Below are 56,150 nucleotides of genomic sequence, written 5' to 3'. Positions count from 1 at the left end.
ATTTTCAAGGTTGTCTTATTGTTCAGTTGTCAAAGATCTTTTTGTGATCCGCTTCGTATAAGAAGCTTTATCATTATATCACTTAGTTCTTAGTTTGTCAAGAACTTTTTTAATTTATTTTGTTGGCCCGTTCTTTATAAGAACTGCGGCAACTTTTATATCATATCATTTTATTTTTATTCTGTCAAGAACTTTTTATTTATTTTTTCAGAATGTTGTGATCGCTCTCCGTCCAATATTCTGAGTAAACAAACATTTCTTTCCGTCATTCCACAAACGATATTCTTCACTCTGCCATAAGCAGTGCAACTTCTATAAGATATCACATTTCAACATTCATGTCAATATCTTTTGTCAAAAAATTAAATCTTCCAATTTGGAAGATTTAATAACGCAGAAGGAGGGATTTGAACCCTCGCACCGCGTAAACGGTCTATACCCTTAGCAGGGGCACCTCTTCAGCCACTTGAGTACTTCTGCAAATGCTTAAATATTAAAATATTTAATTGCATTCGTCATTCACATGACGCTTGAATATCTTACCAAAGGATTTGACTTTTGTCAATAGATTTTTATTGATTATTTTAATTTTTTAAAATTTTCTACTGCGGTCTCATATAAATTGTTTCCATTACTGTCAATCACAACGATAACTGGGAAGTTTTCAACTCTTAATTTGCGGATAGCTTCTGTTCCAAGATCATCATACGCAATCACTTCCGCTTCTTTGATACATTTTGAAAGCAAAGCTCCGGCCCCTCCTACAGCCGCAAAATATACTGCACCATTCTTTTTAATAGATTCAATAACTTCTGGTGAACGCTTTCCTTTACCTATCATTCCTTTTAATCCCTGATTAAGCATCATTGGTGTATACTTATCCATTCTGCTGCTCGTTGTTGGTCCTGCTGATCCAATGACCTGTCCTTCTCTCGCTGGCGTTGGCCCAAGATAATAAATAAATTGTCCGGAAACATCTACTGGTAATTCTTTTCCATCTAGTAAAGTTTCATACATTCTTTTATGTGCCGCATCTCTGGCTGTATAGATTGTTCCTGTCAAATATACATAATCTCCTGATTTAAGTTCTGAAAGCTCTTCTGTTTTCGCTGGAACATTTAAATGTTTCTCCATAATCTTCTACTCCTTGTATTTTTAAATACTCATCCAAAATAATATCGAATTCTTTACAGTACTCTATGTGCATGACGATTTACATGACAACAAATATTCACTGCTAATGGCATTCCCGCAATATGTGTAGGGTAAGTCTCAATATTAAGTCCTAACGCAGTTGTAGAACCTCCAAGCCCCCCAGGACCGATTCCCAGCTGATTGATCTCTTCTAACAATTCTTTCTCTAATTTCGCAATATGAGGTTTATCAGAAGGTGTATCTAAATTCCTTGTCAAAGCTTTCTTTGCAAGAAATGCTGCTTTTTCAAAACTTCCTCCAAGTCCAACTCCTACAACCATTGGTGGACAAGCATTGGGACCCGCATCTTTGACCGCCTGAATGACAGATTTCTTCACACCTTCTTCTCCGTCTGCTGGTTTTAACATAAAGATACGACTCATATTTTCACTTCCGAATCCTTTTGGAGCTACTAAGATTTCAAGATTCTCCCCTGGAACAATATCTATATGCACGATCGCAGGTGTATTATCTTTTGTATTCTCGCGGATTAAAGGATCTTTTACAACAGACTTTCTAAGATATCCTTCTGTATATCCCTGACGAACTCCCTCATTCACTGCATCGTGTAAATCCATACCCTCAATATGAACGTCCTGTCCAATATTTAAAAATACGATTGCCATTCCTGTATCCTGACAAATTGGAATCTGATCTGCTGCCGCAATTTCCATATTCTCCTGCAATTGATTTAAAATCTGTTTTCCTAACGGACTCTTTTCGCTTTCTGTTGCATTCTTAAAACGGCATTTCATATCCTCTGTCAAAGATAAGTTTGCCTCGATACACATCTCTTTTATATTCTTGATGATCTCATCTGTATGAATCGTTCTCATGTTTTCCTCCAAAAATATTTTTGTTTTGTATTATCACTGCCAAAAAGTATTTGAGCATCTATTATTTTATTATATAACGAAATCAGGGTACAGACAATTCATCTGCACCCTGATTTTTATTTTTTATTCTTCTGTTGTATTTTCTTCCTGTTCATCTTCAAGTTTCTCTTCACGGACTTTCGCAATGCTGGCTACCTCTACATTATCACCAACATTCATAACTTTTACTCCAGAAGTATTTCTTCCAAGCATGGAAATGGAGGCTACTGCTGTACGGATAATGATTCCCTCTGTTGTGATCATCATGATCTCATTATCGTCATTGACTGCTTTCACACCTACAACATCACCTGTCTTTTCTGTGATCTTGTAGCACTTAATACCTTTACCACCACGATGCTGTGCTGTAAACTCTGAAGTCAGTGTACGTTTACCCATACCATTTGCAGATACGATCAGCAACGCTTCACCCTGACTGTCAAGCTGCATTCCAATAACTTCATCATCACCTGTCAGATTGATTCCACGAACACCCATAGAAGTACGTCCGATACATCTGACATCGCTTTCATGGAAGCGGATACACTGTCCATTCTTTGTTACAAGGAATACATCCTCATCATCTTCTGTATATTTAACTTCGATCAGCTGGTCATCATCTTTTAATGTGATCGCTGCTAATCCTGTCTTACGGATATTTGCATATTCCATGATAGAAGATTTCTTAACAACACCATATTTTGTTGCCATTAACAGATATTTGCCTTCTTCGTAGTCTGCCAGTGGAATTACTGCTGTGATCTTCTCTCCTGGCTGTAACTGCAGCAGATTAACGATCGCACTTCCTCTTGCCGTTCTTCCACTCTCAGGAATCTCATACGCTTTCAGGCGGTATACACGTCCTGTATTGGTAAAGAACATGATGTAGTGATGTGTCGTTGTCATAAACAGTTCTTCGATGTAATCTTCATCGATCGTCTTCATTCCCTTGATACCTTTACCACCACGATTCTGACTCTTGAAATTATCAACAGTCATTCTCTTGATATATCCAAGTTTTGTCATCGTGATTACAGTATTTTCTCTAGGAATCAGATCTTCCATGGAAATGTCATCAACATCAAATCCGATCTGTGTTCTTCTTTCATCTCCATATTTGTCACGGATCAGTGCGATTTCATCTTTGATAACTCCAAGTAATTTCTTTTCGTCTGCTAGAATCGCCTTCAATTCACCGATACGCTCCATCAATTCTTTGTATTCTTTTTCAAGTTTAGCACGTTCCAAACCATTCAGTGCTCTCAGACGCATATCAACGATTGCCTGTGCCTGTGCATCTGAAAGTCCAAAACGTTCCATCAATTCAAGCTTGGCTGCCTGAATGTTCTCTGCTCCACGAATGATCTTGATCACTTCATCGATGTTATCCTGAGCGATCAGTAATCCTTCTAAGATATGTGCTCGTTCTTCCGCTTTGTTTAATTCATAGCGTGTTCTTCTTGTCACAACATCTTTCTGGTGTTCCAGATAATAATCCAGCATCTCGTGCAGGTTCATTGTCTTTGGCTGTCCATCAACAAGTGCCAGCATGATCACACCAAATGTATCCTGAAGCTGTGTATGTTTATATAACTGATTCAGGATTACGTTCGCATTTGCATCACGACGAAGTTCGATGCAGATACGCATACCACTTCTGTCAGATTCATCACGAAGCTCTGTAATTCCTTCCACTTTCTTTTCTCTTACTAAAGCCGCAATCTTCTCGATCAGTCTTGCTTTATTTACCATGTATGGAAGCTCTGTTACGATAATACGCTGCTTTCCATTTGCCATTGCCTCAATATCTGTAACAGCACGCACTTTGATCTTTCCACGACCTGTACGATAAGCCTGATCGATACCAGAACGCCCAAGGATTGTCGCACCTGTAGGGAAATCTGGTCCTTTAATTATCTCTAATAATTCTTCGATCGTTGTCTCACGATCTTCCTCAACCTGATTATCAATGATCTTGATCACCGCATTGATCACTTCTCTAAGGTTATGAGGTGGAATATTCGTTGCCATACCAACCGCGATTCCCTGTGTACCATTCACTAACAGATTTGGAAATCGAGAAGGAAGTACTGCTGGTTCTTTCTCTGTCTCGTCAAAGTTTGGTCTGAAATCAACTGTATTCTTGTTAATATCAGCCAGAAGTTCCATGGAAATCTTGCTTAATCTTGCTTCTGTATAACGCATGGCAGCTGCACCATCACCATCGACAGAACCGAAGTTTCCATGTCCATCTACCAATGGATATCTTGTAGACCATTCCTGCGCCATATTAACTAACGCCCCATAGATAGAGCTGTCACCATGTGGATGATATTTACCCATGGTATCACCAACGATACGGGCACATTTACGATGTGGTTTATCAGGTCCGTTATTTAATTCGATCATCGCATAAAGAATTCTTCTCTGTACCGGTTTCAAACCGTCACGCACATCTGGAAGAGCTCTGGAAGCGATAACGCTCATGGCATAGTCAATATATGAATTCTCCATTGTTTTTTTCAGATCAATGTCATGAACTTTATCAAAAATTGTATTCTCGTCCATTTGTTTCTCCCTTCCTAAATATCAAGATTCTGCACATATTTTGCGTTTGCTTCGATAAATTCTCGTCTTGGCTCTACCTGATCACCCATCAGTGTTGTAAATGTCAGATCGATCTCTGAAGCAGAATCTTCATCAAGGTTTACTCTTAATAAAATTCTCTTCTCAGGATCCATGGTTGTATCCCATAACTGCTCTGCATCCATCTCTCCAAGACCTTTGTAACGCTGAATCTTGTTATTGTTATCTCGTCCGATTTCCTGAAGAATGTTGTTCAATTCTTCATCACTGTAAGCGTACCAGAACTTCTTATTCTTCTCTACACGGTAAAGAGGCGGTTGGGCAAGGTATACATACCCTCGCTTGATCAATTCCGGCATAAAGCGGTATATGAACGTCAGAAGCAATGTTGCGATATGTGCTCCATCGACATCGGCATCCGTCATGATGATGATCTTATGGTATCTTAATTTCTCAATATCAAAATCTTCATGAATTCCCGTACCAAACGCTGTGATCATCGCCTGGATCTCTTTGTTCACAAGAACCTTATCAAGTCTTGCCTTCTCAACGTTCAAGATCTTACCACGAAGAGGCAGGATTGCCTGTGTCGCACGCGAACGAGCTGTCTTTGCTGAACCACCCGCAGAATCTCCCTCAACGATATAGATTTCACAATTCTCTGGATTCTTGTCAGAACAGTCTGCAAGTTTTCCTGGAAGACTCATACCGTCAAGAGCAGTCTTTCTTCTTGTAAGATCACGAGCCTTTCTTGCTGCATCTCTTGCTCTCTGTGCAAGCACAGCCTTCTCACAGATTACTTTCGCAACCTGAGGATTCTGCTCTAAGAAATATTTCAGCTGCTCAGATAAAACGCTGTTAACAGCACCTCTGGCCTCGCTGTTTCCTAACTTCTGTTTTGTCTGACCTTCAAACTGTGGTTCCCCGATCTTGATACTGATAACTGAAGTCAATCCTTCACGGATATCTTCACCACTTAAGTTATCTTCTTTCTCTTTCAGAAGGTTATTCTTTCTTGCATAATCATTGAAAGTAGTTGTTAAAGCCGTCTTAAACCCTGATAAATGTGTTCCACCTTCTGGCGTAATAATATTATTTACGAAACTTAGGGATGTCTCATTGTAAGAATCATTATGCTGGAATGCAACTTCAACATACACTCCGTCTTTCTCACCCTCACAATAAATAACTTCTGGATAGAGTGCTTCTTTTCCCTTATTCAGGTAATCAACGAATTCCTTGATACCACCTTCATAGTGGAATGTCTCTGAAACCTGTTCTTCCCCACGGTCATCTGTTAAAACGATCTTTAAGTTCTTTGTTAAGAAAGCTGTCTCTCTTAATCGTCTCTTCAATGTATTGTAATCAAAATCAATCGTCTCAAAAATCGTTGCATCCGGATAAAATGTAACGGTTGTTCCAGTCTTGTCTGTATCACCGAGAACTTTCAGCGGATAGCATACCTTTCCTCTCTCATAACGCTGTTTATGAACATGTCCTTCTTTGCAGACTGTGACTTCCAGCCAGTCAGATAAAGCATTTACAACGGAAGAACCTACACCATGAAGTCCTCCAGATACTTTGTATCCTCCACCGCCGAACTTACCTCCTGCATGAAGGATCGTAAATACAACTTCAACGCTGGATACACCTTTTTTCTTATTGATCCCAACCGGAATTCCACGCCCGTTATCCTCGACTGTAACAGAGCCGTCTTTGTTCAGTGTTACGATGATCGTATCACAGAATCCAGCCAGAGATTCATCTACGGCATTATCTACAATTTCGTATACCAGATGATGAAGTCCTTTTTCTGATGTACTTCCAATGTACATTCCGGGTCTTTTACGCACAGCTTCTAACCCTTCCAGAATCTGGATCTGATCAGCTCCATATTCTCCATTTTTTTGTGTACCCATAGTTTCCTCCTAATTTTCTTTTACAATTTTTCCTGCTTTTATTTGAAACATACGTTGAATTGGCAGGTGTTTACTAATAAATTCATCTAAGCCCGTACATGTAATAATCGTCTGTGTATCTTTAATACTCTCCAAAAGATACGTCTTACGATTACTATCAAGCTCCGACAAAACATCGTCAAGCAGCAAGATCGGTGATTCTTTCATCACTTCACGCATCAATTGAATCTGCGCCAGCTTTAAAGATAATGCTGCTGTCCTTTGCTGCCCCTGTGAACCATATTTTCTGATATCGATTCCATTTACAACAAAACTAATATCATCACGATGCGGTCCCACAGTCGTTGTAAAATATTTTAAATCTTTTTGTCTCTTTTTTTTAAGTTCCGTTAAATAACTATCATACCCTACATTGCGATCATATTCCAGTAAAATTTGTTCTTTTCCACCAGTTAATTTATTGTGAATTTTTTGACAGACTTTACCCAAATGTTTGATAAATTTTTCACGATATTTAATAACTTCCGAACCATATTTTACAAGTTGAATATCCCATGCTTCTAATGTATCTATCAGATTATTCTGAAAACGTATTTGTTTTAATAAATTATTTCTCTGTATCAAAATCTTATTATAATTTGTCAGTTGATACAAATACAGACGTTCCATCTGCGACAATTCAATATCCAGAAATTTTCTTCTCTCACTAGGACCACTTTTTACGATCTTTAAATCTTCTGGAGAAAACAAAATTACCGGAATCTGCCCAAGTAGATCACTTGATCTTCTGATCGGAATCTTGTCAATTGCCACACCTTTTGCTTTATTTTTCTTAAGATGCATATCTAACTGATGGTCGATTCCCTGCTTTTCAAAATGAATTCTTATGTGAGCTTCATTTTCTTCAAACTTTATTAACTCTCGATCCTTGTTTCCTCGATGCGATTTGGTTGTTGCACTTAGATAAATAGATTCCAGAATATTAGTCTTTCCCTGAGCATTATCTCCATACAATAAATTGGTTCCACTCGCAAAATTCATGGAAAGTTCATCATAATTCCGATAATTTTTTAATTCCAAAGATTTAATAATCATACTACTCCCACACTATTTTACAATGCGAATTTCCTGTCCATCAAAAGACACAACTTCACCGCCATATAATTTTTTTCCTCTTCTTGTTTCAACTTCTCCGTTTACAAGAACTTCTCCATCCTGAATGACAATTTTTGCTACAACTCCAGAATCTACCAGTCCAGCAGCTTTTAATGCCTGACCAAGTTTAATAAATTCATCTTTAAGTTTAATTTCCATCTAAAAAATCCTTTCTAATGATTAAAATTAACCGGAAGAATCAGATAATTATATGTTCCGGCATCATCTTTGATATAACAAGGTGCTTTCGGATTTACAAGATAAATATTGATTTCTTCATCATCGATTACTCGAAGAACATCCATTAAAAACTTAGGATTAAAGCCAATTAAGAGATCTCTTCCTTCTTTTTGGATCAAAATTTCTTCTTCCATTGATCCAAAGAAAGAATTGATATTTAATTTTAATGAATGATCCGTAATATTGATAATTATTGGTTTTTTATCAGATTCACGAATCAAAAGACTCGCTCTGTCGATACAATTTAAAAATTCTTTTTTGTTAATTATGATTTTTGTTTCATAATCGCTGGATAACATCTGACTTATCTTATAATATTCCCCTTCTAGCAATCTTGAAACAACTCTTGTATTATCAAATTCAAATAAAATATGTTTTGAAGTTACATAAATTGAAACATTTTCGTCCATTTCTCCGGAAATGATCTTAACAATTTCCTGTAAAGTTTTACCAGGGACAACAACTTTAAACGGATCATAATGATCTTTTAGTTCAATATGTCGAATAGAGATTCGATGACCATCCAAAGATACAACACTTAATTGGTCATCTTTCACTTCAAATAATTCACCAGTCATTAATTTTGTATTTTCATTGTCAGAAATTGAAAAAATTGTTTGACGAATTACTTCTTTTAATGAAAACTGTGACAAAGTGATGCTTTGATTTTTCTCAATCTCTGGTAAAGAAGGAAATTCTTCTCCTTCCTGTCCCATAATCTGAAAGCATGCTTTTTCACAAGTAATCGTTGCTTTATACTGATCATCAGTTTCTATCATTACATCATTATCTGGTAATTTTCGTACAATTTCAGAAAAAAGTTTTGCTTCAATTGCAATTTTACCAGGTGCATCAATATGACCATCAATGGTTGTTTCAATTCCAAGTTCCATATCATTTGCTGTTAATCTGATATTTCCTGCAACTGCCTCAATTAAGATACATTTCAAAATTGGAAGAGTCGTATTATTTGATACTGCTTTTGAAACAATGGAAACAGCATGCACTAAATTAGATTTTGTACATATGATTTTCATAATTGTGAATAACTCCTTTCGGTGTCAGATTGTTGTTAAATAAATAAATAAAAGTCGTAGTAATAGTCGTAGTAGCTGTGGATATGGGGATAACCTTAAAAAACCGCTAAGGATAAAGCTTTATAAGGGTTGATAAAATGTTCAAAAGTTGATGAAAATCAGAGGATAATCGTGAACTTATCAACATCACCTAAAATTGCAAAAACAATAATACACAGAATATCCACAGCTTATCCACAGAAAATGTGGATAACTAACGATAAAATGTGAAAAAAATAAAAATTAATCCATCTTTTTGGTGATAACTTCAATAACCTTGCTTAATTCAGGGTCTTTTTCAAGATCTTTTTCAATTTTCTCAATACCATGAATCACAGTAGAGTGATCCCTCTTACCAATGATCTCACCAATTTTAACGAGTGATTGATCTGTCATTTTCTTACACAAATACATACAGATCTGCCGTGGATAAGCAATATCATGACTGCGTTTTTTTGAGATGATATCACTTGTCTGAATATTAAAATGTTCAGCAACTGTCTGCATGATCAATTCAGGTGTAATAGCCTGTTTTGTTTTATTATCGATTAGATCTTGAAGAGCAATTTTGGATAATTCAAGGTCAATTGGTTTTTTATTTAATTTGGAATAAACCTTAATTTTGTTTAATGCACCTTCGAGGTCACGAATATTAGACTTAATGTGTGTTGCAATGTAATCAAAAATTTCATCATCAATATAAATATTGTCTAATTCTGCACGTTTTCTGAGGATTGCAACCTTTGTTTCATAGTTTGGAGGTTGGATATCAACTGGAAGTCCCCAGCTGAAACGGCTCCGGAGTCTTTCTTCTAATACATCCAGCTCTTTTGGAGGTTTATCAGAGGAAAGAATAATTTGTTTTTTAGAGTTATAAAGTGCATTAAAGGTATGGAAAAATTCCTGCTGTGTACTTTCTTTACCAATAACGAACTGAATATCATCGACTAATAAAACATCGATATTACGGTATTTACTGCGCAACTCTTCCTGTTTTTTGTGCTGAATTGAATTGATAACTTCATTTGTAAAATCTTCACTTGTTACATATAAAACATTCAAAGAACTATTATGTTCAATGATATAATGTGCGATGGAGTGCATTAAATGAGTCTTTCCAAGACCTGCACCTCCATATAAAAACAGCGGATTATAGGCTTCCGCTGGAGCTTCCGCAACAGCAATACTGGCAGCATGTGCCATGCGGTTATTGTCACCGATTACGAATGTATCAAAAGTATAACGGGGATTTAAGTTATTATTGTCATGTTCAGGTGTAGCAGCAGGAGTTTGTTTTGGTTTTTCTCCATCTTTTTCTAGCTCAACCTCTATATCGTATTTCTTGCCGGTAAGATCGGAAATAGCAAGGGAAATATAAAAATCGTACATTTTTTTCTTAATAAATTGAATACCCCGCTCATCATATTTAGCATCCAGAGAAAGAATTATCTTATTGGACTGGACATCTTTAATATGTAATGGTTTAATCCAGGCATTAATTGCAGCACTGGAAACGTCATGCTCTTGCTCAAGCTTGACTAATACATCATCCCAAATTTTCTCAATTTCGTTTTTCATGGATAACATAAATCCCTTTCTAAATCATATTTTTATAAATGTGCATAGTACGGCACTATATTTAGTGTATAACAAAAGATTTCTTTTTTCAATCGAAAAATAAAAGTTGCCCACATATTGTGGATAAGTTATTCCACATTATACACAGGTTGAAAAACGTGATAAAATAAGGCAATTCGACATTTTGTGTGTTTATTGCCCACATTTTATCACCAAGTTATGCACAAGTTATCTACAAATTGTGGATAACTTTCGTGCAAACCACAATATATATGAAAATACATAAGAAAGTGAAAAAAGCGTAGAATTTACTTGACTTTTTGGCATTTCTCTGTCTATAATAGGAGTGATGTTTTTACGAATATATTATTCATATATATAACGCATAAAATTTTGTTAAGGAGGTGTTTTAGAATGAAAATGACATTTCAGCCAAAGAAAAGACAGAGATCTAAGGTTCATGGATTTAGAAAAAGAATGAGCACTGCAAACGGAAGAAAAGTTCTGAAGAGCAGAAGAGCAAAAGGAAGAAATAGATTATCAGCTTAGGTCGCAGAGATGTGACCTTTTCTTTTCTCTATTAATAAGGAAGAGAACCATGAAAAATTATCATTCATTAAGAAATAATAAAGAGTTCCAGATGGTATATAATGAAGGAAAATCCAAAGCTAATAAGTACTTGGTCCTTTATTATAGGAAGAATGACCTAGAATATAACCGTCTGGGAATATCAGTAAGTAAAAAAGTTGGAAATAGTGTAGTGCGTCATAGAACTACACGCTTAATTCGTGAAAGCTATCGTTTGAATCAGGATAATTTAAAAACAGGATATGATATGGTAGTAATTGCAAGACAAACTGCAAAAGGAAAGGACTGCCATACGATTGAAAGTGCATTTTTACATTTGGTAGATCTGCATCATCTAAGAAGAGTTGAACACAATTGAAGAAGATTTTAATATCCATTATCAGGTTTTACAGAAAATATTTATCGAAATTAAAGGGAAGAGGAACATGTATTTATGTTCCGACTTGTTCGGAATATGCCATAGAAGCATTGGAGAAGCACGGAGTTGTCAAAGGGAGTCTTTTGGCAATTTTTAGAATATTACGATGTAATCCATTTTCAAAAGGCGGATATGACCCTGTTCCGGAAGTCAGGAAAGGAAAAAGGTGCAAAAAATGATGTTATTGGCACAAGCCCAGACTACGGGCACCGGAGGTATTTTAACTCCGTTTGTAATTATTTTTGGTTGGATCATTCGAGCAATCTATAGTGGATTAGCAACAATGGGTATCTATAATGTTGGTTTATGTATTATTTTATTTACATTAGTTTCTAAGTTAATTTTATTACCATTAACAATGAAACAGCAGAGATCTATGAAGATCAATCAGCATATGCAGCCAGAGATCAATAAGATCACTAAGAAATATCGTAACAAAAGAGACCAGGCATCTATGATGAAACAGAATGAAGAGATGCAGAAAGTTTATGAAAAGTATGGTTCAAGTCCAACTGGTGGATGTTTACCAACATTAATTCAGTTTCCGATCATCATGGCACTGTATTATGTAATTCGTGGTGTTAATACTTATATTCCTCAGATTGCACATGATACACAGTATCATCCAAATCTATTTTTAGGTATGGATTTAAATTCAGCACCAGGATTCAGATTAACTCCATTACTGATCATCCCTGTATTATCATTTATTTTTCAGTTCTTAAGTGCAAAAACATCTATGTCTACAAATCAGATGGATGAAAGTACACCAGGAGCAGGAATGACAAAGAGTATGATGTACACAATGCCGTTAATGTCATTTGTAATGTGTATTTCATTACCAATCGGTATTGGTATTTACTGGACAGCGAGTGCTTTATTCCAGTATATTCAGCAGGTTGCGTTTAATTACCATTATGATCATGCTGATATGGATAAGATTATTGAAAAAAGTCGTGAGAAGGCAGCTAAGAAAAGAAAGAAAAAAGGTCCTTCTCTTTATGAAAAGATGTTGGGAGCACAGGCTGAACAGCAGGGACTGCAAGGTACAGATTCCAGCATTAAGAAGAATGCAAATCTGAAATCAACAAAGAATATTGATTATTCAGGAAATTCTAAAGGAGGAATTGCTTCTAAAGCGAATGCACTCAACAAAAACAAAGGGGGTAAATAAGGATGTCAGCAAAGAGATTCACTGGAAAAACTGAATCTGATGCAGTTATGAATGCTGCAATGGAGTTGGGAATTCCAAGTACAGACCTCAAGTATACAGTGATCGATCAGGGAAGTAATGGCTTTTTTGGGCTGTTTAAGAAACCAGTCATCATTGAAATTAAAGAAGAAGAAAAGAAAGAGACAGAAGTTAAGTCTCAGACAATAGAAAAAGAAAAACCTAAGAAAAAGGTTGAAAAGAAACCAGCGAAGACGGCAGATGAGAAATCAAATCGTCAGCCTAAGAAGAGTTCTAAAGCAAAAGAAGAGGTTCCTGTAAAGGAAACTAAGAAGAATAAGACACCAGAGAATATTGATCAGATCATTAAAGATACTGAAAAGTATTTGGATGAAGTGTTAAGAGCGATGGGACTTGATCCAAAGTTAAATCTTTACTATAACCGCAGAGATAACGTATTAAACATCAATGTATCTGGAGAGAAGATGGGTGCATTGATCGGTAAGCATGGACAGACACTGGATGCCCTGCAGTATCTTATCAGTCTTTATGTAAATAAAGAGAGCGATTCTTTTGTAAAGATCAAGCTTGATACAGAAAATTACAGAGAAAGAAGACAGCAGACTTTAGAGAAATTAGCAGGAAGCATTGCGTATAAAGTAAAGAAGAATAAAAAACCAATTTACTTAGAACCAATGAATCCAAATGAGCGTAGAATCATCCATTCTGCATTGCAGAGAGATCCGGAAGTGATTACAAAGAGCGAAGGTAAGGATCCTTATCGTAAAGTTGTTGTTATGCTTAAAAAATAAGATTTAGGGCTGCCTTAATTTAGGCAGCCCTTTTTTGAGGTATATTATATGAAGTCAAATACGATTGCAGCAATTGCTACTCCGATGACCAATAGTGGAATTGGAATTATCAGGATCAGCGGAGATCAGGCACTGGATATTATTGAAAAAGTATTTAAACCGAAGAAAATAGATAAGAAGATAAAGGAAGTCAAGACATATACAGCACATTATGGACACGTATATGACGGAGAGACATTGCTTGATGAGTGTATTGTGCTTGTTATGAAAGGTCCACATTCTTATACAGCAGAAGATGTTGTAGAGATTAACTGCCATGGTGGTGTGGTTGTTATGAAGAAAGTTCTGGAAGCAGTATTTAAGGCCGGAGCAGCACCTGCAGAGCCAGGTGAGTTTACAAAGAGAGCATTTTTGAATGGACGAATCGACCTTTCAGAAGCAGAAGCTGTTATGGATCTGATTCAGTCTAAGAATGAATTTGCAATGAGCACATCTTTAAAGCAGTTAGAGGGGGCGCTTGGAAAGAAAATTACAGAGATCCGAAAACAGATTATTCACAGCGTTGCATTTATCGAATCAGCATTGGATGACCCAGAACATTATAGTGTGGATGGATTTTCAGATGAGCTGAGAGAGCAGGTTGAGAAAATTATTAAACAGTTGAATGAATTTCTGGAGAATGCAGATAATGGACGAATTCTCAAAGAAGGAATACAGACTGTTATTGTTGGAAAACCGAATGCAGGAAAATCTTCTGTGTTGAATGTTTTGCTGGGAGAGGAACGAGCAATCGTTACAGATATTGCAGGTACAACAAGAGATACGTTGGAAGAATCAATTCAGATCAAAGGAATTCCGCTGAACATCATTGATACAGCAGGAATCAGAGATACAAATGATCTGATTGAAAAGATTGGAGTAGACAAAGCCAAAGAACTGTTAAAGAAAGCGGATCTTGTTCTTTATGTTGTAGATACATCAGATCCTTTAACGAAGGATGATGAAGAAATCATGCAGCTTATTGAAGGTAAGCAAACGATTGTTTTATTAAATAAAGCTGATCTTGAGCAGGTAGTGACAAAGGAAAATCTTAAGGAAAAAGGTTTTGATCAGATCGTTCAGATTTCAGCCAAGGAGCAGACTGGAATTGAAGAATTATATCAATTGATTCAGGATATTTTCTTTGAAGGACATGTTTCGTTTAATGATGAAATATACCTGACGAATATGAGACACAAAACAGAAGTAAGTGAGGCATTAAAGAGCCTTTCTATGGTATTACAGAGTATTGAAGATGGAATGCCAGAAGATTTCTTCTCTATTGATCTTTTAGATGCCTATGAGCATTTAGGATTTATCACAGGAGAATCTGTGGGAGAAGACCTGGTAAATGAGATTTTTGCAGAATTTTGTATGGGTAAATAAAGATGAATAATTTAGAAGAAAAATATGATATCATTGTTGTAGGTGCTGGCCATGCCGGATGTGAAGCCGCACTTGCAGCAGCCAGAATGGGATTTGAAACAATCTGTTTTACAGTAAGCATGGATAGTGTTGCACTGATGCCATGCAATCCGAATATTGGAGGAAGCTCTAAGGGACATCTGGTAAAAGAAATTGATGCACTTGGTGGTGAAATGGGTAAAAATATCGATAAAACCTATTTACAGTCCAAGATGCTAAATAAATCAAAGGGACCGGCAGTACATTCTTTGAGAGCACAGGCAGATAAGAAGATGTATTCTATTTCTATGACACAGGTTATGGGGAATACACCAAATCTTACACTTCGTCAGGGGGAAGTTACAGAAATCCTTGTGGAAGATGGAAAGATTAAAGGAGTTAAGACATATTCAGGTGCGGTTTATTATGCAAAAGCAGTTGTATTGACGACAGGAACTTATCTGAAAGCACGTTGCATTTATGGGGAAGTAAGTAATCACACAGGACCAAACGGGCTGCAGGCAGCCAATTATCTGACAGATTCCTTAAAGAGTCATGGTATTTTCATGAGACGATTTAAAACAGGAACACCTGCCAGAATTGATAAGAATACGATTGATTTTTCTAAGATGGCAGAGCAGTTTGGAGATGAAAGGATCGTACCATTCAGCTTTACAAATAAGGAAGAAGATATCAAGAGAGATCAGATTTCATGCTGGTTAACGTATACAACAGAAGAGACACATGAAATCATCAAAGAAAATCTTCACAGATCACCATTATTTTCTGGAGCAATTGAGGGAACAGGACCTAGATATTGTCCATCTATCGAAGACAAGATCGTGAAGTTTCCAGATAAGAATCGTCATCAGGTATTTATTGAGCCAGAAGGCGAATATACAAATGAGATGTATGTTGGTGGTATGTCAAGTTCATTGCCAGAAGATGTACAGTATAAGATGTATCACAGTGTTCCAGGACTTGAGAATGCCAAGATCGTGAGAAATGCTTACGCAATTGAGTATGATTGTATTGATGCGACACAGTTAAAAGCATCTCTGGAATTTAAAGAGATTGATGGTTTATTTTCTGGTGGACAGTTTAATGGAAGCTCAGGATATGAAGAGGCAGCAGCACAAGGGTTGATGGCAGGTATCAACGCTGCACGTAAATTACAGGAAAAAGATCCTATCATTCTGGATCGTTCACAGGCTTATATTGGAGTTTTGATCGATGATCTGGTTACAAAAGAAACACAAGAACCATATCGTATGATGACATCAAGAGCAGAGTATCGTTTACTACTTCGTCAGGATAATGCGGATCTTCGTCTGACAAAGATTGGATATGAAGCAGGATTGATCAGTCAGGAACGATATGACAAGTTATTAGTAAAAGAACAGCAGATTGAAGATGAGATGAAGCGTCTTGAAGATATTAATGTGGGTGCATCCAAAAATGTTCAGACATTGCTTGAGAAACTTGGCAGTACAACATTAAAATCATCTGCAAAGATGACAGAACTGATTCGTCGTCCAGAGCTTACTTATATGGATTTGGCACCAATCGATCCAGATAGACCAGAGTACGATCTGGATGTTCAGGAACAGGTAAATATTAATATTAAATATGAAGGATATATCAAACGTCAGTTGTCACAGGTAAAACAGTTTAAGAAGATGGAGAAAAAGAGAATTCCAGAAGATATTGATTACGAAGATGTTGGAAGCTTGCGAATTGAAGCAAAACAGAAGTTATCAAAGATCAGACCATCGTCTATCGGACAGGCATCCAGAATTTCAGGGGTGTCACCAGCAGATATTTCTGTATTGCTGATTTATCTGGAACAGATGCACCATAGGAGATAATAGATGGAAAGATTAAGAGAAAAAGCAGCTGCATTTGGAATTGCATTAAGTGATCATCAGTTAGAACAGTTTGAAATGTATTATAAGATGCTTGTAGAGAAGAATAAAGTGATGAACCTGACCGCGATCACAGAAAAAAATGAAGTAATCGATAAACATTTTGCAGATAGCTTGGCATTGGTAAAGAGTGGAGTTGAGTTGAAAGATCAAAAAATTCTGGATCTAGGAACAGGTGCAGGATTCCCAGGGATTCCATTAAAGATTGCATTTCCAGAATTAGAGATTGTATTACTAGATTCCTTAAACAAACGAATTAAATTTTTAAATGAAGTAATCAACACATTAGGACTTCAAAAAATCACAGCGATTCATGGACGTGCAGAAGATTTTGCAAAACAAAAAGAATATAGAGAAAATTTTGATTATGTAGTATCAAGAGCGGTGGCAAATCTGACAGTTTTATCAGAGTATTGTATTCCTTATGTAAAAGAAGGGGGATATTTTCTTCCATATAAATCAGGGGATATCAAAGAAGAAGCCAAGAATTCAAAAAAAGCGGTGAAAATTCTAGGTGGAAATATTGAAGATATTATATCTTTTGAAATTCCGGATACAGATATGGCGAGAACAATTTTAAAGATTCATAAGACAAAAGCAACACCAAAACGTTTTCCAAGGAAAGCTGGTTTACCATCAAAGGAACCAATTTGTTAAAAGGTTTTACTTTCATTTCTGATGGTTATCGTTTATGATAAAAAGAAAGTGGTAAAAATATGGAGAAGAAGAAAGAAAAAAGTTATTTGATCAGTCAGTTATATGATTATCTGGAAGAACAGATACAGTTATTAAAAACAGACAGACATCAGTTGAACCGCAAGATGTATGAGGTCATGCAGGAAAAGAATGAAAAAGAAGGTACGATTGAAAACCAGCAGAAAATCTATCAGATACGAAAGATATTTTCACCGTTACCATTAGAAATCGAAGAATCAAAGCAAAGTGTTTCAGAAGATGTTATAAAGATTGAAAAAGATATCAAAGAATTTCAGAAGAAGATTCATGATAAAGATCATAGAATCGAAGAATTGCTTAGCTATCAAAAGGGATTAGAAGAAGATCTGCTCTTTGATGATATAGTAACTGAAGATGTTAACGAAGATGAAAAGATTCCATTTGTTCCAGCGTTTGATGAATTGATGAAATATATTAAAAAAATATATCCAACAGCACGATTAAATTATCGCGAATCAAAAGAGGAATCTAAAGTTTGTATGACATTTTCATTTTTGAAAGGATTTCATGAGATATTTGAGATATTAATGGATGATATAGGGGTTTTTGTTATTAACTTTGAAAAAACTATTGATGAGTATAAAATATTGATTAAAATAGAAGCAAAACCTAAAATTATTAAAAATGCAAAAGAGTTTTATGAGAAACGCAGTGCCCTTGAAAAAGAACTTACAAAAGAATTTTCAGTGACAAGATGGAAGACAAATTCAATTAATGTTCAGGCATTGATCGAACTATAGAAAGGGAAGATTATGAGAAATAAAGTTATTGATTTATTAGATCAGACAATCGAAGAATTAGATAAAGAGAAGATTGATGGAATTCTTGAAATTCCACCAAAAGATGATATGGGAGATTTCGCATTTCCATGTTTTCAATTAGCGAAAGTATTTAGAAAAGCTCCTAATATGATCGCAACAGAGCTTGCAGAAAAAATTCCTGCAAGCGACGATGTATCAAAAGTAGAAGCTATGGGCCCTTATGTAAACTTCTTTTTGAATAAAGAAAATTATGTAAAAGAAGTTTTAGCAAAAGTAAATGATACTTATGGTACCCAGGAAATCGGAAAAGGAAAAACTGTTTGTATCGATTATTCTTCACCTAATATTGCAAAGAACTTTCATGTTGGACATTTAAGAACGACAATCATTGGAAACTCTTTATATCATATTTTTGATAAATTGGGATATCACGTAGAAAGAATTAATCATTTAGGTGATTGGGGAACACAGTTTGGTAAACTGATCGTTGCGTATAAGAAATGGGGAAGTAAAGAAGCGGTTGAAGAAAAAGGTATTCCTGAGCTTTTAAGAATTTATGTAAAATTCCATGAAGAAGCTGAGAAAGATGATACATTAAATGATCAGGCTCGAGAATGGTTTGCCAAGATGGAAAAAGGTGATGAAGAAGCATTATCTATCTGGGAATGGTTTAAAGATATCAGTATGGTAGAATATAAAAGAATTTATAAAATGCTGAATATGGATTTTGATCATTACACAGGTGAAAGCTTTTATCGTGATAAAACAGCAGCAGTTGTAGAAGAATTAAAAGAGAAAAATCTTCTAAAAGAAAGTGAAGGAGCAATGATCGTAGATCTTGATGAATATGATATGGCGCCATGTCTTGTAATGAAGAAAGACGGAAGTAGTATTTATGCAACAAGAGATTTAGCTGCAATTTTCTATCGAAAGAAAGAATATAATTTTGATAAGTGTATTTATGTAACTGGATTAGAGCAGAAATTACATTTTGCACAGGTATTTAAAGTAGTAGAATTAATGGGATATGAATGGGCAAAAGAAAACCTGATTCATGTACCTTATGGATTAGTAAGTTTAGAAGGTGGAAAGCTTTCAACAAGAAGTGGTAATATCGTATATGCAGAAGACATCTTAAAAGAATCTGTATCTAAGATCAGAGAGATCATTGCAGAAAAGAATCCAGATCTTAAAGATAAAGAAGATGTTGCACAGAAAGTTGGAATTGGAGCAATTATCTTTAATGACTTGTATAACCAGAGAATCAAAGATGTAACATTTACATGGGAGAAGATTCACAGCTTTGATGGTGAGACAGGACCATATGTTCAGTACACATATGCAAGAGCTGCAAGTGTGTTGAGAAAAACAGGAATCACAGAAGTTGGAGATATTGATGCATCCTTAGTAACAGATGAAACATCTGTAGCTTTATTAAAGGAAATCGAAAGATTCCCAGAAGTGATCAAAGTGGCAGCAGATAGATTAGAACCTTCTGTAGTTTCTAGATATGTTATGGGAGTAGCACAAAGCTTCAATCGTTTTTATCATGAAAATCAGTGTAATGTAGAGGATCAGAAATTAAAAGAAGCAAGAGTTAAGATTGTTATTTTGGCAAAACAGGTAATTAAAGATGCATTAGAATTATTAGGAATCCAGTGTCCAGAACAAATGTAATTAATAATAAAGCTTTATTAATTATTATGGACAGATGCATTTCAAAATTTATAAGCAATTGAGGAGTATTCAGATGAATACTCCTTTTCGCATCTGAATATTATAAAATGTTTCACGTGAAACATTTTTGAAAAAATTGAAATTGCGTGAAACAAATATTGCACAAAAAAATAATAAATGTTTCACGTGAAACATATGGCAATGCAAAAAAAATAGTGTTATAATATTGTTCAAAAGGAGAAAAAAATGGGAAGAATTATTGCAATTGCCAACCAGAAAGGTGGAGTTGGAAAGACAACGACAGCGGTTAATCTTTCAGCAGCACTTGCGGCAAAAGGAAAGAAAACCTTACTCGTTGATATGGATCCTCAGGGAAATACCACCAGTGGCTTGGGATTAGACAAAAACGAGCTGGATAAGACAACTTATGAGGTGATTACAGGAGAAGAAAAGATACAAGATTGTATCATTAAAGACTTGTTTGATAATCTATCCTTACTTCCAGCAAATCGAAATTTAGCTGGAGCAGAAATTGAATTGATGACTGTGGATAAAATGCAGTTTATCATGAAAGAGAATCTTCAAAAGGTAAGAAGAAGATACGATTTTATTATTATCGATTGCCCACCGGCATTGGGAATGTTAACAGTAAATGCCATGACAGCAGCAAATACCGTAATTGTTCCGATTCAATGTGAATTTTATGCATTGGATGGACTTACACAGCTGATCTATACAATTGACCTGATTCAGAAGAGTCTGAATCCAAGATTAAAGATAGAGGGTGTTGTGTTTACAATGTATGATGGTAGAACAAATCTATCGCTGCAGGTTGTAGAGAATGTCAAATCGTACTTAAATCAGAATATTTACAAGACGATCATTCCAAGAAATGTACGTCTGGCAGAGGCACCAAGTCATGGACTTCCAATCAATGTATATGCACCTCGATCTTCAGGAGCAGAAAGCTATAATCTACTTGCAGAAGAAGTGATTGAAAATGGAGGTAAAAAATAATGTCAGGAAAGAAAATGGGACTTGGAAGAGGATTGAATACACTGATTCCAAAAGCACCGATTGTCGATGAAGAAGATGTAGAACAAGTAAAGAAAAAAGTATCAAGATCATCGAAATCAAAGAAAAAAGCTGAGCCAGAGAAAGAACTGACATTACCAATTGACAAGATTGAACCTAATCCTGATCAGCCACGTAATCAGTTTGATGAAGATACATTACAGGAATTATCAGATTCAATTAAACAATATGGAATGTTGCAGCCAATTTTGGTAACTCCAAAAGATGACTTCTATGAGATCATTGCAGGAGAAAGAAGATGGAGAGCAGCAAAATTAGCAGGCCTTAATGAAGTCCCTGTCATGATCCGTAAGTATAATGAAAATGAAGTTGTAGAGATCGCTTTAATTGAAAATATTCAAAGAGATAATTTAAATCCAATTGAAGAAGCTATGGCATATAAACGCCTAATGGAAGAATTTCAATTAAAACAAGATGAAGTTGCAGGCAAGGTTAGCAAGAGCCGTGCTGCGATCACAAACTCATTAAGACTTTTGAAACTTGATCCAAGAGTACAAAAAATGCTGGAAGAAGAAATGATCAGTACAGGACATGCAAGAGCATTATTAGCAATTACAAACAAAGATCAACAATATGAAATTGCACAGAAAGTTTTTGATGAAAAATTAAGCGTCAGAGATATTGAAAAACTTGTCAAAGATTTAAAGAAAATCAAAAAAAATAAAAAAGAAGAAAAAGATGTTCACGATATCCTTTATACTCAGCTGGAAGAATCTATGAAACAGGTTCTTGGAAGCAAGGTAACTATTAAAAATAAAAAGAATAATAAAGGAAAAATAGAAATTGAGTATTATTCACAAGACGAATTAGAACGCATTGTGGATATGATAAGATCAATTTAGGAGGAACATGAGATGACAAATTTTTTAAACAGTGTAAGTATGGAATATGTTGTGATTGGCCTGGCCGGTGTATTAGCATTAGCACTGATCCTTGTAATTGTTGCTTTAGTTAAAGTTAGTAAACTAAAAAAGCGTTACGAAAAATTCCTATCGGGAAAAGATGGTAAATCATTAGAAGAAAGCATTATCAAGAAATTTGAAAAGCTTAACGAAATCATTGTAGAACAAGATTTTCTAGAAGGTGAAATACAGAGAATCGATGAAGAACATAGGAGTAGCTTTTCTAAGATGGAAGTATATAAGTATAATGCGTTCTCTGATATGGGTGGAGAAACAAGTTTTGTAATTGCATTACTTGACCATAATAATAATGGAACACTTTTAAATGGTATGAGCAGTCAGAATGCAACATATGTTTATGCCAAAGAAATCAAAGATGGTGCTGCCAAAGTAGCATTATCAGATGAGGAAAAAACAACATTAGAAAAATGTATGAACAAATAATTGGAGGAAAAAATGTTAGATATTAAATTTTTAAGAGAAAATCCAGATGTAGTAAAACAGAACATCAAAAATAAATTTCAGGATCGTAAGTTACCTTTAGTTGATGAAGTTATCGAACTTGATAAGGAAAATCGTGAGATCAAACAGGAAGTTCAGGCACTTCGTGCAGATCGTAACAAATTATCTAAACAGATTGGTGCCTTAATGGGACAGGGTAAAAAAGAAGAAGCAGAAGAAGTTAAAAAACAGGTTACAGCATCTGCAGATCGTATTGAAGAATTAAGTGAAAGAGAAAAAGTTGTCGAAGAGAAGATCAAAGAGATCATGATGACAATTCCAAATATTATTGATCCATCTGTACCAATTGGTAAAGACGACAGTGAAAACGTTGAACTTGAAAGATTTGGAGAACCAGTTGTTCCTGATTTTGAAGTACCATATCATACAGACATTATGGAAAGCTTTGATGGAATTGATCTTGATAGTGCAAGAAAAGTAGCAGGTAATGGATTCTATTATCTGATGGGAGATATTGCAAGATTACATTCTGCAGTTATCGCATATGCAAGAGACTTTATGATCGATAGAGGATTTACTTACTGCGTACCACCTTTCATGATCAGAAGCAATGTCGTAACAGGTGTTATGAGTTTTGACGAAATGGATGCTATGATGTACAAGATCGAAGGTGAAGACCTGTATCTGATCGGAACAAGTGAACATTCTATGATCGGTAAATTTATCGACACAACAACACCAGAAGATCAGTTACCAAAAACATTGACAAGTTATTCTCCATGCTTCAGAAAAGAAAAAGGAGCACATGGGATTGAAGAACGTGGTGTCTACAGAATCCATCAGTTTGAAAAACAGGAAATGATCGTTGTTTGTAAACCAGAAGAAAGCAAAGACTGGTATGAAAAACTATGGAAGAATACAGTAGATTTATTCCGTTCTATGGATATTCCAGTAAGAACATTAGAATGCTGCTCTGGTGACTTAGCAGATCTTAAGGTAAAATCTGTTGATGTAGAAGCATGGTCTCCAAGACAGAAGAAATATTTCGAAGTAGGAAGCTGTTCTAACCTTGGTGATGCACAGGCAAGAAGACTTCGTATCCGTGTGAAAGGTGAAAACGGAAACTACTTTGCTCATACATTAAATAATACAGTAGTAGCACCACCTAGAATGCTGATTGCTTTTTTAGAGAACAACTTAAGAGAAGACGGAAGCGTTGCAATTCCAGAAGTATTAAGACCATATATGGGTGGAAAAGAATCTTTACAGCCTAAAAAATAAGAAATAAAAAACTTCCGAAAGCGTCTCAAATGTGAGGCGCTTTTTCTTTTGCAAAAGTTTATGATATGATATTATAAGAATTCATTATTATAAGAATTATAAGAACTCATAAGGAAAGGTGGGGAGAAAGAAAATGAAAGCAAAGATAATCATAGTAGAAGATCATGAACCCATTCGTAATGAACTTAGCATATTATTGAGTAAATATGGATATGAGATTATAGCAATAGAACATTTTGATACCGTTTTGGAAGATTGTTTAAGAGAAAACGCAGACTTAATCTTACTGGATATTAATCTGCCTTTATATGATGGCTATTATGTATGTAGAGCCATCAGAGAAAAATCAGAAGTACCGATTATAGTTGTGACAAGCCGTGACAGTGAGATGGATGAACTGATGAGCATGAATCTTGGAGCAGATGATTTTGTGACGAAACCATATAATACACAGATTTTATTAGCAAGGATTTCTGCAATGCTGAAAAGAACCCGGAAAGAAGAAGTAGAGAATTCAGTACAATATCATGGCTTGAAATTACAATTAAATAACAGTACGGTTGTTTATGAAGATCAGGTTATTGAATTGAGCAAAAATGAAATGAGAATATTGTATACGCTTTTACAAAATAAAGGTAAGATTGTCAGCAGAGATCATCTGATGGAAACATTATGGCAGTCCAATGAATTTATTGATGATAATACATTAACTGTAAATGTTAATCGTGTCAGAAAGAAATTAGAGTCAGCAGGGTTAAAAGATTTCATAAAAACCAAAAGAGGGCAAGGGTATATGGTATGAGACTGCGAAGATTTTTAAGTATTTATTATGCACAGATGGCAACTCATTTTATATTTCTATGTCTGATAGAAGGATTATTTTATATTTTTGAAGTGAATAGATATTTGATGATTTATTTACTAGTGATCGGTATTTTACTGGAGCTTATTTATCTTGGACAACAGTATATGAAAAAGTTCAGATATTATAAAGAAATGACAATTAAACTTGATATGCTGGATCAGAAAAATATGCTTTCTGAAATGATGGAGCGGCCAGATTTTTTTGAGGGAGAATTTATTTATGATATTCTGCAAAGCTGTAATAAGTCTATGAATGATGAAATACTTCAGTATAGAACGGAGGCGGCAGGCTATCGGGAATATATTGAAATGTGGATTCATGAAGTGAAAACACCATTGGCAGCAGCCAAGTTAATTCTTGAGAATCATCCGTCAGAAATCACAGAAGCAATGGATGAGGCATTACAGCAGATTAATTACTATCTTGAACAAGCACTTTATTATGCACGAAGCAATAGCGTAGAAAAAGATTATCTGGTAAAAGAATTAAATTTAAAAGATATGGTACAAAAAGCTGTCAGATCCAATGCAAGAATCATGATCAGCAACAAGATTAAAATTAGTATGAACAATCTGGACCAGAAAATATTTAGTGATGAAAAGTGGCTGTTATTTATATTAAATCAGATTATCAGCAATGCGGTAAAATATAAAAAAGAAGATCCACAGATATCCTTTGAGGCAAGACAATCAACGAATCAGATTTTTTTAGAGATTCGGGATAATGGAATTGGAATTGCAGCAAAAGATTTGCCAAGAGTGACAGATAAAGGTTATACTGGAACTACAGGAAGAAACTATGAGAAATCAACCGGGATGGGATTATATTTGTGTAAGAAGCTTTGTGACAAATTGCAGTTAAGTTTCAAGATTGAGTCAAAAGAAGAAGAATACACGATTGTTACCATTGGTTTTCCAAGAAGCTCAATGATTTTTCTAAATGAATGATCCAACAGGAGGTTTACAATGTTTGCAGATTACCATATACATTCATATTTTAGTGAAGATACAGATTTTCCAATGGAGCTGGAGATTCAGAAAGCCATTGAATTAGGAATGGATGAACTATGTTTTACAGAACATTCTGACTATGATGTACCGACAGTAGTCAATTGTGATTATGATGCTTATTTTAAAGAAATGGAAGAAATGAAAGAAAAATATAAAGGGCAGATCACATTAAAGACAGGAATCGAATTTGGAATTCAGGTACATACAACAAAAGCGTATGAGGAAACATTTGGACAGTATCCGTTTGATTTTGTAATCTTTTCCTGCCATCAGGTAGAGAATAAAGAGTACTGGAGACAGGAGCCGCAGAAAGGGAAGACTCAGTTAGAATATAATCGAAGATACTATCAGGAAATTTTAGACGTTGTAAAGGCATATAAAGATTACAGTATTCTGGGACATCTCGATGTAATCAAAAGATACGATCTGAATGGTGAAATTGAGCTTGAAAAAATTAAAGATTTGATTGAACAGATCTTTGAAGTTGTGATCGCAGATGGAAAAGGAATTGAATTGAATACCTCAAGTCGTGCTTATCATCTGAAAAGTCTGATGCCGTCAAGGGAAATCTTAGAGCTTTATCATGATATGGGTGGAAAGATTATTACGATCGGATCTGATGCACATAATGCGGACCGTGTTGGAGACAGGGTTATGGAATCGCAGAAGATACTGAAAGAAATTGGATTTAATGGAATCTATACGTTTGATCAGATGAAACCAAAATTTCATGAATTTAAATTTTAGAAATAGAGATAGAAAAACGCTGGGACCAATGATTATTTGGACCAGCGTTTTATATTATATTTTTATTCTTAGATGATCAATGATTTAAAAGCAGATTATTTATCTAATAAGATCAGTGCCATAAATACAAGATCTTCATTTCCAATATTCTCAATGGCATGTCCGGCACCATCACTTGTAAATGTAGTGTCTCCAGCGTGTACTTCATACTTTGTACCATTATCGTTGTAAAGACCAGTTCCCTGAAGAATATGATAAGCTTCCCCTTCATTTTCATGAGTATGATAAGCAAGGGCACATCCTGGTGGTACGATGACTTTTCCGTAGAGGCGGCTGCTGTCTTTCATTTCTTTCTTTGTTAAGAATTCCATTTTTCTAAGTGGTGTGTCAGAACCATTAGCGTCAGGAATTGTTCCAATTTTTACGTCTTCATTTTTTAAATACATGTTGAGTTCCTCCTTTATATAGTCATGTTAAATTTAGTATAGTAGTTTTCATGGGAAATATCAATATGACAAAATTGTAAGTTTCATGTAAGGAAAATCGATGGATACAGTTTTTGGCTAATGATATATTATAGACAAGTCAATAAGAGGAACAAAAGGGTAAAACAAAATGATTTGAAAAGAAAGATAAGGAGATGGAAGAATGAGTTCTGTATTGAAGGTTGATAATATTGAAAAATATTATGGTAGTAAAGCAAATCTGACAAAGGCGATCGACCGGATCAGTTTTGAAGTAGAGAAGGGTGAGTATATTGGAATCATGGGAGCTTCTGGAAGTGGTAAGACTACGTTGCTGAATTGTATATCAACCATCGACCGTGTGACGGCCGGAAATATTTTGATCAATGGAATGGATATTACCAAACTGAAAGGAAAGCATCTTTCAAAATTCAGGAGAGAGGAACTGGGATTTATCTTTCAGGACTTTAATCTGTTAGATACATTGACAGCATTTGAAAATATTGCACTGGCACTTACGATCATGAAAGTTCCGGCAAAAGAGATTGAGGACAGAGTAAGATCGATCGCAGAGAAATTAATGATCACAGAGGTGTTAAACAAATATCCATATCAGATGTCTGGAGGGCAGAAGCAGAGAGTGGCAAGTGCGAGAGCAATGATCTCAAATCCATCTCTGATCCTTGCGGATGAACCAACAGGAGCTTTGGACAGCAAGGCTGCGAGAATGTTACTCGACAGCATGGATACGATGAATGTGGAATTAAATGCAACGATTCTTATGGTAACACATGATGCATTTACAGCAAGCTATTGCAAACGTATTCTGTTTATCAAAGATGGAAAAATCTTTAATGAACTAGTTCGTGGAAGTGATTCTAGGAAACAGTTTTTCGACCGCATCATCGAGGTTGTGACATTGCTTGGAGGTGACAGTACGAATGTATTCTAAAATTGCATTTAGTAATGTCAAAAAAAGTATTCGTGATTATACGATTTACTTTCTGACATTGACGTTTGGAATCTGCTTGTTTTATATGTTCAATTCTGTTCAGGCACAGCAGGCAGTTTTAAAATTGAATGAAAGCCAGAAATCAATGATGCATTTGATGTCAGTGATCATTAATTGGATTTCTGTATTTGTCGCAGTGATCTTGGGATTTCTGATCATCTATGCCAATCAGTTTTTAATGAAACGAAGACATAAGGAGATGGGAATCTATCTGTTGTTGGGGATGGAGAAACGACAGGTTTCAAAAATTTTGTTAATTGAAACTTTATTAATTGGTTTTTTCGCATTGATCGCTGGACTGATTGCAGGCGTATTTTTATCTCAAGGTTTAGCAATGCTGACAGCTAAAATGTTTGCAGTGCAGATGAAAGAATTTAAGTTTGTTTTCTCGCAAACTGCATTTATTCAGACAATTATGTATTTTGCAATTATTTTTATTATTGTGATGATATTTAATGGAATCACAATATCAAAATATAAATTGATCAATCTGTTGAATGCAGCAAAAAAGAACCAGAAAATGAGATTAAAAAATCCTGTTCTATCAGTGATTTTATTTGTAATGTCCATTGCATGTATAGGGATAGCGTATCATTTGATCACAAAGAATCAGATGCTTGGTGTGGACAATGATTTTAAAATGAGTATCATTTTAGGTGTCATTGGAACATTTCTATTCTTCTTTTCATTGTCAGGATTTTTATTAGAACTGGCAAAAAGAAATAAGAAATTTTACTATAATGGATTGAACCTGTTTGTTCTGCGACAGATTAACTCAAAGATTACGACAACATTTGTTTCTATGTCCATGTTGTGTCTGATGTTGTTTCTGGCGATCAGTGCATTTGCAACGGGAAGCGGATTGGCATCTTCTGTGAAAACAGATTTGGAAGATCTGACGAAATTTGATTATTCATTTTATAGTTTAAGTCAAAAGGGATATCAGAATGAATTACAGCAGAAGTTTGTGAAGAAAATGAACTCGCTTGGATTATCGATCGAAGAAGATGCAAAAGAAACTCTGCCGATCACAGTTTATCAAAATGGTGTATTTAAGCAGTGCAGATATAAAATGGAGCCATTGTTAAAAGGAAGAGAAAAATATTCAGACTATACAAAGGATTATGTAAAGAATCTGTATGAAGTGCCATTAACTTTTGTGAAGCTGTCTGAGTATAACAAGCTTCGAAAAGCAATCGGAGAAAAAGAATTAACGTTAAAAACAGATGAATATATATTAAACTGCGATTATGCAAATCTGATTCCGACAATGGAGAAGACGGCCAAAGATAAGCAGAAGATTACACTGGATGGAAAAACATATAAAATAAAGTATGAACTTCAAAAGGATACTTTTATGGTGGCACCAGTCAAAACAGATATGGGAACAGTTGTGTTAAATGATAATATCATTCAGACACTAAAGATTGATAATTCAACACTGTATTTAAATATCAATTGGAAAGGAAATGCCAAGAAAGTATCTGAAAGGTATAACAACCATTTAAAAGAGTTGATCAGAACAGGCAAGATGCAGAATTCGCCTTATTCAATGGCGATTTCAAAAGAAGAAGTGTATGAACAAAGTACGGGACTAAGTACGATCATGACATATATTGCAATCTATATAGGATTGGTATTTTTAATTACATGTGCGGCCGTATTGGCATTGCAGCAATTGAGTGAAAATGCAGATAATATTGAAAAATATCAATTATTGCGTAAGATTGGAACTTCACAAAAAATGGTTAATCGTGCGATCAAGGCACAGATTATTTTATATTTCTGTCTTCCATTAAGTCTAGCGTTGGTTCATTCTTATGTTGGAATTAAAACAGCCTCCATTCTGATTTCAACCTTAGGACAGATCAATATATCAGAGGCGGTAGTGCAATCATTGATCATTGTGATTGTTATCTATGTTGGATATATGATCGCAACTTATATTGGAAGTAAGAACATGCTGAAGGAAAAGCGGTAACTTAGTGAAAGAACAAAAGGCAAAAAAAGAAATGGCAGATTAATTTTCTGCCATTTCTTTTTTTGCGCTATTTTTATTATACGAGGAAATTCTGAAAAAGTGTTTAAATTATCTTCAAAGTATGAACAAAATATAGATGATTGAAAATGAAAGAAAATGATTGACTTTGACTGGAAGAGTGATATACTAAAATAGAGAGAAAAGAGGTGAAGAATGTGTTAGCACAAGAACGTTTTGAACGAATATTAGAAATTTTAAGAGAGAAACAGTCAGTCACAGTAACAGATCTGACAAAGTGGCTTAACACCTCAGAATCAACAATAAGAAGAGACTTAACAGAATTGAACCGACAGGGATTGCTGATCAAGGTTCATGGTGGAGCAACCGCAGTAAAGTCTGTTCTATCACGAGAAGAAGAAGTTATCACGAAAGCAAAGAAGCATCAGAGCGAGAAACGAAAGATTGGAGAGTATGCGGCATCTCTTATTAATAAAGAAGATATGGTATATCTGGATGCAGGAACGACAACAGAGATGATCATTGATTTTCTGAAAGAGTATGATGTGATCTATGTTACGAATGGAATCACACATGCAAGAAAGTTAATGAATGCAGGGTTTAAAGTGCATTTGATCGGTGGAGAGATAAAGGCAGTGACAGAAGCTGTTGTTGGAGAAGAAGCATTAGAGCAGCTTGATAAGTACAATTTTACCAAAGGATTTTTTGGAACGAACGGAATTGATGAGGTTCGAGGGTTTACAACTCCAGATATGAAGGAAGCTGCGATCAAGAGAAAAGCAATGGAACAATGCCAGCAAAGATATATACTTACAGACCAGAGCAAATTTGATCAAATATCAACATTTAAGTTTGCGGATCTTAAGAAAGCAAACATTATCACAGATCATCTTAAGAATAACAAATTAAGAGAAATCACAACCATTGAGGAGGTATTTTCATGATTTATACAGTAACATTTAACCCAGCGATCGACTATGTAATCAAGGTAGACAATCTGACATTAGGAGAGATCAACCGTACAACAAGAGAATATATTTTCTGCGGAGGAAAAGGAATCAACGTATCCCATGTCCTTGCGAACCTTGGAATGGAAAGTGTAGGGCTTGGATTTATTGCAGGCTTTACAGGAGATGTCATTGAAAAAGGAGCAAAAGAGCTTGGATTCGCACCTGATTTTATCAGAGTCCGTGAAGGAATGACACGAATCAATGTTAAGGTAAAATCAAATGAAGAAAGTGAGATCAATGGAATGGGACCAGTGATCCATGATGACGAGTTACAGAAGATGTATGAGAAGCTTGATGAGTTACAGGATGGAGATGTATTAATCCTGGCAGGAAGTATTCCAGCAACACTTCCATCTGATGTATATGAAAAGATCATGGAACGTCTTCAGGAAAAAGATATCAGAATCGTTGTAGATGCAACAAAAGATCTACTGTTAAATGTATTAAAATATCATCCATTCCTAATTAAACCAAACAATCACGAATTAGGAGAGATGTTTGGTGTTGTATTAAAGACAAATGATGAGATTGTAGAATATGCAAAGAAACTTCAGGAAAAGGGTGCAAGAAACGTTTTAGTTTCCATGGCAGGAGACGGAGCGATCCTTATTACAGAAGCAGGAGATGTTCATGTGACACCTTGTCCAAAGGGTGAAGTTAAGAACTCTGTAGGAGCCGGAGATTCTATGGTTGCAGGATTTGTAACAGGATATTTAAGAAGCAACGGAGATTACAACGAAGCACTGAAGATGGGAACTGCAGCAGGAAGTGCAACAGCATTTTCAGAAGATGTAGCAACTGGTGAAAAAATTATGAGTTTATATGAGACTTTATAAATAAAAAACGATACTTTGTGAACAAATTGTGATAAAATGAACCTAAGAAATTAGGTTCATTTTTTCGTACCTAAATATATTGATCATCTGGAGGACATCATGACAAAAAAAGAAGCGAGACAACAGATAAAAGATAAGATCAAACAACTAGATAAACAGTATATCAAAGAAGCAGATCAATCGATTTTTGATCAGATCAAAGAATTAAAAGAATATAAGGAAGCTGAAACTATTTTTTGTTATGCAAGCATGGAAAATGAAGTAGATACGTGGCCATTGATCGCACTTGCATTAGATCAGGGAAAGACAGTAGGAGTTCCATTGTGTATCGGAAAAGGAATTATGGAAGTAAGACAGATCAAAACACTGGCTGACTTTGAAAAAGGTGCATATGGAATCATGGAACCTTCAAAACAATGTAAAGTCTTACCGAAAGAACAAATTGATATGGCAGTGATTCCATGTGTAGGTGCAGATAAAGAAGGCCACAGATTAGGCCATGGAGCCGGATTTTATGATCGTTTTCTACGAGGAACACAATTTCCAAAGATTATGATATGTTACAGAAAATTGTTGTTGGATAAAGTTCCGATAGAAGAACATGATATTTTGATGGATCGGGTTATTTATGATAGATAAGGCAATAAGGTAATAGAATAAGATATGGGAGGATATAGCATGAACAGGATATTAAAGAAAACAGCAGTAATGATAATGGCAGCAGCAATCGGAGTATCCATGAATTATCAGGGAGCAGCTGTTTTTGCAGGAACGAATAATAATATAACAAAGCAGGCACGTTATGTTGAGCCAGAGGAATGGAATCGTACAGAAATCAAAGCGTATCAGTTTGATTCAACAGACAAGTTTGAAAACTATCTGTTAACAGGTGGAGCTCATTTATATAACAAGAATTTTAAGCAGAGTGATCGTATGGTAAAGATTACAGTAGAAGATCCAGGATATTTTGTTGTATCAGCAGATACAGACGGAGATGGCTCACAGAAAGTAAAATTATATGATTCCACAAAGCAGAAAGTTTTGGCACAGACAACATCTGACGGAGATCTGGAATATGGAAGACTTGCCAAGACAGGAGAAACATTTTATATTCAATTGCCAGCTAAGATTGATAAAATCATTATTACGTCAGGTGTGATCAAGGATGAATTTGGATCAATGAAGGCATCAGATACCTATTATGAATCAGGAACAGGTGCAGCGACATATCATCCATTTTCCATATCAAAAAGATCTGCGGTAGAATTTAATATTTCCGCGATCAACAGAAAAGGCGGAGAAACCTATGCATATATCGAGAAAAAAGAAAAAGGTGTATGGAAGAGACTTGATAATACAGTAAAGATCGAACCGGCATCTTATGACGATGATTTTATTCATGGACTGCAAAAGGGTGAATACAGACTGTTGATCAAAGCACCAAAAACGCAATTGAATGCAGTTTCATTTACAAAGAGTTCCAAGTCAAAAAATGTAGCATATAAGAAATCAAAAGCAAAAAGTATTTCTTTAAATAAAGAGATTTCTAATATTTATACAACAGGCGAAAAAGCAGAGAGATGGTATAAGGTAAAAGTAACATCCAGTAAGAAGAAAAGGAGACTGGAGTTTGGGGAAGATACAGTTTCAGGAGGATATAAATTTACGATTTATAAAGCAGGAAGCAAGAAAGTATTTAAAACAATTAAGGTAACACAGGAAGCAAGTGGAAAAATGGTAACGCTGCCGAAGAAAAAAGGCACATACTATTTTAAGATTTCAAAACTTACGAAGAAAACAAATGGGGTTTATGAAATCGGATATTATTAAAATTACAAAGGTAGGAATTAAGGAGGAATTTTTATGATCAGAAGGGTAATTAAAAAAGCAGGAGCAGTTTTGCTGGCAGCAGGGTTAAGTATTGGAATGTTTAGTCCGTCCGTATCAGCGGCAGTTAAGATCAACAAAACGGCACAAATGAAGGCAGCAAAAAATGTTGAACCAGAAGAATGGAACAAAGCAGAATTGACAGCGTATCAGTTTGATACAGAAGATGATTTCTTAAAATATATGGCTAGCGGAGGATTGCATTTATACAATAAAAATTATAAAGCAAAAGATCATTGGGTGAAAATTAAAGTTGCAGATCCAGGACTTTTTGCAATTGATGTTATGGGGGATAGTAAAGTAAAAATACCATTGTATGATGCAACGAAGAAAAAAGTTTTGATAAAAGATCTGAATGGAGATGGTAATGGAGATGAATACTCAGCTGTTGTAAAAGCAGGAGATGAATTTTATGTAAAATTACCAACTAAGATCAATAAAATTATTATTTTAACAGGAGTCATGAAAACAGAATTTGGTTCAATGGCGAATGATAAAAGCTACTATGAAGTTGGAAAAGGAACAACAACATATCATCCATTTTCAATTTCAAAGCGTTCAAGAGTATATTTAGAAATCGCACCAGTAGGGAAAAAGGTTGAAAAAGTTGGTGCTTATGTCGAAAAAAATGTCAATGGAACATGGCAGAGAGTTGGATATAGTGCCAATATAAAACCAGCAGAATATGGAACAGCACTTGGATATGGATTACAACCGGGTAAATATCGTATGGTATTAAAGAATCCAAAAGACAATATAATAAATATTGAATATAAGAGAAAGACGACAAACAAAAATGTAGCATATAAGAAATCAAAAGCAATCAATGTTAAATCAAGTTTGCAAAATGTATACACAACAGAAGAACATACAGCAAGATGGTATAAAGTTGCAGTTTCTTCTACAAAGAAGAGAACAGGAGTACTCTTGTCAAAATACTCTGTTGGCGGAGGCTTCCAGTTTAAGGTTTATCAAAAAGGAAAAGTCATCAAAACAGTCAAAGTGAAGAAAGATGATGATGAAAAATATGTAACACTTCCAAAGAAAAAAGGAACATACTATATTAAAGTTTCAAAGCTCACAGATAAGACAACGGGAGTGTATGAGTTAGAAACATATAAGGAATAATGAAAGGGGGCTGTTTATGGTAAAACAAACAATAAAGAAGTTTATAGCAGTTTTACTAACAGCAGGTATTTGTGCAGGATTATTTGCAGCACCAGTGTTTGCAGCAGAGAAAACAGCGAAAACAACGATTATTACAAATGCCAAAGTTTCTAAAAAATCTGCAAGGTATATAGAACCAGAAGAATGGAATCAAAAAGAACTGTTTGCATATTTATTTGACACTGGAAATGAAATGACGCAATATGTTACAACCGGTGGATTACATTATTACAATGATAATTATAAAGAAAAAGACCACTGGATTAAGGTGACACTTAAAGATTCAGGACTATTTTATGTTATGACAGCATCTGATGATGGAAGTATACAGATATATGATCAGTCGAAGAAAAATAGAATAGAAACATTAACAGCAGACGAAAAAATAGAATATATGATAAAAGCAAAGGCTGGAGATGTTTTTTATATAAAACTTCCAAAGAAGATAGAAGAACAATCCATTGTAGTAGCTGTCTTAAAAGACGGATTTGGAACAATTCAAGCAGGAAATTCTTATGGAGAATCTGCAACTGGAAATACCATGTATCATTCATTTTCAATTGCGAAACGATCTCTTTCACAAATGGCATTGAAAGTTATGCATAAAGATAAGGGAAACGTAACAGTGCAAGTACAAAAGTATGTGAAAGGCAATTGGATAAACATAGGATACAAAAAAACAATAAAGCCGAGAACCGATGATTATATTGATATTAACAAGTATGTGATTAATGGTCTTCAAGCTGGAAAATATCGTGTTGTATTAAATACACAAAAAGGACAGGTATATTGTCTTTCATATGGAATAAGTAAAATGAACAAGAATGTAGCGTATACGAGATCGAAAGCCAAGAAGATAAAAAAAGATTCCTATGTACAAAATATTTATACACAAGGGGAAACGGCATCAAGATGGTATAAATTTACACGTAAAGCTTCAGATAAGGTGAATGTTCTCAATATTACAAAGGCAACAAATGGCGGAGGTTTTAAATTTACTATTTATAAAAAAGGAAAGAAGAAACCAATTAAAACTATAAAAGTAAAAACAAATGAAAGTATAGGTGTTGTAAATCTTCCAAAAGGTAAAGGAACCTATTATGTCAAAGTAAACAAACTTACAAAGAAAACCAATGGAACTTATACGATCATGGACTTCAATGCATTTAATTAAGGAGGGAAACAGGATGAAAAAAACAAGAGGTAAATTACTAAGTATTTTAATGGCAGCAACAATATCAGCAACAATGTTGCTTCCACAGGCAAAGGTATCAGCATCCGAAGATGCAGCAGCAAAAGTACAGCAGTCTTATTTTCCACAGAAAGTAACGATGAAAAAAGCTGCAAAGAAAACAGAGCCAGCAGAGTGGAACAAAACAGATGTTAAAGTTTATAAGTTTGGAGATGCCGAAGATGCATTATATTATATGTTGACTGGTGGAATCAAATATTATAACCGCACTTACTTTAAAAACCCTGAAAAAATTAAGCTCACGCCAGTTGAATCAGGATCTTTATTCTTAATCATAGCAGGAGATAACGGACAGGCAGGAGCTATTTATGATGCAAATCAGAAGCTGATTAAGAAAGTACCATCAGTATATGTAAAGGCAGAGGTTAAAGCAGGAGAAACATATTACATTGATTTCCCAAGAAACTGCAAAGAAGGTATGCTGACAGCCTATGTGTTAGAAAATGAATGCAAAGGATTAGTAAAAGATGATCTGAACATGCAGAAAGGGGAAGGAAAAGAAACCTACCACACATTTAAGCTGACAAAGAGAGGATATGCAAGCTTCCTTGTTGCATCATTAGTAGAAGATGGTGGAAAAACAAGTTATAAGATTCAGAAAAGCGAAAAAGGAAAATGGGTTACCATTGGAAGAACAAAAACATTTAGTGCAATGAGCGAAAAAGAAAGTGATATAGCAGTGGGTTGTGGACTTTCCAAAGGAACTTATCGTCTGGTATTAAATGCTTCCAAAGAACAGCTAAATACAGTTATTTATCAAAGAAAATATTACAGCAAGAACGTAGCCTATAAGAAATCCAAAGCAAAGAAATTAAATGCAAAAGAAATTTATACAACAAATGAAAGAGCAGCACGTTGGTATAAAACAGAAGTAACATCTACAAAAAAACAGAAGAAACTAAAAATATCAACAGCAGCAGATCAGGGTGGATTTAAATTTACAATCTATCAGAGTGGTAAGAAAAAACCAATTAAAACAGTAAAAACTTCTGTGAAACATCTGGATAAAACAGTAAAACTTCCAAAGAAAAAAGGAACTTACTATGTTAAGGTAAGTAAGGTTACAAAGAAGACAAACGGTTACTACGAAATTAAAAAATAAAAATCGCAAAGGAAAAAGGAATTGCCTGACAGCATGGGCGGTTCCTTTTTTGATGCAAATAAATCCCCTTGAAATCTCAAGATTTTCTATATAATGGGAAATAGTATATTTAGTGATAAAAAATCTCGATAATAATGCTTGAATCAAAGATTAAATAATTATAAACTATACGTTAGTGAGTACTAACCAAAAAGGATGAATCAAATGAAATTAAAAAAGTTAATATGCATTGGATTATTAGGAGTTTTGTGTGCTGTTTCAGCAGTTGGATGTGGAAAGAAAGAGAGTATCAAAACGACAACAGAAGTATCCAGTGAAGCGAATACAAAAGAAGCAAGTGCACAGGTCTTTGCGATGGATACCTATATGAATTTAAAAGCATATGGGAAGAATGCACAAAAGGCAGTTGATGATGCAAAATCAGAGATCGAACGATTAGATCAGTTATGGTCAGCGGTTGATAAAAATAGTGAAATCTATCAGCTGAATCAAAAGAAGAAGATGAAAGTTTCTGATGAAACATTAGAACTAATTGAATTTGCTAAAAAGAAATCAGCACAATCAGGAGATGCCTTTGATATTTCGGTTTATCCTATCGTTGAGTTATGGGGATTTCCAACACAGAAATATCGTGTACCATCTGACAGTGAGATTCAAAGTCTGTTAAAGAATGTAGATTGTCAGAAGATCAAAATCAACAAGAAAACAAATGTAGTAAAACTTGAAAAGAATATGAAGATCGATCTTGGCGGAATTGCAAAGGGGTATACTTCCCAAAGAATTGCAAAAGTTTACAAAGAAGATGGTGTAAAAAGCGGTGTGATTAGTCTTGGGGGAAATGTTCAGGCAATTGGTAAAAAAACAGATGGAAGTTACTGGAAAGTAGGAATTCAGTCACCAGATGATACAGAAAATATGATCGGAGCATATGAAGCTGCAGATGAAGCAGTCATCACTTCGGGAGCTTACGAGAGATATTTTGAGAAAAATGGAAAAAGATATCATCATATCATTGATCCGGCAACAGGAAAACCATCTGAGAAAGACCTGAAATCTGTAACGATCATTAGTAAAAATGGAACATTATCGGATACGTTGTCAACAACATTGTTTGTTATGGGGAAAGATAAAGCTATTTCGTATTGGAAAAAACATAGCAGTGAATTTAATATAATCCTTGTGGACAATAATGATAAAATTCTTATTTCACAGGGGATTGAAGAACGTTTTAGTTCAGAAAATGAGTATCAAGTAGTCAAAAAATAGAGAGAAGGAAAATATGAAAATTATTGATAAACTAAAAAAAGTCAATCTGATTCAGTTTGTTCCAGCAATTTTCGTGATAAGTTTGGTTGGAAATAGTGTGTTTGGATACACTGCTCCGAAAGCAAAGTCCCAGAAAAATGCAGGAGTGAATCAGGTAGAAGCGGCAACAACGGCTGAAAAGAAGAAGGCAAAGAAGGCAAACGCTGGAGATATTGATTTAAGTAAGATCAAAGATGGAACTTATGAAGGACAGGCAAATGGATATCGAGGACTTGTAAAGGTATCTGTAACTGTAAAAGACCATAAGATCACAGCAATTAAAGTATTAAGTAATTCAGACGATGCAGCATTTTTTAATCGTGCATCTGCTGGAGTTATTAAAAATATTCTTGCAAAACAGTCATTAAAAGTAGATGTCGTCAGTGGGGCAACATACAGCTCAAATGGTATTATCAAAGCAGTAAAAAATGCATTGACAGGGGAAGAGGATAAAACAGCAGCGAAAGCAAGCGGTTCTTCAAAGTCAGCAGGAAGCGTTGGAACAGCGGATGAGTCAGGTACATATAAAGATGGAACATTTACAGGATCTGCATCTGGATATCATGGAACTGTTAAAGTATCTGTAACAATTAAAAATAATAAGATTAAAAGCATCAAGATTTTAGAAAATCACGATGATGCAGCTTATTTTAACCGTGCAAAAGGAATTTTACTTCCATTAATGATCAAGAAACAAAGTACAAATGTAGATTCAGTCAGCGGAGCTACATTTAGTTCAAATGGTATTATCAAAGCAGTACGTAATGCATTAAAGAAAGCAGCAGTAAAAGGATCATCAAGCAGTTTAGATTCAGAAAGCAACAGTAACTCAACAGCAAAGAAAGATACAACAGATAATGTCACTGGAGTATATAAAGATGGTGTTTATGAAGGAACAGGAAAAGGATTCCGTGGAAATATCATAGTCAGTGTAAGAATTAAAAAAAGTAAGATCGTAGAGATCAAACTTGTGAAAAATGAAAAAGACGATGCAGCATACTTTAACAAGGCATGGTCTGAAGTTCCATACAGTATTATTGCAATGCAGACAGCCAATACAGATAAAGTTGATGCAGTCAGTGGAGCAACTTACAGTTCAAATGGAATCATGGAAGCAGTACGAAATGCATTGAAGAAAGCTGTAGCTAAGAAAGATAACACAAATTCTAATACATCAAATAGCAATAATAATAACAGTAATAACAGCAACAACAATAATAACAACAGTAATAACAACAACAATAATAATAATAATAATAATACATCAAAAGATGATAATACTACAACACCAGTTGAGAAAGAAGACAAAATTTATGAGGGATCAGCAGTGTGTGAGCCAGATGAAGATGAAGAATTTGATGCTTACAAATTAACATTAGAAGTTGTTATTTCTGCTGACAATAAGGTAAAGAATATTCAGAATATTAAATGGTCAGATCGATATATGTCTGCTTGGTACAACATGGCACAGAAGACTATGGTACCAAAGTTGATCAGTTATGGATTTGAAATACCAGAAAAATACGATACAGTCAGTGGAGCAACATGCTCAAGCAATGCACTGGTTAAAGCATATAAAGATGCTATTTCAAAGATTAACAAGTAAATAGAGGAACAGAGAGAAGATGAAACAATTAAAGCAGTATAAGCATTTCTTAATGAGGCTTTTAAATCTTGCCTTGATAATTGGAATATGTCTTGTATACCACAATATTGCAACGATCCGAGCGGAAAAAGAAGCGAAGATTGCAGCCCAAAATAGTGGTTCAGGTTCTTGGAAAGACGGAACTTATCAAGGTAGTGGTCAAGGGTTTGGAGGTCAGATCGTTGTGAATGTGACCATAAAGAATGGTTCTATTGATGACATTCAGATCAAAGAAGCCAAAAATGAAGATAGTGCATATTTTAATAATGCAGTAAAAATAATAGATACAATGAAACAAAAGCAGACAGTGGATGTCGATGTAGCCAGTGGAGCAACATACAGTTCAAAAGGTATCATTGCAGCTGTACAGAATGCTTTGAAGGAGGCGTCATAATGGACCTTAGACAAAAGAGAGACATAAGACGTCTTGGACGACAGATCATTCAGATCATATTTTTCCTATGGATGCCGGCATTATACACATCGGCATTTTCTGGTGTGAGATATGTGATTGAACAGATCAGAGCAGGCAAGCCGATCGAGCAGAATGCATTCTTAGTAATGCTGATCGCTTTATGTGGATTTACCATTTTGTTTGGAAGATTCTTCTGCGGATATGCCTGTGCATTTGGAACCTTGGGAGATGGAATGTATGCATTTTCAAAATGGGTTCAGAAAAAAGTGAAAAAGAAGCTTCCGTGGGTATCAGAAGAGACCGGACGAAAACTTCAAAAAATTAAATATATCATGTTATTAGTCTTAATGCTGATTTATGCATTAGGATTTACAAAAAAATTCCATGGAACCAGTCCTTGGGAAGTATTTTCCATGTTGTACACAGGTAAGATTCCAGATGCCGGATATTTAGCCGGATGGATCATCTTTGTACTGATACTGGTAGGTATGTGCCTTAAAGAAAGATTTTTCTGCCAATATCTATGTCCGATGGGAGCAATCTTTGCATGGTTACCGGTATTGCCGTTTTCTGTACTAGATAGAGACAGAAGCAACTGTATACCGAAATGCCGTGCATGTGAGATCAAGTGCCCTGTAGATTATCAGATCAAAAGGGACCAGAAGAATGGAGGAGAATGCATTCATTGTATGCAATGTGTTGATGTATGCCCGAAACAGAACATTCATCTGGGTTCAGGTAAAAAATTAAAAGGTAATGAAATCATTATCATTCTCCTGAAACTTGTATTGTTTATTGGGGTCTGTATTTTTGCACAAAGTTTGTAGCATAACAAAAACATTTAGAAAGACACCCGATCTTATTTTGAGGTGTCTTTTTTTGATCATATAGTTAGTTATAACTAATAAAGATGCTATGACAAGTGCAAAAATTTAGATAAATGTATGTAGGTATTTCAGTACTTATGCCGAAATATAAGCACATTATTATTTTACTTAACTTATTTAAAAGGAGGTTTCACATGAGAAAAGCAATGTGGAAAAAAGGTCTATCTGTAGCTATGGCAGCTGCAATGCTGGCAGGACCTGTAAATGTACCAGCAGTATTTCATAATGTAGTGATCGTCAAAGCAGACGAAGCAACAGGATTAAAGGATCCAAAAAATTTAACAGCTGTTGATGGGTATTATTATGCAACAGTTAATATGGAGTATGCAGATTACTATTATGGGGAGTTAAATAAGGTATCAGATGTATCAACATTAAATTTATCTAAAGGAGATATCGTTGATGCAACATATAAAAATGGAGAATATGATGCAGTAACTTCAGCAACTACACAGAAATCTACAGGATTTGCAGCAACATATTTTACACAGAATGTGCAAAATAATGAAACAGGGGAAGCAGCAACAGGTGTAAATATTGATGGTATTGCAAATGTTCAGATCAGAATTCCAGAAGCATTATATGAGGCATATTATAATGCATATCAGGAAAATAAAAATAAGGGATTATCTGTATATAAATATCTTGAAAATGCAAAATTCTCTAATACAGCATTTGATAATTATAAAGAATTAAATGGAGATGGAACATTTAAAGCAACAAATGATGAAGGAACAAAATTAGAGAATGCGACAGCAAGTATCACATCAACTTCAGCATGGGGAAACTGGCAGATTTCTGTTGAAGGATTACCTTCTTATGTTACAAAGAAGAGCATGGAAGGTGCGATCATTGAAACTACAGATGGAGCAAAATATGGAATGCTTCATGAGGATAATTTATGGTTAAAGCCAAAAGAAATTGCATTTTCAGCAATTTCATTCAGCGAACCTCATGGTAACCATATGTCATATAAACACACACAGAGTTTAAGTGGAAAAACAATTAAAAAGATTACATATATCTTAAGAGAAACAGAGGCCTATGAAGAATCTGGAAGAGGCGGTGTAACACAGGTTCCAGCGTGTGATGGAAAAGATATTGTGATTGATAATTTAAATCTGAAAGTAGCACCTTATGTAGATGTTACAGTAAATGATGTGGAAAGAAGCAAGGATGGTACAAAGGTAACATTTAATAATCTTCCAGCAGGAAATGATTTTGAAGTAACAAAAATCACAAAGGGAACAGGAAGAGGTGTCCCATCTTTAACAGAGGATCAGTATAGCTATAAAGATGGAGTGTTAACATTAAATAGTAGTGTAGAAGCAAGCACAGATACAGCATATTATGTAACATTAGAATCAAAATCAGGTTCATATGCAACTGTGAAAGTAACAGCTATGGTAAAACCTTTATTAGCAGATGATGCAACAATTACAGCAAAAGATGTTACATATAATCCAAAAGGAATAAAGGTATTTGTTGATACATCTAAAGTTCCAGAAGATGCTGCATATACAGTTGCAAAAGTAAAAAATGGATCTAAAGTACTGAGTGAAGACTCTTATGAATATAAAGATGGAGTTCTTACTTTCAATAAAAATGTTGCTGTAGGAACTTATGTTGTAACATTTGAATCTGCAAAATATCAGGATGTAAAAGTTTCTGTAAAGGTTAATAAAGCAAAAGGAACGCTTACAACAAAAGCAAAAACAACAGTTAATACAGCAATTGGAAGCAAATCTTTCAACCTTGGTGCAAAAGCAACAACAGGAATGAAAGTAAGCTATGCTTCAAGTAATAAGAAAGTAGCAACAGTTTCTTCTAATGGAACAGTATCTGTAAAAGGAACAGGGATCGCAACAATCACAGTAACAGCAAGCGGAAGCAACTATAATACTGTTACAAAGAAGATCACAATCAAAGTTGCACCTAAAAAACAGAGCGTAAAAGCAAAAACTGCGAAAAAGAAATTAACGATCACATGGACAAAAGATAGTAATGCAACAGGATATCAGGTTCAGATCGCAACAAAGAAAAACTTAAAAGGTGCGAAGACATATACAGTAAAATCTTATAAAACATATAAGAAAACTATCAGTAAATTAAAATCTAAGAAAAAATATTATGTAAGAGTAAGATCATACAAAACTGTAGGAAAAACAAAACTTTATGGAGCTTACAGCACAGTAAAATCTTATAAAGTTAAATAATAGAAAAATAAATAATAGCGTATAGTTTTTCTTGAAAATAAAAAGCACGAGATTGCCATAGAAAGTAGCAGTCTCGTGCTTTTTAAATAAGTAATTAATAAGATTATCGTTTTCTTTTTTGAGAAGCTAACTGATTGGCAAGATTCACAATCGTTTCAATTGGATTTGCAAGCTCGCTTGTATTCATTGCTTCCACATATTTATCACGGTCTTCATAAACGCTGTTAACAGCATTTAATAAAGTCTCACTCGTAACATCTTTCTCCTGAAGTACATAACTATAACCCTGCTTTTCAAAAGATTCAGCATTCAGGATCTGGTCTCCACGGCTGGCTTCTAATCCAAGAGGAATTAAAATATTAGGCTTGCGAAGTGCAAGAAGTTCACAGATCGCATTGGCTCCAGCACGGGATACAACAACGTTAGCACATGCAAAATAATGTTTTAATTCAGCTTTTACATATTCAAACTGTTTGTAACCTTCTCTGCCTTCAAGGCTTTCATCAAGGTTGTTACGTCCGCAAAGATGAATGATCTGATATTTCTCAAGTAATGCATCAATATTGTTACGGATCGCATTATTGATCGCAACAGATCCAAGACTTCCACCGATAACAAGAAGTACTGGTTTATCTTCGTTAAATCCACAAAGACGAAGTCCTTCCTCACGTTTTCCTGTAAATAATTCTTCACGGATTGGGGAACCTGTTAAAACAGCTTTACCTTCAGGAAGAAGTTTGACTGTCTCAGGGAAGTTACAGCATACCTTGCTTGCGCTAGGAATACTTAATTTGTTAGCTAATCCTGGTGTCATATCAGACTCATGAATGATAACCGGAATATGAAGTTGCTTTGCAGCAAATACAACAGGGACAGTAACAAATCCACCCTTAGAAAATACAACATCTGGACGGAGTTTCTTTAAGATTTTTTTCGCTTCAAAAAATCCTTTGATCACACGGAATGGATCAGAAAAGTTTTTGATGTCAAAATATCTACGCAATTTTCCGGAAGAAATTCCGAAATATTTAATGCCGATATCTTCAATCAGTTTCTTTTCCATACCTTCGTAAGATCCAATGTAATAAATATTATATCCCTCATCGATCAGTTTTGGTACAAGTGCCATATTCGGTGTAACATGTCCGGCAGTTCCTCCACCGGTTAATACGATTCGTTTCATGATTCTTTCTCACCCCATTAATGATTTTCTTTGTACTCGATCAGCGCTTTAGAAAGCTGATCTGGACATGAAGTTCCACGGAAACCACACTGGATTCCAGATAATTTGTCGATGACTTCATCAATTGGAAGTCCTTTTGCTAATGCAGCAACACCAGTTGTATTTCCCTGGCATCCGCCAACAAAATGGATGTCTGTTAAGATTCCATTCTCTACTTCAAATTCGATTTCACTAGAACAAGTTCCTTTTGTTTTATATACCATAATAAAATTATCCTCCTGTAAAATTAAAATTGTATATTAGAAAAACTTTCTGAAAATATACATAATGAATTATAGAGCAAGAAAGCACGTATTTCAAGCATTGGACGAAAGGTTTCGTAATTGACAGGATTTAAGATTTCCCGTAAACTGAAATTAAATGATATTACAAAGATAAGGAGAACAGATATGATTGGTATTATCGGAGCCATGGAAGAAGAAGTCAGTCAGCTGATCGAAGCTATGGAGAATAAAGAAAAAGTAACTTGTGCAGGTATGGATTTTTATTCTGGAACGTTAAAAGGAAAAGATGCAGTAGTTGTACAAAGTGGAATTGGAAAGGTCAATATGGCACTTTGCACACAGATTCTTGCAGATAAATTTGATGTAGAAGCGGTGATCAATACAGGTGTAGCAGGTGGATTATATAAAGATATCGAAATCGGAGATATCGTAATTTCAAAAGATGCGGTACAACATGATGTGGATGCGACAGTCTTTGGATATAAAGTTGGAGAAATTCCTAGGATGGATACGTCTTACTTTGAAGCCGATAAAGATCTGATCGAGCTTGCGAAGAAAACATGTGAAGAAGTGAATCCAGATATTAATTGTTATGTAGGAAGAGTTGTTAGTGGAGATCAGTTTATTTCAGACAATGATAAGAAACATTATCTGATCAATGAATTTGATGGATATTGTGCTGAAATGGAAGGTGCAGCAATGGCACAGGCAGCGCATTTAAATCAGATTCCATTTATCGTATTACGTGCGATTTCTGATAAAGCAGATCAGGAAGCAGCAGGAAGTTACGAAGAATTTGAAAAAGCGGCAATAAAACACATTGTTCGTCTTGTTCTTGGAATATTAGACAGAATGTAGTCTAACTTTGTAGGACGGTTTCTCTTAAGTTTTCAAAGCAATCCTTTTATAATGATAAACAACAAATATAAAAGGAGAGACAGCTATGGAAATGTTAAGAGAAACTTTTTTTGTGCAGGGACTAATTGTTTCTGTGATTGCAGCAGTATTGGTAAAGCTTATTGTTTGGCGCAATTATCACAAATTATTGGCTTCGTCCGAAGAAATGGACAGGCCAAAACGATACTGGATCGGAACGCTAAAGAAAAAGATAGAGAATTATTATTCATTGAATGCTAAAGTGAATAATATCAGCTGTATTGTGGATAAATACCTTGAAGCGAATAAGATCATGGGGATAAATTCATTTTTTCTGGAACAGATTCCAGAAATCTGTGGGATCTTGTGTATTGGACTAGGCTGTCTTGGAGCAGTAAAAGGAATTTTGATGAATTCAGATATTAATTTCTGGGGAGGACAGCTGATCGTTGGAGTAATGTTTGGAATAGTAGTGTTTCTGTTTGACAGATTGACCAATATGGAACATACAAAGAGAAAGATTAAGATAAATCTTCTTTACTATTTGGAAAATATTCTTCCCAATCGCATGGAAAAAAATCTGAAAAAACAAAATTATGAAAAAAATGAAAAAATTAAAAAAAGTCAGGAAATAAAACAAGAAAAAGAAGATGCGAGACAACTTAAGGAACATTGGGGAGAGATCGCAAGTGCGAAAGAACTGCAACTTACAGATGAGGATATTCAAACATTAAAAGATTTCATGAAAGATTTATAAATACAGGAAATTACTCATACATATATAAAAAAGGAATCGTGAACGATGAAAAGTATATGTATGACAGCTGTTTTTTTGGTAATGGTTTTGTTGACTGCCTGTCAGGGATTGGAAGAAAAGAAAAATGTACAATCAAATGAAACAACTTCCAGTACATTAAGGCTATCGAATACAGACCAGCAGAAATATCAGGAAACATCGGGAGAGACGGTACAAGGAATCGAACGCTGGTGGCTAAAGAGAAATGAAAATCATCAGACTCCGGAAGTATCTGATTATATTGATCTGTCAAAATATGATGCGTATTATGTAAATCCAAAATGCAAGAAAAAGAAGATTTTTCTTACATTTGATTGTGGATATGAAAACGGATTTACTCCGAAAATTCTGGATGTTTTGAAAAAACAAAAAATTGTGGCAGCTTTTTTTGTAACGAAACCGTTTATCAGAGAGGGGAGAGAGCTTGTAAGGAGGATGAAGAAGGAAGGACATATTGTTGGAAACCACACGGTACATCACAAAAGTATGCCAACATTATCAGACAGAGATAATAAACAGGAAATTATAGATTGTGCTGAGTATTGTAAAGAGGCAACAGGATATGAGATGGATCATTTCATTCGCCCTCCAATGGGGGAATACAATGAAAAGACTTTAAAATTAACAAAATCAATGGGATATAAGACGATATTTTGGAGTATGGCCTATGTGGACTTTGATGTTAATAAGCAACCAGGGAAGCAATATGTAGTGGAACATTTTAAGAAATACACACATAATGGAGCCATCCCATTAATGCATAACGTCTCACAGTCAAATGCGGAAGCATTGGATGAAGTGATCACGAATCTGAAGAAAGAAGGATATCAGTTTGAATCATTGAAAAAACTTTCATCCTATTGAAACAAACAGATGAGTCTGATAAAATAAGTGGCGTTGAAATATAAAGAATGAAGATTACAGGAGATACAGATGAACAAAATTGCACAGTTTCATAAAGTAAGCTTTGAGCAGTTTGAAGAAAGCTGGAAAGACAGTTTTCTAGGAACTTCAGATGAAGAAATCAAAGCAATTTACGATGGAATCAAACTTCCAAAGAGAGCAACCAGAGGATCAGCAGGATACGATTTTTTTAGTCCGGTTGATTTTACATTAAAACCAGGTGAGACAATTAAGATTCCAACAGGAATCAGAGTCTTTATCGAAGAAGACTGGGTATTAAATATTTTTCCAAGAAGCGGTCTTGGATTTAAATTCCGTCTGCAAATGAATAACACAGTTGGAATTATCGACAGTGACTATTTTTATTCAGATAATGAAGGACATATCTTCGTAAAATTAACAAATGACAGTAATGAAGGAAAAACAGTTTCTGTTGAACAGGGAACAGGTATGGTACAGGGAATCTTTATGCAGTATGGCGTTACAATTGACGATGATGTAACAGAAGTACGAAATGGCGGATTCGGAAGTACAACCAAAACAAAATAGAGTACGATAAAAACGATCGGAGAAGTGGAAAACTCCGATCGTTTTTTGTTGTGTGAAAGTGATGAGTTTCCACACTGCTTTGTCATGTAAGAGAGTGTAGATGGTATTAAGATATGAATTGAAATTTATATTCAATTTAATAAATCACGTCAATGTAAACAAAAATAGGGTTTTCGTTATGTTTTTGTGATTGCTTGTTATTATTTGTGCTTAATGGTTAACAGTTGCAATAAAAATTTTACCATTACCATATCTCTCTTACATATTGTAAACTAGCGTTTTAGAAAAAAAGGGAACTTTTTGTTGAAAAAAATTTTGAGGATGTAAATGAAGATTTCGAGGGAACGTCAAAAAGGCAGGAAAAACCTGCCTTTTTTGTGACGAGTAAGGATTATGTGAATAATTGATTAGTTTTTTAGAACTTTAATATTTGTTTTTGTAGATGAAAGTATCACTGTTTATTTTTTTACCGCCTTTAGATTTGTAGACTGTGGCAGTGCTGTAAACTCGGTATGTATAACCTTTTGTTACATAATAGCCACGGCTATACATATTAATACTAGTATCTCCATTAGTGCCACTAGTTAAAGTATGCCATTTACCACCAGAATATCGTTGCAATTTCATATTAATTTTAGAATAGTAAGAACTTTTGCTTGGAATGACAGTGGTATAGAAAGATGCTAACCCCCACTTTTTGAAAGACAATCCAATTGTAACATGTTGAAAACCAGCCCAGTTATTTGCAGCAGAAACAGTGGAAGTAGTATTTGATAGCATGACGAGACAAAAGATTGGTATAAATAAGAGTTTATAAAATTTTTTCATAAGGTAATCCTTTCTATCCTTACCAATATGTAGAAATAGATAATTTAAAAAGAATGAAAAAATTTAAAAATAAAATAATATTGAAAATATGAAATAAGTATAGTGTGTTACACATAGGAAGAGAAAGAAGAAATGCTAAAATTGATTTTTAGTAAAAAATGGTATAAAAAAATCAGTCGATGTAAATTATTCATTACGACTGATTTTTAAATTTATTATTTTGTTTTAAACTTTAAATATGTTGCTATTTTTAATAGTTGATTTTTGGTTTCTGATGACATTATAGAAATAATACTGTGATTTTTATATGTAATTAAAGTATTAGTATCGCCAGAAAGAAAATAATAAGTATGATTTTCGTATGTGATTTTGTCATATTTAGAAAGAGAAGATTGATTTACATAAGAATCATAATCTTGGTCTATCTGAATATTAATAAATAGATCTTTTTTTAATTTATTGTTATAAAATTGATAACTAATTTGATCATTATTCATAGAATAAGTAACTTTTTCTTGTTTATAACCATCAGGGATATATTTAAAAGAAACATCATAATGATCTTTTGTATTATCCTGTGAATTAACATTTGTTTTGTTACCATTAACACTTCTATGGAATACAAAATTCAATACAGGTTCTCTAACCGCCTTGATATTCATAGCCGCAGCAGAAACAACAAGAAGTGCTGCAACAGCAATCACTGCTATTTTCTTGCCCAACTGAATGTGCTCAAGACGAGATTCTCGTTTATAAGCATCTTGAAACATTTTGTGCATTTTTTCATCAAATTCTTTTGAAGGTTCCAATTCAGGAAGCTCTTCATATTTTTTGATCTCTTCATCAATATATTGGCGGCCAGCATATTCAATGAGGTGATCTAATAATTTATCTTGTTCTTCAATAATCTTTTTGTCCTTATTGTTCATAGGAAGTCCTCTTTCCGAAACATCGTTTTGATTTGCTTCTTAGCTGTAGCAATACGTTTTTTTACGGCACGTTCAGAAATATGAAATATATCTGCAATCTCACGATACTTAAAACCATAACAATAATGAAAGATCATAGTATCACGAAGAGATGGTTTAAGTTTAGAAAAAATATTTTTGATACATTCTGTGTGAATGACACGAATAAAAACATCTTCAGAATCTGTAAGATCTGGAGAATTGTTAATATCTTCATCATATCTCAGTGGAAAATGAGAATTCTTAGCTTCGTCTTTGGTAATTGTATACATCACATTGCGAAGTACAGCAAAAAGAAAATACAGAATCTCATCCTCAGGAACCTCTAGGGCGGTTTTGGGATGTAAAAGAATTTTCTCAAAAACTAATTGCACACCATCCTCTGCAGTGCTTATATTCGAAGTATAACGAAAAGCACGGTGATATAGTTTGTATGAATATTTCTGATATAAAAGTGCAATATATTCAGACGTATATTGCTTATTTTTAGAATGTCCGTCTCCCTTCATATAAATGTCTCCTTACATGATAAGATCAAGGGCCCAGGGCACTATTATTTATAGATTAAGTATAATAAAATACGGACGTTGTGTAAATAATTTCTAAAGAAAAATATCAAAATATTTAGTCTTCTTCAATTACTTGGATTTCGAGGTAGTCAAAATCAATATCTTCAACAAAACTGTCATGAGTAAAGCGAGTTTTAGAATGGCGGATAAAATCATTTTTGTTGTTTTCTAGCCACAGAGGTTTTGATAGATCAAATTCATAACATATCTCTTCTAATGCCTGATAAACCTTGCGTGTACGATTTAAATCGGTATCGATACAAATAACGGTGTCTTTTAACATACGATTTTCATGAAAAATCTTTCCCCACATACGAAACATATAATTTTCCTGCCTTTGAAATAAATTTAAATTGAATCTTTTGGTTTAGTATAGGAGTATTTTTGATTGTTGTAAAGAACTATTAGTATGTTATACTTAAAAAAAGTCTGTATAAGGAGATAAGTATGAAAATATTAAAAAGAATATTTATAGATGGTTTGTCAGGAATGGCAATAGGTTTATTTGCAACATTAATTATAGGAACGATACTGGAGCAGATTGGAACATTTGTAGGAGGAGACATTGGACATATGATCGTAATGGCTGCATCTATAGCAAAAGTTCTGACAGGTGCAGGGATTGGTATCGGAGTAGCATGTAAGCTTGGTGAGGAGACATTAGTATGTGCATCAGCCGCAAGTGCAGGAATGATCGGAGCATTTGCAACAGGGCTGTTAGATGGAAGTGTGATCACAAATGGCAAGATCACTTTAAGCGGGCCAGGAGAACCATTAGGAGCATTTGTTGCTGCATATATTGGAATTGAACTTGGACGTATTTTTGTAGGACGAACAAAACTTGATATTATATTAACCCCATTTATTACGATTCTTGGAGGTGGAGTGGTCGGATTGACGGTTGGGCCATATATCTCTGATCTGATGAAACAAATTGGTGAGATGATACGTTGGGGAACGGAACAACAGCCATTTTTGATGGGAATCATTGTATCTGTTCTGATGGGAATGGCACTCACACTGCCGATCAGTTCTGCAGCATTAGGAGTTATTCTAAATCTATCAGGAATAGCAGCAGGAGCGGCAACGGTAGGATGCTGTGCACAGATGATTGGATTTGCAACAGCAAGTTTCCGGGAAAATGGAATTGGAGGACTTTTGGCACAGGGAATCGGAACGTCTATGCTGCAAGTTCCAAACATTGTACGAAAACCATTAATATGGCTGCCAACGATCATCACAAGTGCGATTCTTGGACCAATTTCAACAGTTGTATTAAAAATGACAAACAATGCGATAGGATCTGGAATGGGAACAGCAGGACTTGTGGGGCCGATTATGGTATACAAAACAATGATTACGAATACATCCCCAACAATCACCATTCTTATGATTCTTGTTATGCTGATCATCGCCCCAGCATTTCTTACTTATTTTATTTCAGAGGCAATGAGGAGAAAAGGGCTGATCAAAGATGGGGATATGAAACTTGAAATTTAGGAATCTGAATTCCTTTTGCAATGAAAGAAGCTAAATAAAAAACAGTCTGCAGTCTTGTTGTCTGAATTGTTTCATGACTTGATTCAGAAAATCTATCAACGATCCCAGTGATAGAAATGTCACCAATTGGGGGCAGATGTTTAGAAACACCACGACCAGGGCAAAGTGGCATAGAAGAAAGTGTGATATATCCAACATGGTCCGCATAGCCAAGACAAGAATCGATTGCAATGATAAATGGATTCTTATGAAATTTGTAGATCAGTTCCATGGTTTTATCAAGATTTTTAGCATGAACAGGAAATTGCAGAGTACCATAAACAGAATATACAGGGAAATCCATAAGAGATTGACCAACTAAAGGACCAAGACAGTCACCGGTTGCACGATCTGAACCAATACAGATTAAGACCAGTGGCTGATTTTTTTTGCATTTTTTTTGTAAATGTTTGAGAAAGTCAGATTGAAATCTTGATAAAGCATAAAAATCATTCGGTTGATAATAATTTATTTTTTTTAAACTCAAAGCAATTTCCTCCTGCGTTATGATTTGTTTCTAGTGTATCCAAAACATAGAAAAAATATGTAGAAAAAAATTGTGATTTCTTCGACGCAGTTTGATAAAAAATATGAAATGATCGTGGTAAGGTTTGTTTGAAAGGATAGAGAAAAAGGAGGAATTTTCGTGAAAACAGAGCAGTTGTTGCCCAAAAACATTCGTCAGATCGGGAGTCCGGTTGGACATACAAAAGTATATATTGAAGATTATGTAATAACATTTTTGAATTCATTATCAACGGACAAGAATACTTATGTAAGAGGAGCCATTTTATTTGGAGAGAAGGAAATGGTAGAAAACGATACTATTATTTATGTAAAGGGAGCAATTGAGGGACAGAATCTGGAACTTGATTTGGATGAAACTGTATTTAACGATGAAGTATGGAGAGAAATTTATCAGCAAAAAGACAGATTATTTCCTGGATTAGAAGTGATCGGATGGGCATTGCTGAGAATGGGATTTTCGGTACGATTAAATGATAAGATAAAAAAAACACATTTTGAAAATTTTCCAGGGGAAGGAAAAGTACTTTATATGATCGATGATTTGGAAAATGAAGATGCATTTTATGTATATCGTGGACAAGATCTTGTAAGGCAAAGTGGTTATTACATATATTATGACAAGAATCCGATGATGCGTGAATATCTGGCAGAACGCAGAGAAGGAATGCAGGAATCCGAAAATTATGAGAAAATGATGGAAAATATGAGGGATGAAAGATTGATCAGACAATTTCGTGAGAAAGTTTCCAGAAAAACAAAAAGCAGCCAGAGAAAAGGAAGATTTCGCACGTTTTCTACGGCAGCAGCTGTTGTAGTCATGATGATCATGGGCGGAAGTATGTATTATTATGCTCAACAAGATCAGAGTATTAACTTTCGTGACGTAGTAAATGGGGCAGTGAATACAATGGGAAAAGGTGTAAAAGATCAGGTGGAAGATAAAAGTGAGACGACAAAGGAAAAAACAGTTACGAAAATACTGGATACTCAGGCATCAACTGAAAATAAAAAGAATACAACAAAAGTAAAAAAAACAACAGAAAAGTCGACAGCAGCAACATCTGTGAAAAAGACGAATGTCTCAAAATATAAATATTATAAATATACGGTGAAAAAAGGAGAGACACTGGTATCAATCAGCAGAAAAGTATATGGGACACAAAAATTAGTACAAAGAATCAAGACGGCAAATACTCTGAATGATCAAAATCAAATTTATCCGGGACAGAAATTAATCATACCAGTGTTACGTTAATCGTAGAAGGTAAGGACACTGGACACATTTCATAGGATAATGTATACTAATTTTTGTTCAGAAATCATAACGATCATAAAGAAGAAAGGGATTTTATGGAACAAAAGAAAAAATCAGGATTTTCTGTTTACATTAATTCAAATGAGAATTTTCAAAATGCGTTAATCCTGGAACAAAGAAAGAAGAGATACAGGATTGGATTGATTATCGCACTTATGATCGTAGCGTTATGCAGTATTTTAGCGTATCGATACCGGACATATCATAATATAAAGGTAGTTAAGACCATTTCGAAAGATTTGACGGAATCTTTTCAATCATTTTCTTATAAAAAAGGAACGATATGTTACAGTGAAGATGGAATTTATTTCCTAGATGGAAAAGGAAATGAAAAATGGAATCGCACATATTCAATTAAAAATCCACAAGCATCCTATTGTGGAAATTATATTGTAATAGCATCAAAGAATGGAAATGAGATCGCACTGCTTGATAATGATGGTCAGATGAAAAAATTCAGTGTTTCTTATCCGATTGTTGATGTTGAGATTGCAAAACAAGGCGTGATCGCATTGATGCTTCATGGTGATAAGGGAAATTATATTGAATTATATGATGCAGCACAGAAGAAATTGGTGAGCATTAAAGTAACTGCAAGCCAGAATGGATATCCGATGGATATTGCACTGTCTTCGGATGGACAGAATTTGGTTGTAAGTTATCTTGTGGTAGATGGAATCAATGTAAAGAGCAGAATAGCATTTTATAATTTTGGAATGACAGGTGAAGAAAAAGGTGATCAGCTGATCGGAGGCTTTGATTTCAAAGATTGTGTAATTTCAAAAGTTAGTTATATGAGTGGTTCCAAGGTAGTGGCAGCAGCAGATGACAAACTTATATTCTTTAAAACAGGAAAGACAATTTCTAAGAATAATACAGTAGAGATTCGTAAGACGATCAAGAGTATTGCGGTAAATGATAAATATATAGCAATGGTTCTTGAAAATGATACAAAGTCAGCACAGGAAAAATATCAGGCGGTTGTTTACAATAAAAATGGGCGAAGTGTTATGGAACATGAGTTCTCCTCTGAGTATACAAAATTATTATTGGGAGAAAAAGAAATAGTACTTGCAGGAAATTATCATTTTTCTGTTCTAAATTTTGCAGGACATGAGATGTATCAGAAAGATTTTAAGAAAAGGATTTCAAATGTATCATTAACAGGAAAGAAGAGAAGATATTTAATTACATATGAAGACAATATTAATTTACTTGAGTTACGCTAGAAATGGAGTACACATGGGAGAAATAGTTTTAGGTATATTTGGATTATATCTGATTTTTCAGGTAGTAATAGGATATCGAAGAGGTCTGATGAGAAGTATGCTCAATCTTGCATCGTGGATTCTTACATTTGCAATCGCATATGAAGGAGCATCATATTTCAAGGATATTGTGATTCAAAATGTACCACAGATTCAGGGGACGATTGTAACGGATCAGGTTGCATATATGATTTCATATATTATATTAATGATCGTATGTAAGATGATATTTTCTATTATTGTACGATTTATTAATAAAATCAGCCGTATACCGGGGGTTGGATTTATTAACCGTGTAGCTGGAGCAGTACTTGGATTGATAAAGGGAAGTTTAATTATCATGGTATTGATGTTTTTTATTTCATTGATGCCACATATTGGAATGCAGACGGAATATGATCAGATCATGGGAGGAAGTGAGCTCATGCAGACAATGGTTGATACGAATCCATTAGGAGAGATGATTCAGCAGCAGGTTCGATCAGAGACAGAAAAAATATTACAGAATTAAATTAATAGAAGGTATCTTGTTAGAAGGGGTCTAAGGATTTCTTGGCAAGATACCTTTTTGCTTACCTTTTCCGAATGATATTATAGATAGAACAATAAAGGAAAATATAAAAAACGAAAAAAATATAAAAAAAGTGTTGACAGTTAAGAATCAGCATGATATTATATCTAAGATGTCTGTGAGCGACAGAGAGAAATACAGAGTTTTCAAAGGGATTTGAAAAATGTATTTTAAAATAAATTAAAAAAGTTCTTGACAAGCTAAGAACTAAGTGATATAATGATAAAGCTTCTTATACGAAGCGGATCACAAAAAGATCTT

Annotated in this window: 55 protein-coding genes and 1 tRNA gene; 39 read left to right on the top strand and 17 right to left on the bottom strand. The window is 34.8% G+C overall.

The window, feature by feature from the left end; all coding sequences use genetic code 11:
* Positions 1-392 precede the first annotated feature (392 nt).
* From OCV53_RS11725 to dnaA, 9 genes are all read right to left on the bottom strand, one after another.
* Positions 393-480 (bottom strand) — tRNA-Ser (locus OCV53_RS11725).
* Between the two features lie 99 nt (positions 481-579).
* Positions 580-1,134, bottom strand: coding sequence for a Fe-S-containing hydro-lyase (locus OCV53_RS11720; RefSeq protein WP_055198458.1), 555 nt, complete (start codon positions 1,132-1,134; stop codon positions 580-582).
* A gap of 53 nt (positions 1,135-1,187) precedes the next feature.
* The gene (locus OCV53_RS11715; protein WP_055198456.1) at positions 1,188-2,030 is read right to left on the bottom strand and encodes a fumarate hydratase; all 843 of its coding nucleotides are present in this window, start codon (positions 2,028-2,030) and stop codon (positions 1,188-1,190) included.
* Positions 2,031-2,153: 123 nt separating this feature from the next.
* Positions 2,154-4,637: a DNA gyrase subunit A gene (gene gyrA, locus OCV53_RS11710; RefSeq protein WP_055198454.1), complete on the bottom strand. Its 2,484-nt coding sequence runs from the start codon at positions 4,635-4,637 to the stop codon at positions 2,154-2,156.
* Between the two features lie 14 nt (positions 4,638-4,651).
* On the bottom strand, positions 4,652-6,574 hold the full coding sequence (gene gyrB / locus OCV53_RS11705; protein WP_055198452.1) for a DNA topoisomerase (ATP-hydrolyzing) subunit B: 1,923 nt from the start codon (positions 6,572-6,574) through the stop codon (positions 4,652-4,654).
* 9 nt (positions 6,575-6,583) lie between these two features.
* The gene (recF, locus tag OCV53_RS11700; protein WP_055198451.1) at positions 6,584-7,669 is read right to left on the bottom strand and encodes a DNA replication/repair protein RecF; all 1,086 of its coding nucleotides are present in this window, start codon (positions 7,667-7,669) and stop codon (positions 6,584-6,586) included.
* Between the two features lie 12 nt (positions 7,670-7,681).
* Positions 7,682-7,888: an RNA-binding S4 domain-containing protein gene (locus OCV53_RS11695; protein WP_022374714.1), complete on the bottom strand. Its 207-nt coding sequence runs from the start codon at positions 7,886-7,888 to the stop codon at positions 7,682-7,684.
* A 14-nt stretch (positions 7,889-7,902) separates the two neighbouring features.
* A complete protein-coding gene (gene dnaN, locus OCV53_RS11690; RefSeq protein ID WP_022374715.1) occupies positions 7,903-9,006 on the bottom strand; it encodes a DNA polymerase III subunit beta in 1,104 nt (367 codons plus the stop codon).
* 282 nt (positions 9,007-9,288) lie between these two features.
* Entirely contained in the window at positions 9,289-10,623 is a 1,335-nt protein-coding gene (dnaA, locus tag OCV53_RS11685) for a chromosomal replication initiator protein DnaA (RefSeq protein ID WP_055198460.1), read from the bottom strand.
* 414 nt (positions 10,624-11,037) lie between these two features.
* Here dnaA and rpmH point away from each other — a divergent pair, with 414 nt between their 5' ends.
* The 17 genes from rpmH to OCV53_RS11600 all read left to right on the top strand — a co-directional run bounded on the left by rpmH (position 11,038) and on the right by OCV53_RS11600 (position 26,515).
* The gene (rpmH, locus tag OCV53_RS11680) at positions 11,038-11,172 is read left to right on the top strand and encodes a 50S ribosomal protein L34 (RefSeq protein WP_008392981.1); all 135 of its coding nucleotides are present in this window, start codon (positions 11,038-11,040) and stop codon (positions 11,170-11,172) included.
* Positions 11,173-11,221: 49 nt separating this feature from the next.
* Positions 11,222-11,569 carry a ribonuclease P protein component gene (gene rnpA / locus OCV53_RS11675; RefSeq protein WP_022374717.1) on the top strand — a complete coding sequence of 116 codons (348 nt, stop codon included), beginning with the start codon at positions 11,222-11,224 and terminating at the stop codon, positions 11,567-11,569.
* Positions 11,566-11,808: a membrane protein insertion efficiency factor YidD gene (gene yidD, locus OCV53_RS11670; RefSeq protein WP_055198449.1), complete on the top strand. Its 243-nt coding sequence runs from the start codon at positions 11,566-11,568 to the stop codon at positions 11,806-11,808. The genes rnpA and yidD overlap by 4 nt, the downstream gene beginning before the upstream one ends.
* Positions 11,805-12,803, top strand: a complete 999-nt coding sequence (locus OCV53_RS11665) for a YidC/Oxa1 family membrane protein insertase (RefSeq protein ID WP_022374718.1) — start codon at positions 11,805-11,807, stop codon at positions 12,801-12,803. The genes yidD and OCV53_RS11665 overlap by 4 nt, the downstream gene beginning before the upstream one ends.
* A gap of 2 nt (positions 12,804-12,805) precedes the next feature.
* Positions 12,806-13,612 (top strand): RNA-binding cell elongation regulator Jag/EloR, encoded by an 807-nt coding sequence (jag, locus tag OCV53_RS11660; protein WP_022374719.1) that lies wholly within the window; start codon positions 12,806-12,808, stop codon positions 13,610-13,612.
* A gap of 48 nt (positions 13,613-13,660) precedes the next feature.
* Positions 13,661-15,037 (top strand): tRNA uridine-5-carboxymethylaminomethyl(34) synthesis GTPase MnmE, encoded by a 1,377-nt coding sequence (mnmE, locus tag OCV53_RS11655; protein ID WP_055198447.1) that lies wholly within the window; start codon positions 13,661-13,663, stop codon positions 15,035-15,037.
* 2 nt (positions 15,038-15,039) lie between these two features.
* Positions 15,040-16,923 (top strand): tRNA uridine-5-carboxymethylaminomethyl(34) synthesis enzyme MnmG, encoded by a 1,884-nt coding sequence (mnmG, locus tag OCV53_RS11650; protein ID WP_055198445.1) that lies wholly within the window; start codon positions 15,040-15,042, stop codon positions 16,921-16,923.
* A 3-nt stretch (positions 16,924-16,926) separates the two neighbouring features.
* Positions 16,927-17,637, top strand: coding sequence for a 16S rRNA (guanine(527)-N(7))-methyltransferase RsmG (rsmG, locus tag OCV53_RS11645; protein WP_022374722.1), 711 nt, complete (start codon positions 16,927-16,929; stop codon positions 17,635-17,637).
* 59 nt (positions 17,638-17,696) lie between these two features.
* A complete protein-coding gene (locus OCV53_RS11640; protein ID WP_022374723.1) occupies positions 17,697-18,455 on the top strand; it encodes a hypothetical protein in 759 nt (252 codons plus the stop codon).
* 12 nt (positions 18,456-18,467) lie between these two features.
* Positions 18,468-20,153 carry an arginine--tRNA ligase gene (gene argS, locus OCV53_RS11635; protein WP_022374724.1) on the top strand — a complete coding sequence of 562 codons (1,686 nt, stop codon included), beginning with the start codon at positions 18,468-18,470 and terminating at the stop codon, positions 20,151-20,153.
* A 246-nt stretch (positions 20,154-20,399) separates the two neighbouring features.
* A complete protein-coding gene (locus OCV53_RS11630; RefSeq protein ID WP_022374725.1) occupies positions 20,400-21,170 on the top strand; it encodes a ParA family protein in 771 nt (256 codons plus the stop codon).
* Positions 21,170-22,090 carry a ParB/RepB/Spo0J family partition protein gene (locus OCV53_RS11625; RefSeq protein WP_022374726.1) on the top strand — a complete coding sequence of 307 codons (921 nt, stop codon included), beginning with the start codon at positions 21,170-21,172 and terminating at the stop codon, positions 22,088-22,090. Before OCV53_RS11630 ends, OCV53_RS11625 begins: the two co-directional genes overlap by 1 nt.
* A gap of 12 nt (positions 22,091-22,102) precedes the next feature.
* On the top strand, positions 22,103-22,594 hold the full coding sequence (locus OCV53_RS11620; RefSeq protein ID WP_022374727.1) for a DUF4446 family protein: 492 nt from the start codon (positions 22,103-22,105) through the stop codon (positions 22,592-22,594).
* A gap of 12 nt (positions 22,595-22,606) precedes the next feature.
* Positions 22,607-23,893 carry a serine--tRNA ligase gene (serS, locus tag OCV53_RS11615; protein WP_022374728.1) on the top strand — a complete coding sequence of 429 codons (1,287 nt, stop codon included), beginning with the start codon at positions 22,607-22,609 and terminating at the stop codon, positions 23,891-23,893.
* A 133-nt stretch (positions 23,894-24,026) separates the two neighbouring features.
* Positions 24,027-24,695 (top strand): response regulator transcription factor, encoded by a 669-nt coding sequence (locus tag OCV53_RS11610; protein ID WP_022374729.1) that lies wholly within the window; start codon positions 24,027-24,029, stop codon positions 24,693-24,695.
* Complete coding sequence (locus tag OCV53_RS11605) at positions 24,692-25,705, top strand: sensor histidine kinase (protein ID WP_022374730.1); 1,014 nt, start codon at positions 24,692-24,694, stop codon at positions 25,703-25,705. The genes OCV53_RS11610 and OCV53_RS11605 overlap by 4 nt, the downstream gene beginning before the upstream one ends.
* An 18-nt stretch (positions 25,706-25,723) precedes the next feature.
* Positions 25,724-26,515, top strand: coding sequence for a histidinol-phosphatase HisJ family protein (locus OCV53_RS11600; RefSeq protein WP_022374731.1), 792 nt, complete (start codon positions 25,724-25,726; stop codon positions 26,513-26,515).
* Positions 26,516-26,610: 95 nt separating this feature from the next.
* Here the strand turns inward: OCV53_RS11600 and OCV53_RS11595 are convergent, their stop codons facing one another.
* The gene (locus tag OCV53_RS11595) at positions 26,611-26,961 is read right to left on the bottom strand and encodes a cupin domain-containing protein (protein ID WP_022374732.1); all 351 of its coding nucleotides are present in this window, start codon (positions 26,959-26,961) and stop codon (positions 26,611-26,613) included.
* Between the two features lie 202 nt (positions 26,962-27,163).
* On the opposite strand from OCV53_RS11595, the gene OCV53_RS11590 reads away from it, so the two are divergent.
* The 14 genes from OCV53_RS11590 to OCV53_RS11525 all read left to right on the top strand — a co-directional run bounded on the left by OCV53_RS11590 (position 27,164) and on the right by OCV53_RS11525 (position 43,712).
* Entirely contained in the window at positions 27,164-27,931 is a 768-nt protein-coding gene (locus tag OCV53_RS11590; RefSeq protein ID WP_022374733.1) for an ABC transporter ATP-binding protein, read from the top strand.
* Positions 27,921-29,972 carry an FtsX-like permease family protein gene (locus OCV53_RS11585; protein ID WP_055198443.1) on the top strand — a complete coding sequence of 684 codons (2,052 nt, stop codon included), beginning with the start codon at positions 27,921-27,923 and terminating at the stop codon, positions 29,970-29,972. Before OCV53_RS11590 ends, OCV53_RS11585 begins: the two co-directional genes overlap by 11 nt.
* A gap of 215 nt (positions 29,973-30,187) precedes the next feature.
* Positions 30,188-30,934 (top strand): DeoR/GlpR family DNA-binding transcription regulator, encoded by a 747-nt coding sequence (locus OCV53_RS11580; RefSeq protein ID WP_022374736.1) that lies wholly within the window; start codon positions 30,188-30,190, stop codon positions 30,932-30,934.
* The gene (gene pfkB, locus OCV53_RS11575) at positions 30,931-31,836 is read left to right on the top strand and encodes a 1-phosphofructokinase (protein ID WP_022374737.1); all 906 of its coding nucleotides are present in this window, start codon (positions 30,931-30,933) and stop codon (positions 31,834-31,836) included. The genes OCV53_RS11580 and pfkB overlap by 4 nt, the downstream gene beginning before the upstream one ends.
* Positions 31,837-31,935: 99 nt before the next feature.
* A complete protein-coding gene (locus tag OCV53_RS11570) occupies positions 31,936-32,475 on the top strand; it encodes a 5-formyltetrahydrofolate cyclo-ligase (protein ID WP_055198441.1) in 540 nt (179 codons plus the stop codon).
* Positions 32,476-32,514: 39 nt separating this feature from the next.
* Positions 32,515-33,666, top strand: a complete 1,152-nt coding sequence (locus OCV53_RS11565; RefSeq protein WP_055198440.1) for a hypothetical protein — start codon at positions 32,515-32,517, stop codon at positions 33,664-33,666.
* Positions 33,667-33,699: 33 nt separating this feature from the next.
* On the top strand, positions 33,700-34,851 hold the full coding sequence (locus OCV53_RS11560) for a hypothetical protein (protein ID WP_022374739.1): 1,152 nt from the start codon (positions 33,700-33,702) through the stop codon (positions 34,849-34,851).
* 16 nt (positions 34,852-34,867) lie between these two features.
* Entirely contained in the window at positions 34,868-36,064 is a 1,197-nt protein-coding gene (locus tag OCV53_RS11555; protein ID WP_022374740.1) for a hypothetical protein, read from the top strand.
* Positions 36,065-36,077: 13 nt separating this feature from the next.
* Positions 36,078-37,244, top strand: coding sequence for a hypothetical protein (locus OCV53_RS11550; protein WP_022374741.1), 1,167 nt, complete (start codon positions 36,078-36,080; stop codon positions 37,242-37,244).
* 204 nt (positions 37,245-37,448) lie between these two features.
* Entirely contained in the window at positions 37,449-38,510 is a 1,062-nt protein-coding gene (locus OCV53_RS11545; protein WP_055198436.1) for an FAD:protein FMN transferase, read from the top strand.
* Positions 38,511-38,523: 13 nt separating this feature from the next.
* Entirely contained in the window at positions 38,524-40,155 is a 1,632-nt protein-coding gene (locus tag OCV53_RS11540; protein WP_055198435.1) for an FMN-binding protein, read from the top strand.
* Positions 40,156-40,174: 19 nt separating this feature from the next.
* Complete coding sequence (locus tag OCV53_RS11535) at positions 40,175-40,588, top strand: FMN-binding protein (protein ID WP_055198434.1); 414 nt, start codon at positions 40,175-40,177, stop codon at positions 40,586-40,588.
* Positions 40,588-41,436: a 4Fe-4S binding protein gene (locus OCV53_RS11530; protein ID WP_022374745.1), complete on the top strand. Its 849-nt coding sequence runs from the start codon at positions 40,588-40,590 to the stop codon at positions 41,434-41,436. Before OCV53_RS11535 ends, OCV53_RS11530 begins: the two co-directional genes overlap by 1 nt.
* A 194-nt stretch (positions 41,437-41,630) precedes the next feature.
* Entirely contained in the window at positions 41,631-43,712 is a 2,082-nt protein-coding gene (locus OCV53_RS11525; protein WP_055198433.1) for a fibronectin type III domain-containing protein, read from the top strand.
* 103 nt (positions 43,713-43,815) lie between these two features.
* On the opposite strand, the gene OCV53_RS11520 is transcribed toward OCV53_RS11525, so the two are convergent.
* Positions 43,816-44,895, bottom strand: coding sequence for an undecaprenyldiphospho-muramoylpentapeptide beta-N-acetylglucosaminyltransferase (locus tag OCV53_RS11520; protein WP_022374747.1), 1,080 nt, complete (start codon positions 44,893-44,895; stop codon positions 43,816-43,818).
* A 17-nt stretch (positions 44,896-44,912) separates the two neighbouring features.
* Positions 44,913-45,158 (bottom strand): TIGR03905 family TSCPD domain-containing protein, encoded by a 246-nt coding sequence (locus OCV53_RS11515; RefSeq protein WP_022374748.1) that lies wholly within the window; start codon positions 45,156-45,158, stop codon positions 44,913-44,915.
* 186 nt (positions 45,159-45,344) lie between these two features.
* On the opposite strand from OCV53_RS11515, the gene OCV53_RS11510 reads away from it, so the two are divergent.
* The 4 genes from OCV53_RS11510 to OCV53_RS11495 all read left to right on the top strand — a co-directional run bounded on the left by OCV53_RS11510 (position 45,345) and on the right by OCV53_RS11495 (position 48,303).
* On the top strand, positions 45,345-46,037 hold the full coding sequence (locus OCV53_RS11510) for a 5'-methylthioadenosine/adenosylhomocysteine nucleosidase (protein ID WP_022374749.1): 693 nt from the start codon (positions 45,345-45,347) through the stop codon (positions 46,035-46,037).
* Between the two features lie 85 nt (positions 46,038-46,122).
* The gene (locus OCV53_RS11505; protein ID WP_022374750.1) at positions 46,123-46,812 is read left to right on the top strand and encodes a hypothetical protein; all 690 of its coding nucleotides are present in this window, start codon (positions 46,123-46,125) and stop codon (positions 46,810-46,812) included.
* Positions 46,813-46,857: 45 nt separating this feature from the next.
* Entirely contained in the window at positions 46,858-47,715 is an 858-nt protein-coding gene (locus OCV53_RS11500) for a delta-lactam-biosynthetic de-N-acetylase (protein ID WP_055198432.1), read from the top strand.
* A gap of 69 nt (positions 47,716-47,784) precedes the next feature.
* Entirely contained in the window at positions 47,785-48,303 is a 519-nt protein-coding gene (locus OCV53_RS11495; protein ID WP_055198430.1) for a dUTP diphosphatase, read from the top strand.
* Between the two features lie 423 nt (positions 48,304-48,726).
* Here OCV53_RS11495 and OCV53_RS11490 read toward each other — a convergent pair whose 3' ends face one another.
* From OCV53_RS11490 to OCV53_RS11475, 4 genes are all read right to left on the bottom strand, one after another.
* Positions 48,727-49,131 carry a hypothetical protein gene (locus tag OCV53_RS11490; protein WP_022374753.1) on the bottom strand — a complete coding sequence of 135 codons (405 nt, stop codon included), beginning with the start codon at positions 49,129-49,131 and terminating at the stop codon, positions 48,727-48,729.
* Between the two features lie 215 nt (positions 49,132-49,346).
* On the bottom strand, positions 49,347-50,060 hold the full coding sequence (locus OCV53_RS11485; protein WP_022374754.1) for a DUF4367 domain-containing protein: 714 nt from the start codon (positions 50,058-50,060) through the stop codon (positions 49,347-49,349).
* Complete coding sequence (locus OCV53_RS11480; protein WP_055198428.1) at positions 50,057-50,608, bottom strand: RNA polymerase sigma factor; 552 nt, start codon at positions 50,606-50,608, stop codon at positions 50,057-50,059. Before OCV53_RS11480 ends, OCV53_RS11485 begins: the two co-directional genes overlap by 4 nt.
* A 115-nt stretch (positions 50,609-50,723) precedes the next feature.
* Positions 50,724-50,990 (bottom strand): hypothetical protein, encoded by a 267-nt coding sequence (locus OCV53_RS11475; protein ID WP_022374756.1) that lies wholly within the window; start codon positions 50,988-50,990, stop codon positions 50,724-50,726.
* Between the two features lie 125 nt (positions 50,991-51,115).
* On the opposite strand from OCV53_RS11475, the gene OCV53_RS11470 reads away from it, so the two are divergent.
* Positions 51,116-52,168: a PTS sugar transporter subunit IIC gene (locus OCV53_RS11470; protein WP_055198426.1), complete on the top strand. Its 1,053-nt coding sequence runs from the start codon at positions 51,116-51,118 to the stop codon at positions 52,166-52,168.
* On the opposite strand, the gene yyaC is transcribed toward OCV53_RS11470, so the two are convergent.
* A complete protein-coding gene (yyaC, locus tag OCV53_RS11465; protein WP_022374657.1) occupies positions 52,137-52,694 on the bottom strand; it encodes a spore protease YyaC in 558 nt (185 codons plus the stop codon). The two genes, OCV53_RS11470 and yyaC, sit on opposite strands and share 32 nt — an antisense overlap.
* 159 nt (positions 52,695-52,853) lie before the next feature.
* Between yyaC and OCV53_RS11460 the strand changes: the two genes are divergently transcribed.
* The 3 genes from OCV53_RS11460 (at position 52,854) to OCV53_RS11450 (ending at position 55,829) form a co-directional block, all read left to right on the top strand.
* Entirely contained in the window at positions 52,854-53,990 is a 1,137-nt protein-coding gene (locus OCV53_RS11460; RefSeq protein WP_022374656.1) for a LysM peptidoglycan-binding domain-containing protein, read from the top strand.
* Positions 53,991-54,085: 95 nt separating this feature from the next.
* Complete coding sequence (locus OCV53_RS11455; protein WP_022374655.1) at positions 54,086-55,279, top strand: DUF5711 family protein; 1,194 nt, start codon at positions 54,086-54,088, stop codon at positions 55,277-55,279.
* Positions 55,280-55,292: 13 nt separating this feature from the next.
* The gene (locus OCV53_RS11450) at positions 55,293-55,829 is read left to right on the top strand and encodes a CvpA family protein (protein ID WP_055198422.1); all 537 of its coding nucleotides are present in this window, start codon (positions 55,293-55,295) and stop codon (positions 55,827-55,829) included.
* Positions 55,830-56,150: the final 321 nt, after the last annotated feature.

This window comes from Anaerostipes amylophilus, assembly GCF_025567365.1.
GTDB classification, from domain to species: domain Bacteria; phylum Bacillota; class Clostridia; order Lachnospirales; family Lachnospiraceae; genus Anaerostipes; species Anaerostipes amylophilus.
This window is presented reverse-complemented; position numbering and strand designations above follow the sequence as displayed.

Excerpts from the sequence above, each read along its gene's own strand:
- OCV53_RS11720 (WP_055198458.1), bottom strand. The coding sequence starts at position 1,134 with ATGGAGAAACATTTAAATGTTCCAGCGAAAACAGAAGAGCTTTCAGAA.
- OCV53_RS11715 (WP_055198456.1), bottom strand. The coding sequence starts at position 2,030 with ATGAGAACGATTCATACAGATGAGATCATCAAGAATATAAAAGAGATG.
- gyrA (WP_055198454.1), bottom strand. The coding sequence starts at position 4,637 with ATGGACGAGAATACAATTTTTGATAAAGTTCATGACATTGATCTGAAA.
- gyrB (WP_055198452.1), bottom strand. The coding sequence starts at position 6,574 with ATGGGTACACAAAAAAATGGAGAATATGGAGCTGATCAGATCCAGATT.
- recF (WP_055198451.1), bottom strand. The coding sequence starts at position 7,669 with ATGATTATTAAATCTTTGGAATTAAAAAATTATCGGAATTATGATGAA.
- OCV53_RS11695 (WP_022374714.1), bottom strand. The coding sequence starts at position 7,888 with ATGGAAATTAAACTTAAAGATGAATTTATTAAACTTGGTCAGGCATTA.
- dnaN (WP_022374715.1), bottom strand. The coding sequence starts at position 9,006 with ATGAAAATCATATGTACAAAATCTAATTTAGTGCATGCTGTTTCCATT.
- dnaA (WP_055198460.1), bottom strand. The coding sequence starts at position 10,623 with ATGAAAAACGAAATTGAGAAAATTTGGGATGATGTATTAGTCAAGCTT.
- rpmH (WP_008392981.1), top strand. The coding sequence starts at position 11,038 with ATGAAAATGACATTTCAGCCAAAGAAAAGACAGAGATCTAAGGTTCAT.
- rnpA (WP_022374717.1), top strand. The coding sequence starts at position 11,222 with ATGAAAAATTATCATTCATTAAGAAATAATAAAGAGTTCCAGATGGTA.
- OCV53_RS11665 (WP_022374718.1), top strand. The coding sequence starts at position 11,805 with ATGATGTTATTGGCACAAGCCCAGACTACGGGCACCGGAGGTATTTTA.
- jag (WP_022374719.1), top strand. The coding sequence starts at position 12,806 with ATGTCAGCAAAGAGATTCACTGGAAAAACTGAATCTGATGCAGTTATG.
- mnmE (WP_055198447.1), top strand. The coding sequence starts at position 13,661 with ATGAAGTCAAATACGATTGCAGCAATTGCTACTCCGATGACCAATAGT.
- mnmG (WP_055198445.1), top strand. The coding sequence starts at position 15,040 with ATGAATAATTTAGAAGAAAAATATGATATCATTGTTGTAGGTGCTGGC.
- rsmG (WP_022374722.1), top strand. The coding sequence starts at position 16,927 with ATGGAAAGATTAAGAGAAAAAGCAGCTGCATTTGGAATTGCATTAAGT.
- OCV53_RS11640 (WP_022374723.1), top strand. The coding sequence starts at position 17,697 with ATGGAGAAGAAGAAAGAAAAAAGTTATTTGATCAGTCAGTTATATGAT.
- argS (WP_022374724.1), top strand. The coding sequence starts at position 18,468 with ATGAGAAATAAAGTTATTGATTTATTAGATCAGACAATCGAAGAATTA.
- OCV53_RS11630 (WP_022374725.1), top strand. The coding sequence starts at position 20,400 with ATGGGAAGAATTATTGCAATTGCCAACCAGAAAGGTGGAGTTGGAAAG.
- OCV53_RS11625 (WP_022374726.1), top strand. The coding sequence starts at position 21,170 with ATGTCAGGAAAGAAAATGGGACTTGGAAGAGGATTGAATACACTGATT.
- OCV53_RS11620 (WP_022374727.1), top strand. The coding sequence starts at position 22,103 with ATGACAAATTTTTTAAACAGTGTAAGTATGGAATATGTTGTGATTGGC.
- serS (WP_022374728.1), top strand. The coding sequence starts at position 22,607 with ATGTTAGATATTAAATTTTTAAGAGAAAATCCAGATGTAGTAAAACAG.
- OCV53_RS11610 (WP_022374729.1), top strand. The coding sequence starts at position 24,027 with ATGAAAGCAAAGATAATCATAGTAGAAGATCATGAACCCATTCGTAAT.
- OCV53_RS11605 (WP_022374730.1), top strand. The coding sequence starts at position 24,692 with ATGAGACTGCGAAGATTTTTAAGTATTTATTATGCACAGATGGCAACT.
- OCV53_RS11600 (WP_022374731.1), top strand. The coding sequence starts at position 25,724 with ATGTTTGCAGATTACCATATACATTCATATTTTAGTGAAGATACAGAT.
- OCV53_RS11595 (WP_022374732.1), bottom strand. The coding sequence starts at position 26,961 with ATGTATTTAAAAAATGAAGACGTAAAAATTGGAACAATTCCTGACGCT.
- OCV53_RS11590 (WP_022374733.1), top strand. The coding sequence starts at position 27,164 with ATGAGTTCTGTATTGAAGGTTGATAATATTGAAAAATATTATGGTAGT.
- OCV53_RS11585 (WP_055198443.1), top strand. The coding sequence starts at position 27,921 with ATGTATTCTAAAATTGCATTTAGTAATGTCAAAAAAAGTATTCGTGAT.
- pfkB (WP_022374737.1), top strand. The coding sequence starts at position 30,931 with ATGATTTATACAGTAACATTTAACCCAGCGATCGACTATGTAATCAAG.
- OCV53_RS11570 (WP_055198441.1), top strand. The coding sequence starts at position 31,936 with ATGACAAAAAAAGAAGCGAGACAACAGATAAAAGATAAGATCAAACAA.
- OCV53_RS11565 (WP_055198440.1), top strand. The coding sequence starts at position 32,515 with ATGAACAGGATATTAAAGAAAACAGCAGTAATGATAATGGCAGCAGCA.
- OCV53_RS11560 (WP_022374739.1), top strand. The coding sequence starts at position 33,700 with ATGATCAGAAGGGTAATTAAAAAAGCAGGAGCAGTTTTGCTGGCAGCA.
- OCV53_RS11555 (WP_022374740.1), top strand. The coding sequence starts at position 34,868 with ATGGTAAAACAAACAATAAAGAAGTTTATAGCAGTTTTACTAACAGCA.
- OCV53_RS11550 (WP_022374741.1), top strand. The coding sequence starts at position 36,078 with ATGAAAAAAACAAGAGGTAAATTACTAAGTATTTTAATGGCAGCAACA.
- OCV53_RS11545 (WP_055198436.1), top strand. The coding sequence starts at position 37,449 with ATGAAATTAAAAAAGTTAATATGCATTGGATTATTAGGAGTTTTGTGT.
- OCV53_RS11540 (WP_055198435.1), top strand. The coding sequence starts at position 38,524 with ATGAAAATTATTGATAAACTAAAAAAAGTCAATCTGATTCAGTTTGTT.
- OCV53_RS11535 (WP_055198434.1), top strand. The coding sequence starts at position 40,175 with ATGAAACAATTAAAGCAGTATAAGCATTTCTTAATGAGGCTTTTAAAT.
- OCV53_RS11530 (WP_022374745.1), top strand. The coding sequence starts at position 40,588 with ATGGACCTTAGACAAAAGAGAGACATAAGACGTCTTGGACGACAGATC.
- OCV53_RS11525 (WP_055198433.1), top strand. The coding sequence starts at position 41,631 with ATGAGAAAAGCAATGTGGAAAAAAGGTCTATCTGTAGCTATGGCAGCT.
- OCV53_RS11520 (WP_022374747.1), bottom strand. The coding sequence starts at position 44,895 with ATGAAACGAATCGTATTAACCGGTGGAGGAACTGCCGGACATGTTACA.
- OCV53_RS11515 (WP_022374748.1), bottom strand. The coding sequence starts at position 45,158 with ATGGTATATAAAACAAAAGGAACTTGTTCTAGTGAAATCGAATTTGAA.
- OCV53_RS11510 (WP_022374749.1), top strand. The coding sequence starts at position 45,345 with ATGATTGGTATTATCGGAGCCATGGAAGAAGAAGTCAGTCAGCTGATC.
- OCV53_RS11505 (WP_022374750.1), top strand. The coding sequence starts at position 46,123 with ATGGAAATGTTAAGAGAAACTTTTTTTGTGCAGGGACTAATTGTTTCT.
- OCV53_RS11500 (WP_055198432.1), top strand. The coding sequence starts at position 46,858 with ATGAAAAGTATATGTATGACAGCTGTTTTTTTGGTAATGGTTTTGTTG.
- OCV53_RS11495 (WP_055198430.1), top strand. The coding sequence starts at position 47,785 with ATGAACAAAATTGCACAGTTTCATAAAGTAAGCTTTGAGCAGTTTGAA.
- OCV53_RS11490 (WP_022374753.1), bottom strand. The coding sequence starts at position 49,131 with ATGAAAAAATTTTATAAACTCTTATTTATACCAATCTTTTGTCTCGTC.
- OCV53_RS11485 (WP_022374754.1), bottom strand. The coding sequence starts at position 50,060 with ATGAACAATAAGGACAAAAAGATTATTGAAGAACAAGATAAATTATTA.
- OCV53_RS11480 (WP_055198428.1), bottom strand. The coding sequence starts at position 50,608 with ATGAAGGGAGACGGACATTCTAAAAATAAGCAATATACGTCTGAATAT.
- OCV53_RS11475 (WP_022374756.1), bottom strand. The coding sequence starts at position 50,990 with ATGTTTCGTATGTGGGGAAAGATTTTTCATGAAAATCGTATGTTAAAA.
- OCV53_RS11470 (WP_055198426.1), top strand. The coding sequence starts at position 51,116 with ATGAAAATATTAAAAAGAATATTTATAGATGGTTTGTCAGGAATGGCA.
- OCV53_RS11455 (WP_022374655.1), top strand. The coding sequence starts at position 54,086 with ATGGAACAAAAGAAAAAATCAGGATTTTCTGTTTACATTAATTCAAAT.
- OCV53_RS11450 (WP_055198422.1), top strand. The coding sequence starts at position 55,293 with ATGGGAGAAATAGTTTTAGGTATATTTGGATTATATCTGATTTTTCAG.